Origin of the sequence: Pseudomonas paralactis, assembly GCF_001439735.1 — a bacterium.
GTDB classification, from domain to species: Bacteria; Pseudomonadota; Gammaproteobacteria; order Pseudomonadales; family Pseudomonadaceae; genus Aquipseudomonas; species Aquipseudomonas paralactis.
This window is the reverse complement of record NZ_JYLN01000010.1, coordinates 173015-215817: the sequence shown is the minus strand read 5'-3', so window position 1 is coordinate 215817 and position 42803 is coordinate 173015. Positions and strand designations below refer to the sequence as shown.

The window sequence follows — 42803 nt, the reverse complement described above, 5'->3', positions numbered from 1 at the left end:
CGGCCATCACTTTCAGGCCGTTGACCTTGGCCTTGGCGACGATGGCCGGGCCCAGGGACACGTCCGGTGGGCAGATCACAAAACCCTTGGCGCCGTTGGCGGCCAGGCTGTCGATGGCCGAGAGGGTTTTCTCGCCATCGGGCACGGCGATCTTGATCACCGTGAAGCCATGCTCCTTGCCGGCTTTTTCGGCAAAGGCCCATTCGGTCTGGAACCACGGCTCTTCGGCCTGCTTGACCAGAAAACCGATCTTCACTTCTTCAGCAGCCAGCAACAGGCCGCTCAAGCTCATGGCCGAGACCGCCACAGCGGCGCAGCACAGGGAACGCAAACCACGACGATGATTCATACGGGTGACTCCTTGTTGTTGTTTTAGGTAGAGCTTTGTAGGAGCAAGCTTGCTCGCGAAAAACCCGAGGGCGACGCGTTCATTCAGCATGAACGCGTTATCGTTGACGTTTTTCGCGGGCAAGCCCGCTCCTACAGGTTATCCAGCGAAGCGGTGACAGGGTTTGCCTGGCACATCGACTTCAATCGCCAACAGCGCACCGTCCAAAGGGTGGTCCAAGGGACTCGCGGCACTGGTGATATACAAGGTGGTGAGGCCGGGCCCACCGAACACGCAGCTGGTGGGACGGCTGACCGGCAGTTCAATGATGCGATCCACTTCACCCGAGGGCGTCAGACGCAGCAAGCAACTGCCGTCCCAACGGGCATTCCAGATGTAGCCCTCGCTGTCCATGGCTGAGCCGTCCGGCCCACCGCGCTCGTGGGGTGCAAACCACACCTGGGCGGGTTCGAGCTGGCCGTCGGCCTGGATCGAATGCTGATAGAGCGTGCCGTCCATGCTGTCGCCGAAGTGCACCTGGCTGCCCTCCTCGTTCCAAAGCAAGGTGTTGGGAATGCCCAGGCCGGTCAGCAACGGCGTGACGCGCGCATCGGCATCGACACGAAACAGGCCACCGGAACGCCGGGTGATGGGCAGGTCTTCGCCCTGCTCACCGATATTGTTCTGCATGGTGCCCAGCCACAGCCGGCCCTGAGCATCGCAGCGCGCTTCGTTGCCACGGTTGCCCGGCTGCGGGTCGGCCACGCACAGCAGGGTCAGCGCTTTCGTCGCCAGGTCCAGGCGGTACACGCCGCTGCTCAAGGTCACCAACGCATCGCCGCTTTCACACGGAATAAACGCCGAGACATGCTCGGGCAACTGCCACACCTGCAACTGCCCGTCCATCCAGCGCAGAGCCTGTTTGGCGGCGATATCCACCCAATAAAGCGCCTGGGATCGAACATCCCAGAACGGCCCTTCGCCCAACCGCGCACGGTGTGGGGTGACTGCGCTCAACGACATGAAACCTCCTGATGACTTACAGCGATTCTCGAGACGGTGCGCCATCCACCAAGCGCTGGATACGCAACGGGTTGGCGTTTTTCAACGCGTCGGGCAGCAGGCTATCAGGGTAATTCTGGAAGCACACGGGGCGCAGGAAACGGTCGATGGCCAGGGTGCCGACCGAGGTGCCCCGGGCGTCGGAGGTCGCCGGGTACGGCCCGCCGTGCACCATCGAATCGCAGACTTCCACCCCCGTGGGGTAACCATTGAGCAGGATGCGCCCGACCTTCTGCTCCAGCAGCGGCGTCAGCTCGGCGAACTGTTGCAGGTCAGCCGGTTCGCCGATGATCGTGGCGGTCAACTGGCCGTGCAGCCCACGCAGGGCGGCGCCGAGCTGGGCCTGGTCGGCCACTTCGACAAACACCGTGGTAGGCCCGAACACCTCTTCTTGCAGCACTTCGTCGCCGTCGATCAACAAGCGTACATCCGCCTTGAACAGTTGCGGTTGAGCCTGGTTGCCCGCTTGCGCGCTGCCCGCCAAATGCTGGACGCCCGGGTGAGACAGGAGTTTTTCCAGACCCTTGCCGTAGCTGGCCAAAGTGCCGCTGTTGAGCATGGTTTGCGCCGGTTGCTCACCGATCAATTGCGCGACCTGCTGCGTAAACGCGGTGAACGCAGGCGTTGCGATACTGATCACCAGTCCGGGGTTGGTGCAGAACTGGCCGCAGCCTTGCACCACCGAGGCGGTGAGGTCGCGGGCGACGCTCTCGGCGCGCGTTTGCAGGGCCTGAGGCAGCACGATGACCGGGTTGATGCTCGACATTTCGGCAAATACCGGGATCGGTTGCGGGCGTGCGGCCGCCATATCGCAGAGAGCGCGACCGCCCTTGAGCGAACCGGTGAAGCCCACCGCCTGGATGGCCGGGTGCTTGACCAGCGCTTCACCGACACCGCCGCCGAAGATCATATTGAACACGCCCGCAGGCATTTCGGTAGTTTCGGCTGCACGGATAATCGCATCGGCCACGCGCTCGGCGGTCGCCATGTGCCCGCTGTGCGCCTTGAACACCACCGGGCAACCGGCGGCCAGCGCAGCGGCGGTGTCACCACCGGCGGTAGAAAACGCCAGGGGAAAGTTACTGGCGCCGAACACGGCCACCGGGCCCAGGCCGATACGGTATTGGCGCAGGTCCGGGCGCGGCAGCGGCTGGCGATCCGGCAGGGCTTTGTCGATACGCGCGCCGTAGAAATCGCCACGGCGCAGCACGGTGGCGAACAGGCGCATCTGGCCGCTGGTACGCCCGCGCTCGCCTTTGATGCGGGCGGCCGGCAATGCGGTTTCGCGGCAGACCAACTCGACAAAATCATCACCCAGGGCGTCCAGTTCATCGGCCACCGCATCCAGGAACTGCGCACGCCGTGCGGCGCTCAAGGCGCGGTAGGCCGGGTAAGCGGCCGCTGCGGCTTTGGCGGCGGCATCCACCTCTTGTGGGGTGGCCTGGAAGAAATCCTGTGGCAAGGCTTCGCCGGTGGTGGCATCGATACTCTGCAGCTTGACACTGCCGTTGGCGCTGCGCTGGCCGCCGATGTAGTTGTGGCCGAGAAACTGGGTCATGGAGATCTCCTTAAAGGGTGGTGACTTGGCCGGGTTCGAATACCGCGTCCACCGTGCCGATACCGTTGATCAATGGCGCACCGAATTCGGCCTGGCTGATCTGGAACACATCGCCCGGTTGGGTACGTATACCGTCGGCGAATGACAGGGTGGCGGTGCCGAAGAAGTGAATATGCACATCGCCCGGTTTGAGGAACTGGCTGTATTTGAAGTGGTGGTATTCAAGGTTTTCCAGGCTGTGGCACATGTTGGCCTCGCCGCTGAAGAACTCGTTCTGCCAGATCACTTCGTCGTTACGCAGGATGCGGCTGGTGCCGGCCAGATGCGCGGGCAACTCGCCCACGCGCAGCTCCGGGCCATAGCTGCAACTGCGCAGTTTGGAATGGGCCAGGTACAGGTAGTTCTTGCGCTCCATCACATGGTCGGAGAACTCGTTGCCCACCGCGAAGCCCAGGCGATACGGCTTACGGTCGTGACCGATCACGTAGAGGCCGCCAATTTCCGGCTCTTCGCCGGCGTCTTCGGCAAACGGCGGCACCGGGAAGGCTGCGCCTGGGCGCACGACGATGCTGCCGTCGCCCTTGTAGAACCACTCCGGTTGCACACCGGCCTGGCCAGCCGCGGGTTTGCCGCCTTCCACGCCCCATTTGAAGATGCGCATGGTGTCGGTCATCGCACTGTCGTCACCGGCCTGCTGGTGCATCTTGTCGCGGGCCGAGGCACTGCCCAGATGGGTCAGGCCGGTGCCGCTGATCAGCATATGGGCTGGGTCCGGGTGGTCCAGCGGCGGCAGGATTTTCAGCTCGGCCAGCAGCGCCGCGTAGTCATGACTGGCGCCCAGGCCCAGGCTCTGTACCTTTTGCTGCAAGTTAACCCCGGCTTCGATGGCGGCCAGGGCCAATTCGCGCACGCTGTGTGCGCCCTGCACTTCCCGCAGGGTGTTGCCTCCCACCACGCCGACGCGGCGCTCACCGTTGCTCAACTCGAACTGAACTAAACGCATACAGGTTCTCCTGGATTTAAGTACGTGTGGCGCCACGGGCGCTGGCGGCAAATTGATCGACGGGCAGGACGTGCTTGCGCTCCAGCAAGCGGTAGACCACAAAGGTCAGCAGCAAGCCGAACAGCATCACGCCGCACAGGAAATACAGGCCCGAGGCCAGGTTGCCGGTGTATTCCTTGAGCGCGCCGATCACGAACGGGCCGATATAGCCGCCAAGGTTGCCCACCGAGTTGATCAAGGCGATGCCGGCCGCCGCGCTGGCTCCGGCAAAAAACCGCCCTGGCAAAGTCCAGAACACGGCGGTGCAGGAAAACATCGCAAACGCCGCCAGGCACAGCGCAGCCATCTGCAGCACCGGCACACTCAGCCAGGCGCTGCAAAACAGGCCGATGGCGCCGAGCACATAGAGCACGGCGAGGTGGCCGTAACGGTCGTTCAAACGATCGGAACTGCGCGGGATGATCAGCAGGCCGATGATGCCGAAGATATACGGCACCGCAGAGATGAAGCCGGTGGTGAGGTCGCTGCCACCGAACTGCTTGATCAGGGTCGGCAACCACAGGCCCAGGCCGTAGATGCTCAGGGTCACCGGCAAATAGAACAGTGCCAGCAGCAGCACGCGTTTGTCTTTGAGCGCATGCAGCGGGTTGCCATGCCGGGTCTGCCCGTAGGCTTGCAGGTCTTTTTCCAGCTCACCGGTAAGCCAGGTCTTCTCTTGCTCGCTCATCCAGTTGACCTGTTTGGGACCGTCGGGCAGGTAGCGCAGCACCGGCCAGGTCAGCAGGATCGCCGGGGTGCCGATCACGATAAACAGCCACTGCCAGCCGTGCAGGCCGAGGATGCCGTCCATGCCGAGCAAACCGCCGGACACGGGGCCGGTGATCATCATTGCAATGGGTTGGGAGAGAATGAACAGCCCGAGGATCTTGCCGCGATGGCGCACCGGGAACCACTGGGTGATGTAGTACAGCACGCCAGGAAAGAAACCGGCTTCCGCCGCGCCCAGCAGAAAGCGCATCACGTAGAAACTGTGCGGCCCTTGCACGAAGGCCATACCGATGGTGATGGCGCCCCAGGTAATCATGATGCGCGCGAACCAGCGCCGTGCGCCGAAGCGGTCGAGCATCAGGTTGCTGGGGATCTCGAACAGAAAGTAGCCGATGAAAAACAAGCCTGCGCCCAAGCCATAGGCAGCATCACCGATGCCGACGTCGGCGCCCATGTGCAACTTGGCGAACCCTACAGCGGAACGGTCCACATAGGCGATCAGGTACAGCAGGATCAGGAAGGGAATCAGTTTCAGCGTGATGCGCCGAATAAGCCGCAGTTCCTGGCTCATGGGGGTCGATCTCCGATTGTTGTTTTTATAGAAGCTCGGGGGACGCCTCTCGCGAAATCCGCCAGGGTCATACCTCAGTTGAGAAAGACTATATAGTATGACTATTTGCAAAACAACACTTCCAAAGCAGCGATTTTGCGCTTATGTTTAAGCACGCATAGAACATATAGTCATACAATAAGAGAATCGATCATGCCTGACAAAAAGCCCGGCCTACGCTCCGCCCAGTGGTTTGGTACCGCCGATAAAAACGGCTTCATGTACCGCAGCTGGATGAAGAACCAGGGCATTGCCGACCACCAATTCCATGGCAAGCCGATCATCGGCATCTGCAACACCTGGTCGGAGCTGACCCCATGCAACGCGCATTTCCGCCAGATCGCCGAGCACGTCAAGCGCGGCGTGATCGAGGCCGGCGGTTTCCCGGTGGAGTTCCCGGTGTTCTCCAACGGTGAATCCAACCTGCGCCCTACCGCGATGCTGACCCGCAACCTGGCAAGCATGGATGTGGAAGAAGCGATTCGTGGCAACCCGATTGACGGTGTGGTGCTGCTGACCGGCTGCGACAAAACCACCCCGGCGCTGCTGATGGGCGCCGCCAGTTGTGATGTCCCGGCTATCGTGGTCACCGGCGGGCCGATGCTCAATGGCAAACACAAGGGCCAGGACATCGGCTCGGGCACGGTGGTGTGGCAGCTGAGCGAGCAGGTCAAGGCCGGCACCATCACCCTGGATGACTTCCTCGCGGCCGAAGGCGGTATGTCGCGCTCGGCGGGCACCTGCAACACCATGGGCACCGCATCGACCATGGCGTGCATGGCCGAGGCACTGGGCACGTCCCTGCCCCACAACGCGGCGATCCCGGCGGTGGATGCGCGGCGATATGTGCTGGCGCATATGTCCGGTATGCGTGCGGTCGAGATGGTGCGCGAAGACTTGAAGCTGTCGAAGATCCTCACCAAAGAAGCGTTTGAAAACGCGATTCGCGTAAACGCAGCCATCGGCGGTTCGACCAACGCGGTGATTCACCTTAAAGCCATCGCCGGGCGCATCGGCGTGGAGCTGGACCTGGATGACTGGACCCGCATCGGGCGCGGTATGCCGACCATCGTCGACCTGCAACCCTCGGGGCGCTTCCTGATGGAAGAGTTCTACTACGCCGGCGGCCTGCCTGCCGTGCTGCGTCGCCTGGGTGAGGCCAACCTGATCCCCCACCCGAACGCCTTGACCGTCAACGGCAAGTCCCTGGGCGAGAACACCAAGGATTCACCGATCTACGGCCAGGACGAAGTAATCCGCACCCTCGACAACCCGATTCGCGCCGACGGCGGCATCTGCGTGTTGCGCGGCAACCTGGCGCCGTTGGGTGCGGTGCTCAAGCCATCCGCCGCCAGCGCCGAACTGATGCAACACCGTGGCCGTGCGGTGGTGTTCGAAAACTTCGACATGTACAAGGCGCGCATCAACGACCCGGAGCTGGACGTGGACGCCAACTCGATCCTGGTCATGAAGAACTGCGGCCCCAAGGGTTACCCAGGCATGGCGGAGGTCGGCAATATGGGCCTGCCGGCCAAACTGCTGGCCCAGGGCGTGACCGACATGGTGCGTATTTCCGATGCACGCATGAGCGGCACCGCCTACGGCACGGTGGTCTTGCACGTGGCCCCGGAAGCCGCTGCCGGCGGGCCGTTGGCGACTGTAAAGGAAGGTGACTGGATCGAACTTGATTGCGCCAATGGCCGCCTGCACCTGGACATCCCCGACGCCGAGCTGGCGGCACGCATGGCTGATCTGGCGCCACCGCAAAAGTTGATCGTTGGCGGCTATCGCCAGCTGTATATCGACCATGTGCTGCAAGCCGACCAGGGCTGCGACTTTGACTTCCTGGTGGGCTGTCGCGGAGCAGAAGTCCCACGGCATTCCCACTAATTGGGATGCTATGATGCGGCGAATCTAAGCCAGAGCCTGCCCGTCGTTATGGATCACCAGCCGCCCAAGCCGCGCAAGAGCCAGCATGCCCAGATCGTTCAGGACCTGGGTATGCACATCGTTTCCGGTCGCTTCAAGCCCGAAGAACGGTTGCCCATGGAAGCCACGCTGTGCGAGGAATACCAGGTCAGCCGTTCGGTGTTGCGCGAGGCGACGCGGGTGCTCAGCGCCAAGGGCCTGGTGTATTCCAAGCCACGGGTGGGCGCGGTGGTACGGCCACGCTTGAAATGGCACCTGCTCGACCCGGATGTGCTGTCCTGGTTGATGCAGTCCACGCCCCACAGTGAGTTCTTCAACACCCTGGCCGGGGTGCGGCGCATCCTCGAACCGGAAATCGCCGCCATGGCCGCGACCACCGCCACCGATGAAGACATCGCCACCATCGAACATGCCTACCAGGGCATGGAAACCGCCAAGACCCACGAGGACCTGTTGCAGGCCGACCTGGACTTCCACCGGGCGATTGCCGACGCCACCCGTAACGACCTGCTCGCCTATATGTGCAACATGCTCTCGCTGCCGCTGCGCGAGTCGATCAATATCACCAACCGCCGCCCGGATATCCAGGGCCTGAGTCTGCCGCGGCACAAGGCGATCCTGACGGCGATCCAGAACCGCGATGCCCTGGGCGCACGGCATGCGTCGCTGGTGCAACTGGATGACACGCGGGTGGCGCTGGATACGGTGATGAATGTGTTGACGCCTTTGTAATCCGCGCTGGCGCACTCATTCCTGATTGTTACTGTTGTTGTTGGCTCTGGGGCAAGTGTTATCACCCTCTTTTTTCAGCGCCAGCACTGCCTGTCGCTCAGACAACAAATGCGTAATGGCCCCGCCGATAGCGGCGGAAATAAGCGCCAGGGCCTCTTTGGGCAGATTGATCGCCGCCCAGGTCAACCCGCCGATCAGCAGGATGACAAACAGGATGTTGAAGCGCGACACGCCGAGTTTGATCGAGCGCACGATATCGGAGGTGTCTTGCATTTTTTCGAAGCGTTTGAGGTTTTCAAACTTGCGCACCGATTCAAGCGTTTCCAAATAGTGTGTTTCGGCCCTCTTCAGTTTCTTGATCACATCGGCCTCCGTCATGACCTCCTCGATCTCGATCCTGACCAGGCTGATATTGGCCGCTGGCCGACTCAGGATTTCCGAACTCAACGAACTCTCGGCAAGCTCGGCCAAGAGATACGTGTATGACGTCTCGCTGATCTCCTTGGCATATTTTTGCATGGCTGAGGTGTAGCACTTGGTGGCGTACCGGGTGAACAGCCGTTCGGCATCGTTGGTTTTTTTAATCAGTTCATCGGTTTCACTGGCCAGTTCCCGTTCCATTTTTAATATCCCTATTAAGCGTGGCTTCGAAAAGCAATAAGCGCCGACTACTACGCTGACACGTTAGCGGCAAACATCCCTCGCGCGGCCTTCACTGTCTACTGTCAAACCTGACAGTAGCGCACATGAAAAGGTGTGAGGGAGCTTGCTCCCACGCCTGTGTAGGAGCGAGCTTGCTCGCGAAAAACTCACAGGCGCGGCTTTTATTCAGGAAGCTTGCGCTATCGTTGACGATTTTCGCGAGCAAGCTCGCTCCTACAGAGGGCGAGCCTACATTTGGAACCGTGTACAGCGTCAGAGGGTGTAGGCGATTCCGACCTGCACTGTGCGTGGCGCACCGGGATACGCGTAGATATTGCCGAACGCGCCTTCCTCATACTCGCGGTTGAACAGGTTCTTCACGTCCAGGTTCAGGCGCACCTGCTCGTTGACCTTGTAGTAACCCAGCAGGTCGACCACGGTGTAGGCGTCCATCGAGAAGGCCGTATTGGCAGTCTGGCCGGCGCGCTGGTCGACGTACTTGCCGCCCGCGCCCAGGCCCAGCCCTTTCAGTGCGCCGTCCTGGAACTCGTAGACGTTGAGCAGGCTGAAGCTGTTGCGCGGGATGTTCATCAAGCGCGTGCCGGAGCGCAGCGTGGTGTCGCGGGTCACTTCGGCGTCCACGTAGGCGTAACCGCCAATCACACGCCACTCGGGTGTGAGGTTGCCCGCCACGTTCAGGTCAAATCCGCGGCTGCGCACCTGGCCGGTCGCGACATTGAGAGTGCTGGTGGGATCAGCCGGGTCGATGGCCAGCACGTTTTTCTTTTCGATCTGGTAGATAGCGGCGTCGACGCTCAGTTGGCGGTCAAGTGCTTCCCACTTGATCCCCATCTCGTAGGACTTGCCTTTCTCCGGCGCGAAACCACCGCCTTCGCGGCTGGCGCCGGTGTTGGGCTTGAACGAACGGGCGGCGTCGGCATAAACCGCGACGGTATCGGTGAGGTCGTAGATCACGCCCACACGCGGGGTGACGGCGTTGTCGGCGGCCTGCCAGTTTTTATCGCGTGACACATAGTTTTCGTAATCATGCTCAAAGCGTTCGAAGCGCGCACCGGCCAGCACTTTCAGACGTTCAGTGAGAGCAACCTGGTCCTGTACAAAAGCGGCGTAGGTCTTGAGGTTTTCTTTGTCGTGGGTCGGCGTACGGGTCAGTGCCGGACGGGGTTGACCGTACACCGGGTCAAAGATGTCAATTGGATAGGTGCCGGCATCAGCGCTTGAACGCTGAATAATCGACTTATAGTCGTAATCCTCGTACTCGATACCGGTGAGCAAGGTGTGATCGAACCCGCCGGTGGAGAAGTGGCCGGTCAGATTGAGCTGATAGTCCTTGTCGGTCCATTCCAGCTTGCGGTAGTTGAAGTTGCGTTGCAGGGTCCGGCCATCGGCGCCCAGACTACCCGGCCCGTTGGCCTCAATGGCGTTGCCCTTCAGGCTGCCGTCCAACCATTGGAAACCGCCGCCCAGGGTCCAGTTGTCGTTAAGCGCGTGCTCGAAACGCAACTGCGCCATGTTGTTGTCGTTGTGCAGTTTGCCGGCATCCTTGTCGCCCCAGAATGTATCGCGCGAGGGGGTGCCACGCTGGTTGGGGAAACGCGTCAGGCCGCGGTCCAGCGGGTGGTTGTTGCGCATGAAATCGCCTTCGAAGGTCACCTTGGTGTCATCGGTGGCCTGCCAGGTGACCACCGGCGTCACGCCGTAGCGCTCGGTCTCGACATGATCACGGAAGGTGTCGCCGCCCTCGCCCACTACGTTGAGGCGATACGCCAGGCGGCCCTCTTCGTCCAGCGGGCCGGACGCATCCAGGGTGCCGCGTTTCATGCCCTGGTCATTCAACTGGCTGCCCAGGGTTACGGTGCGTTCGGCCAAGGGTTGCTTGGACACCACGTTGAACGTGCCACCGGGGTCGCCACGGCCGTAAAGCATGGTCGCAGGGCCACGCAAGACCTCAAGACGTTCGATGGTGTTGGCATCCGGCATGTTCGGGTAACCGCGGTTGATCGGGAAACCATTGCGGTAGAACTCACCGGTGGTGAAGCCACGCACGGTGAAGGTGGTCAGGCCCTGGCCGCCAAAGTTGTTGGCGCGGCCCACGCCGCCGGCATAGTCAAGGGCATCTTGCAGGCGTGTTGCGCCGATATCCTCGACCACATCTTTGGAGACCACGCTGATGGACTGCGGGGTTTCATGAATGGAGGTGTCGGTGCGCGTCGCACTGGCTGAACGGGTGGCGTGGTAGCCCTGGACCGGGCCTTGCGCCGTCTCGAAGTCCGCGGTGGCAGTCACATTGGTGGCTTGCAGTTCGATACTGGCTTTTTCAGCAGGGGCATCCTCTGCCCAGGTGAAGGGGGAAAACGCCTGAAGCACACAGATTGAAATCAGGGTACGACGCATGGATGTAAACCTAGTGAATGAGCCAGATGGGGCGGCAAACCTGCCAATAATTCGCCGCGCATCATATCTCAGCGCATTCTCGTTTGATATCGGTTCTCATTTGTTATTTTTCGAGTATCGGCGTTGTAACAAGCGGCGAAAAAAAGCCACTCAATCGAGTGGCTCATATCACCGGCTGGCTGGCCTCAACGGTAGCGTTCCAACCAATGCGCGTAAGGCGCCGGCAAGGTCCAGGACGACTTGTCCACGCCCAGCTCCTTGGCAGCAAAATACGCCCAATGCGGATCGGCCAAGTGCGCACGCCCTACCGAAACCAGATCCAGGTGACCGGCCTGCAGCGCGCCTTCGGCCAGTTGCGGAGTACCAAAACCCCACGCCGAAGTCACCGCAATACCGGCCTCACGGCGCACACGCTCAGCGATTGGCCCCATGAACGCCGGACCCCACGGGATGTTGGTGTCGGGGATGGTGAAGCCGACACTGACGCTCAACAGGTCCAGGCCACCGGCCTTGAAGCGGCGCGCCAGTTCGATGGATTCGGTAAGTGTCTGCTCGTCGCGGCCGTCGTATTCGATCACGCCAAAGCGTGCGGTCAGTGGCAGGTTTTCCGGCCAGACTTCACGCACGGCGGCCAGGGTTTCCAGGAGGAAACGGCTACGGTTATCGAAGCTGCCACCGTAGGCATCGGTGCGCTGGTTGGAGTGCTCGGAGAAAAAGCTCTGGCCCAGGTAACCGTGGGCGAAGTGCAGCTCGATCCATTCAAAACCGGCATCGCGGGCGCGACGGGCGGCATCGACGAAGTCTTGCTGGACGCGGGCGATGTCTTCCAGGGTCATGGCACGCGGCACGTTGGGCAAATTGGCGCCAAACGCAATGGCCGACGGCGCGATAGTTTCCCAACCGCGGGCATCGGACGCCGGGATGTGGTCATCGCCTTCCCATGGGCGGTTCGCGCTGGCTTTACGGCCCGCGTGGGCGATCTGGATGCCCGGCACCGAACCTGCGGCCTTGATGGCCTTGACCATCGGCACGAACGCCTGTGCATGGGCATCGCTCCAGATACCGGCGCAGCCAGGGGTGATACGTCCTTCCGGCGCGACTGCCGTGGCCTCGACCACCAGCAGGCCGGCGCCGCCACGGGCCATGCCGGCCAGGTGCACGTGGTGCCAGTCGTTGACCATGCCGTCCTCGGCCATGTATTGGCACATCGGCGGGATGGCAATGCGATTGCGCAAGGTAACGTCTTTGAGTTTGAACGGTTCGAACAAGGCGGACATCAGATACTCCGAGAGAAGGGTGTGTGATTCGATAGTTCGATGGTAATCGAACTATGGTATTGAACGCTACCCCCCTGTTATGATCCGCCCCATGCGAGCCTTCAAACACCCTACCCTGCAAGAATTAACGCTTGAGCGCGTGCTTTACGCCCTGAGCGACCCCGTGCGCCTGGACATCGTGCGCTGCCTGGCCGGCGTGGCCGAAGCCACCTGTGGTGAACTGGACGGTGGGCGGCCCAAGTCCAGCATGTCCCACCACTTCAGGGTGTTACGTGATGCCGGCCTGGTACACACGCGCAATGTGGGCACCACCCATATGAACTCGTTGCGCCGTGAAGAGCTGGAAAGCCGCTTTCCCGGCTTGCTGGCGAGTGTTCTCGCGCAGTCCTAGCCGGGGCTTGGCCTGTGTAGGAGCGAGCTTGCTCGCGAAAAACGTCAACGATGACGCGTGCTTTCTGAATAAACGCGGCGCCTGTGGTTTCTTCGCGAGCAAGCTCGCTCCTAAGGCCCTCTTCAGGACGCCACAGGTTGCAGCCGCGCGCCATTAAGGTGCACACAGTCCTTGCCATTGCGCTTGGCACCGTAGAGGTTTTTGTCCGCCATCTTGAGCACCGCCGATAGCTCGTCACCTGGTGTGAAACGTGCCATGCCGGCACTGCAGGTGTAGTTGTGAGGCGCGGCGACACTTGAGCGTATGGCCTGCAACAAATCCATCACGAAGTCGCGGGCGAAGCGCGGGTCATCGTCCTGCAACAACACACCGAATTCTTCCCCGCCGATCCTGCCAAAGCTGTGGCTGCCGTTGGCGTTTTTCAGGCACACGGCCATGGCTCGCAGGATCTTGTCACCGACATCGTGACCGTACAGGTCATTTTTTGCCTTGAAGCTGTCGATATCCAACATGATGAAGTAGCCAGCCTGGCCACTGTCGAGCAACTGTTCGAAGCTTTGCATAAAGGCACGACGGTTAAGGATGGAGGTCAAGTAATCGGTCTCGGCCAAGGCGCGAAACTCGCTTTCCACCAACAACACCGAACGCAGGTTCTTCAAATACGAATAACTCAGGATAAAACCGATAGAGACCGACGATGCACAAAATATCAGCAGATAAGCCTGTGTCCCCGCATATGTATCGGCCTGCATCGGCGACCATAAGATGAGCCAGACCAACAGCGCGCCGACCAGATAGTCCTGAACACTGATAAACAAGATAGCGCTGCCGACCACCAGGGTGACGGCCAGGGGCAAACCGTAGATACGCAATTCCTGATTCAAGCCAATCACATAGGCAAACCCCACCGACAACATCACGATGTAGGTAACTCCCAGCACTCGCCACAACAGGAAGTTGGCGGTTCTGCAGTGAAACCGGCACACCAGCAACAAGCCAATGGTGACGCCCAACATCGACAGGTCGAACTGCATGGCCGGATGAATCAACCAAATACCGATCCAGGCAATGATCCCGATCCACTCCGCTTGCGTCACCGCAGGCGACAACAACCTGCGCATCCTGGGCCTTAACTTCAAGTTAGCAGGCATCCTTACGCTCCCATCTCAATAGCATGCAGGCCCAGCGCAAATGAAAAGGCCATAAAGCGTTTTACCAGGCTGACGAAGGGCGGCAGCACTTCCAACCGGGTCTTGGAGTGAGCTTTGAAATACCCCTTCTCGACGCCCTCCTGGACCATTCGAATAATGTGGGTCTTGGACACGGAAAGTTGCTTGGCCAAGGCCAGGTAGGACGATGACCGGAACGTGGCCCGGTCATTTTCCGGTGCGAAGGCATCGTTATAGATGGCCAACATCAACAGGTGCCCGGCGTCTCTTTTCACCAGCCAATAACACTCGGGTAGCAGAACATCCACCGTAAGATCGGCGTCGAGAATAATGGCAAAACCCTTGAAATAGAGCGACAGGAAGCCACGGTCATCCAACTCGCGCATTTGCCGGAAAATCGCCCTTTCAGGGTACAGCCGCGCCAATGACTCGGTGAGCGAGGTCAACATCAGACGCGCTTCACGACAGGCCTCATCCGACGGCGCGTAAACCCGGAAGCGACTGTCTTCCGGGTGCGGTGCAACCTCCATGAAGCCCAGCGCCCGCAATAACAGGAACATCGATTCCAGGCTGTTTTTCGAACAATACCTGCGCGTCACACACAGGGTTTTAACTTCCGACAATAACGGTACGGGTGTGGCGAAGTATTCACTCAATAACGCAAACGACACCATCAAACGGCTGTATTTAAGTGCACTCTTGTAGAAAAACGGCCTTCGGGAATAGGGCACGAGCAGCACGTGGTAATGCGCTCTCAGGCACGATTCAAAATCCTTATGACGTTCGAGCGCTTGCGCGGTATTACACATAGCCGACTTCAACGAACTGACACGCATGAAAGAGCCCTGATCATCCAACTTGATTCCACTGATCTCAGCTACGAAATCCCTGCAGCCCGGCCCCAAAACAAAATCACGTGGTAAACCCTGCGGTTAATGGCTTTTTGCCTCGAACGCAATGTACAGCGATTGCCGGACAAGACGTCATCAGTACCAAAGTTGTTCCAGATTCAAGTGCGCCTTGCGCACGCACTTGCGCGTAACTTCCCGTTACATTCGCCCAAGCCACTGACTCACGGACGAATCGATTCAGCAAGCTGCGAACCTTTCTCCCTGAAGTGGCGTCGTAACAAAGCATTGTTGCCAACCGCCCGCCGCGAGGTTCTCGTTTGAAAGCTGCCCTCATGAAGAAATACCGTCTGATCATCAAGACCATGGGCTATGTAGGCTGGTCCCTGTTCTGGCTGTTGCTATGGGATGTGGCGGTCACCGTGGACTTCATGTTGTTTCTCACCACCAAGATCAACCTGCCGCTGATGCCCCTGACATTGCTGGGCTCGGCGCTGGTGGTATTAATCAGTTTTCGCAACAGCAGCGCGTACAACCGCTGGTGGGAGGCGCGCACGTTATGGGGGGCGATGGTCAATAATTCGCGCAGCTTTGCGCGCCAGGTGCTGACACTGCTGGATGACCCCGACCGCGAAGTGAATCCGATCAAATCCACACTGCTGCGCCGCCATGTGGCCTATGTGAATTGCCTGGCCGCCCACCTCAAGGGCCAACCCTGCCCGGATGAAGTGCGCGCATTTATTCCCGCCGAGGAGTTCGCTCGCAATGGCGCCACCAACAATTTTGCCAATGACATCCTGACCGGTTCTGCGGCGTTGCTGGCCAGGGAATACAAGGCCGGCCACCTGGACAGCATTCGCCTGGCGCGGCTGGAGTCGACCCTGGTCGACCTGTCCAATGCCCAGGGCGGCATGGAGCGCATCGCCAATACGCCACTGCCCTACCCCTACGTGTATTTCCCGCGGCTGTTCATCTCGCTGTTCTGCCTGATCGTGCCGGTGGGCCTGGTGGAATCCCTCGGCTGGTTTACCCCGCTGGCTTCCACCGTGGTGGGCTTTATGCTGCTGGCCATCGAGCGTATCGGCACCGACCTGCAAAGCCCATTTCGCTCCAGCGAGCATCAGATCCAAATGGAGGCGATTTGCGAAACCATTGAGAAGAATCTGCAATCGATGCGCCGTGACGCACTGGCAGGCGATCAAATCGGTTGAGCACCCTTTCCCCCTGAAGTACTTGCCTTCACCCGAAAAATACGGCGAGGCGAGTGCAAGGGGACCTGAAACAAGGCACCCGCTTTATAGCGCTAGTCCACCAAGCTTGCCGTCGTTACGGGCAAACGTGACCTTGTCTCCCACTTTGAGATACGGATTGTGGTCAACAATGATAAGCACCTCTGCGGTTTCGTCGTCGGGCTTAATCCTCACATGATAACTGCTGAATTGCTGAAAGAAATATTCTTTGATCTCGGTAACTGTGCCGGGGTGCAGCGTAATTTTAATTGTCATGGTGTTAGGTCTCATCGTGAGTGGGGATATTTGTTCTGACACCATTGAACCCCTCTTTAAAACTCGCTTCTACTGTCAAGGTTCACAGGTATCACGAGCGCCGCACGGTGCGATTCTCCGTTTATTGCTTGGAGACGCTTCCCCCCAAGGAGGACGTTCTGCGCGACCTCTCCTCATCATCGCCGCACCTGTAAAAGACTATTACCAGGAACAATGTACTAACCAGTTACTTATCTTGCTAAAATCGCGTCTTTGCCCTCTCTCACTCGAGCCTATTCGACATGAAACGAGCATCGCGCGCCGCTGGCGTCTCTAGATTTCTACTCCTGGGCCTGGGCGTTGTCATCGCCCTGCTCGGCCTTGCGCTCGCCGTCGGCGGCGCCAAACTCGTGAGCCTGGGAGGCTCCTGGTACTTTCTGGCCGGTGGCGTGGCCATGGCAGTCTCCGGCCTGCTGATCGCTCGGCGCAAGCCTGCCGGTGCCTGGCTGTTTGCCGCGTTTCTGGCCGGTACCGCCGTATGGGCAGTAGCCGACGTGGGCCTGGTGTACTGGCCGCTGTTCTCGCGGCTGTTTATGTTCGCGGTAATCGGCGTGGTGGTGGCGCTGGTGTATCCGTTGCTGGCCGGCAAACCGGCGCGTGGCGCTTATGCGGTGGCGGCCTTGTTGGCCGTCGGCGTGGCGGTGGCGGCAGGCAATATGTTCGTCGCTCACCCAAGCGTGGCGCCGACCGGTGCCGGCCCTGGCATCACGCCGGTAGCCGAAGCCGATGCACAGAAAGACTGGGCGCATTACGGTAACACCGAAGGCGGCAGCCGCTTCGCCGCGCTGGACCAGATCAATCGCGACAATATCGACAAACTCAAAGTCGCCTGGACCTACCACACCGGTGACGTGGCCCTCAGCGACGGCAACGGCGCAGAAGACCAGCTGACGCCCTTGCAGATCGGCAACAAAGTCTTCATCTGCACCCCACACAACAACCTGATCGCCCTGGACGCCGACACTGGCAAGGAGCTGTGGAAGAACGAGGTCAATGCCCAGTCGGCGGTGTGGCAACGTTGCCGTGGCATGGCCTACTTCGACGCCACTGCGCCGATTGCCCAACCGACCCAGCCCAACAGCTCGCCGATCATCGCCGCCAGCGTGCCTGCCGGTGCGCAGTGCCAGCGTCGCCTGCTGACCAACACCATTGATGCGCGCTTGATCGCCGTAGACGCCGACACCGGCAAGTTCTGCGAAGACTTCGGCACCCACGGCCAAGTGGATTTGAAGGCTGGCCTGGGTAATGTGCCGGACAGCTACTACCAACTGTCTTCGGCACCCTTGATCGCCGGCACCACCGTCGTCGTCGGTGGCCGTGTCGCCGACAACGTGCAGACCGATATGCCAGGCGGCGTGATTCGTGGTTTTGATGTAATCAGTGGCCAGATGCGTTGGGCGTTTGACCCAGGCAACCCTGAAGACAAGCAAGCGCCGGCCGCTGGCAGCACCTATGTGCGCAGCACCCCCAACAGCTGGGCGCCGATGTCTTACGACCCGCTGATGAACACTGTTTTCCTGCCGATGGGCAGCTCTTCCACTGACATTTACGGCGTGGAACGCACCCAGCTGAACCACAAATATGGCGCCTCCGTGCTGGCGCTCGACGCGTCCACCGGTGCCGAAAAGTGGGTCTACCAGACCGTCCACAACGACCTGTGGGACTTCGACCTGCCGATGCAGCCGAGCCTGATCGACTTCACCCCGCCGGGCAGCGACAAAGCGGTACCGGCCGTGGTGATCGGCACCAAGGCCGGGCAGATCTACGTGCTCGACCGCGCCACCGGCAAGCCGCTGACCGACGTGCAGGAAGTACCGGTCAAAGCCGCGAACATTCCCAACGAACCCTACTCGCCAACCCAGCCAAAATCGGTGGGTATGCCGCAGATCGGCGCACAGACCCTGACCGAGTCGGACATGTGGGGTGCCACGCCGTACGACCAACTGCTGTGCCGCATCGACTTCAAAGGCATGCGCTACGACGGCCTGTACACAGCGCCAGGCACCGATAAATCCCTGAGCTTCCCGGGTTCCCTGGGCGGCATGAACTGGGGCAGCATTTCCACCGACCCGGTACACGGTTTTATCTTCGTCAACGACATGCGCCTGGGCCTGTGGATCCAGATGATACCGTCGCAGAACAAGGCCCAGGCTTCTTCCGGGGGTGAAGCGCTGAACACCGGCATGGGCGCCGTGCCGCTCAAGGGCACGCCGTATGCGGTCAACAAGAACCGCTTCCTGTCGGTGGCCGGTATTCCATGCCAGGCACCGCCATTCGGCACCCTGACCGCCATCGACATGAAGACGCAAAAGGTCGCCTGGCAAGTGCCGGTGGGCACGGTTGAAGACACCGGCCCCCTGGGCATCCGCATGCACCTGCCGATCAAGGTCGGCCTGCCGACACTGGGCGGTACGCTGTCCACCCAAGGCGGCCTGATCTTTATCGCCGGCACCCAGGACTTCTACCTGCGCGCCTTCAACAGCGGTAACGGTGAAGAAATCTGGAAAGCCCGCCTGCCCGTCGGCAGCCAGGGTGGCCCGATGACCTACGTGTCGCCGAAAACCGGCAAGCAATACATCGTCGTCACCGCCGGCGGCGCGCGCCAGTCCACCGACCGTGGCGACTACGTGATCGCCTACGCCCTGCCGTAACTACCCTCTGTTCGCGCGGTGCTCCCGCACCGCGCTTTGTGTTTGGAACCCCCCGCATGAACCCTACTTCTCATACGTCCCTTGGGCGCCTGGTGCTCGGCCTGGCGTTGACTGCCGCCCTGCCCGTTCAAGCCGACGACACCACCTTGACCGGCGACTGGGGCGGCCTGCGCCGGGAGCTTGACGCGCAAGGCATCCGCTTTACCGGCGACTACAGCGGCGAGACCGCCTACAACGCCCATGGCGGCCAACATCGCTCGGCGCGCTATTCGCAAAACCTCAAGCTTGGCGTGCAGTTCGACCTGGGCAAGCTCTACGGCTTCAACAACGGCGACCGCATTCAGTTGACCATCAACGACCGACGCGGCAACAGCGCTTCTGAAGACCTGGTGGGTAACCGCCTGCCGATCCAGGAAAACTACGGCGGCCTCTACACACGCCTCACCGAGTTGAGCTACGAACGCACCCTGTTCACCCCCGCGCTCAACGTCAAGCTCGGCTACATGGCCATGGGCAATGACCTCGGCGGGCTGGACAGCGGCATTTTGTGCAATTTCATGAACGCCGGTTTCTGCGGGCATCCGCTGAACATGTCGGGCGGCAGTGGCTGGGCCAACTACCCGAATGCGCACCTGGGCGCGCGGGTGAAATATGACTTTTCGCCAAACTGGCAACTGCGGGTGGCGGCGTTCAACGTCGACCCTTCCAGCAATGGCAACTCCAGCCGCGCCTGGCACCTGGGACCCAAGCACACCACCGGCACCGTGGTGCCCATCGAACTGATCTACAAACACACGGGCAACCTGCCGGGTGAATACAAGCTCGGTTATTACTACGACAGCTCCGATGTAAAACGCATTGGCAGCAACAAGGACGTCAGCGGGCGTGGCGGTCACTACCTGTTGATCGACCAGGCGGTGTGGGCCTCCCAAACCTCCCAGGGCCGCAGCCTGCACGCCTTCGGCCAATACTCCGCCGCCAGCGAAGCGGCTTCGCCGTTCACCAAGTGGTATGGCGCGGGGCTGGTGCTGTACAAACCGTTCGAAGGTCGCCCGCGGGATACCGTCGCCCTGGGTTATGGCCGTGCAGTGCCCAACCCGCGCAGCCGGGATAACGCGGATGCGGCCTACGCCAACCTGGACAACGCTGAACAGCTGATCGAACTCAGCTACGGCTACCAGGCCACGCCGTGGCTGACCCTGCGCCCGGATGTGCAATACATCATCGAGCCGGGGGCGTTTTCCGCACAGAACATCGACAACGCGCTGGTGCTCGGCTTGCAAGTCAAGGCGGTGTTCTAAGCGGTGTCCTGCTGGTATTGCCTGGGCGTACAACCGAACTCGCGACGAAACACCGTGTGCAGGTATTGCGCCGACTTGAACCCACAGTTCTGAGCAATATCGGCGATCGCCAGCGCTTGGTTCTCCAGGCCCTTGGCGGCCGCTGCGAGTTTGAAGCGCAGGATCTCGTCATGCACGCTGCACCCGCGCACCTTGCGAAAGTGCGCTTCCAATGACGAGCGTGAGACGCCGACATAGGCAGCGACCTGGTCGGTCTTGATCCCCTGGCACGCGTACTGGCGGATAAACAACAACGCCTGCATCACATAAGGGTTACCCAAAGGCTGATGCAGGCTGGAGGCTTGCACGTTGATCGCGTCCGGCGGCACCAGCACCTGCGTACCGGCACAGGGTTTGCCATGCAGCATCTGGTGCAGCAAGGCCGCAGCGGTACGGCCCATGGTCTCGGTGCCCTGGATCACCGAACTCAGCGGCACCCGCGTGAGGGTGCGAGTCAGCGGGTCGTTGTCGATACCGATCAACGCCACCTCCTCCGGCACCGCAATGCCCGCCGTCAGGCAGGCTTGCAACAACTGCCGGGCGCGGGCATCGGTGACCGCGATAATGCCGATGGGCTTGGGCAGGCTATGCAGCCAGGCAATCTGCTGCTCCACCGCGCTGTCCCACAACGGCGCATTGGTACCCAGGCCGCGATAGATTTCCACCGGCAATCCATCGCGTTGCACCAGGCCGCGAAAGGCTTTCTCACGCTCCTGCGCCCAGCGATTGGCCTGGGCCTCGGGCAGGCTGAAACAGGCAAACCGCGTCAGCCCGGCCTCGATCAGGTGTTCATAGGCCAGCTTTATCAAGGCGTGGTTATCGGTCGCCACATAGGGAATGCCTTTGGGGTACGCGCTGACGTCCTCATAAGACCCGCCCACCGCCACCACGGGTATCTGGCTCCCGGCCAGCGCCTCGCCAATCAGCGGGTCATCGAAGTCAGCAATGATGCCGTCTCCCTGCCAACGCTCGATACCGCGCAGGCGGCAGAGAAAATCCTCTTCCAGGAACAAGTCCCAGGATGCGCGGGTACTGCTCAGGTAATTGCCGATACCGGTGATGATGCCGCGGTCGTAGATTTTGCTGCCGTTGAAGAGCAAGGCGATGCGGTGCACGGGCGGTAGGGTTTTCATTGTTTTTGTCCTGGGGCCGGTGGGTGCAGATTAGGCGGGTGGGTCGGGGTTCTCAATGGGTAGGTGGGAGAATTGGCTAGCATAAACAGTGCCTCGATCTGAGGTTTACCTCGGCGTACCAACCGAAACCAATGATGCGGCAGGCTGAGGTTGGAAATGCCGAGGCTTTACAGTCATGTTTGTCGCTCTTCAAACTACCTTAACTTAAGCAGTGCAACACCGATTAACATCCAAATGAAGGCAATGATCATTATCTTCAAATTAACGGTGAGACGACGCTTTAAGTAAGGTGGAAAATTTTTCAGATCGACTGGGTCCAATTCTCCAAGAATGAGAGAAGCTTTTGGCCACATTATCATTCCAGTGATTTTCGACATTTCCAAGAGAGACCAAATCAAACCTCGTTTTCCGAGACTTGGGCCCCAGATATAAATATAACGGCTGTTCTTTAAAGCCTCTTTTATGGCATCCAAATGTCGATGGGTCAGGTAAAGGCTGTATGCAAGAGTCCAAGCTGCAAGCAGCATGGGGCCGCCCAGAAAAGCGATTGCAACCCACGGAGACCACGTGTCGATATTGCTCATGGTTGATTAAGCCGATAGCATTTCTCTCTAAATAGTTTCACCAATCACCTTCCAGGCGTACCAACCGAGATCTAATGACTTTCAGGCCACGACTGGGACGCCAATAACACTTACGGCCAAGGCCGTCACTACCCAAACTACCTATATTTCACCAGCAAGGCTGCAACTATTCCCCAAGTTAGGGCTGTGAAGGCCATGGTCGTAATGGTAGTAAGGTGTCGCTTCAAGTAAGGAGGAAAATTTTGAAGATCAATTGGATCCAGCTCCCCGTTTATAATAGAAGCCTTCGGCCACACCACCATTCCGGCAATTTTTGCCATTTCCAGTAGGGACCAAATTAAACCTCGCCTCCCCAAACTATTTCCCCAAATATAAATGTAGCGACTATTTTTTAAAGCTTCCTTGATAGCATCCAAGTGACGATGGGTCATGTACAGACTGTAAGCAAGACCAATTACGGAGAGCAGACCGGGACCTCCCGTGATAATGATCGCGACCCACCTTGGCCAAGTATCGATGCTGGTCATGGCTGTGTAGCCTCGTAAATCATTTCGCCTATGTATTCGCCACCTATACCACCGGCAGTAGTCCCCGCCCAAGCTCCGGCTCCGACTAAAGCTGCAACACAGACGACACCTCCGATACCACCTGTAGCTACGCCAATTCCCAGGCAGACTGGAGCACTGGCAGCACCCGCTGCCCAACCGCTGAAAACACCAAGAGCGGTGGATAAGCCGAACTTCCCCGCTTCCGTAAACTTGATCCTCTTGCACGCCTGCGCAGAGTCGCCGTTACACACTTGCTGAACAGCCAATAACGAAGACACCCCACCAAGGCCTATACCGATGTAACCACCTGCCTTCATATACTTCGTGGCACGACTAACAGCCTCCACGTGAGCCGCATACCCCGGAATCTGCCCCGGCCCGCCGGCCTTGTCCCAGTGATGCACCAGGCTGCGGCTGGAAATACCCAGGGCCGTTTTCAACTTCGGGTGATCGCCCAAAGTTGTCTGGCCGCGCAGGCGCGTGGAGTTAAGCAAATGGGCATCCAGCTGGTTCATCAGCCGCTGACGATCAGCAAAGAACTGCGGTGATCTAAGGTGGCCGTGCTGCCGATAGCTTTCCTGATGCAGGCGCTCCATCGCCTGGAGTGTGTCGCGCAGATTACTCAGGTGCTTCTCCATCACCACCGCACTCACGCCGAGCCAGGTTGAGGTATGGCCGATGAAACCGGCGATTTCGGCGCCGTGGCGAAACAGGAAGTCGGCCTCGTCTGGCGTCAAGGCATCCAGGGAGGCATCGACCTGCCGAGCGGCCTGCATCAATTGCGCTTCCTGATAGGTGCAGGAGGTATTGCTCGGATCGCTGAGCACGATCATCGAGCCGGCTTTGACGTGACTTGTATTGGGATTCAGTGATTGAAACTTGCGCATCACAGCCGGGTCACGAATCGGAAACAGCGTGGCCTCCAGTGCTTCGCGAGTCATGCTTTTGGGCACGATATAAAAACCTGGTTCCTGGCTCGAGAGGTTGTTAAATGCGGGCGGCGCCGAATGGCTTGTCGGTGTGTAAGCGTTTTGAGACGGCGCTGCCCGGTGAGTCGTTGGCCGGACCGGCTCGGCGGCTTGCCTGTTGGCACTCACCACCGAGCCACCTCTGCTGTGATACTTGGCTGAAAACACCGAAGGCACCAGCTCGGCTTTACAGGGACAGTCACTGTAGCTATCCAAGGTACCGGCCATAAGCCGGCCATGGCTATTCATGAAGGAAATGCCACCGACGATCCTATAAGTTTGGCCATCCTTGCCACAGGTAACTCGGTCACCTTCGCACGCATGGAAAAGGCCATGTATATTGATTCTTTTATCGCCGTCCAGCACTTCCCCGCCGCAGGTGGTTTTATCACCCAGGCCAATGAAATAACCTACGCTCATTGTTTTTTCCTTAATCTGTTCCGGACGTCCCGGCATATTTTCAACAGGGCATTGCGCCCCTGCTACTTCATAGACGGTAGAAAGTCTTCCGCCAGTGGAACGCCCTGACGTTCAATAAATATTGATGAGTCTTGAGGCGTATTAATAATCTGGTCGCCATTGCTGAGATAACTGCCTACCAGCGCGAGATGGCCATTATCTTCGCCCGATCCTGTCACGATAGGCGCTTGAGTGCCGTCGGCATATTCCACGTAATCACCCTTGTGTGCCGCACGTACTTGCGAGCCGTCGGCCAATCTAAACTCAAGCCCCGAAGCGCTTTTCTTGATGACACCACCGTTACGGGTCTGACTGCCTTCGGCGGCAATTCGGTAAATAGCAATAGGCGGGTGAGCGTTGCAATAAGCCTGCTGATCCTTAACGAGCTGCAAAGCGCGCTCATTGAAGTTGGATAACTGCTGCTCCGTAAAGGGTGATTTATTTAATTGATTGAGTAAGTCAGGCGTCATTTCATTGGTATATGGCGAAAAGTGCGTTGCGTTCATGATGTCTTCCTAATTGGTGGTCTTAGCTGACACCCGAACTTTGAAGAGGCATACCCCCACCGTAAAGTCAGACGTTTCCCTAAATCACGTACTCCCTGAGCCGTTCTGAGCCCTTCACTCAAAATCGCACTACCCCTTGGTGATTTTCATAATCGGCACCCCAGGTGCCGTTGCTAGTATCCAGACACCGCCCAGAACAATAAGGAAACCGCCATGCCGTACTTCCCCGGTGTCGAGAAGGTTCGCTTCGAAGGCCCTGCCAGCGAGTCCCCCCTCGCCTTTCGTCATTACGACGCCAACAAGCTGATCCTCGGTAAACCCATGCGTGAGCACCTGCGCATGGCCGCCTGTTACTGGCATACCTTTGTGTGGCCAGGGGCGGATATGTTTGGCATGGGTACGTTCAAGCGCCCATGGCAACGCAGTGGCGATCCGATGGAGCTGGCGATGGGCAAGGCGGAGGCGGCCTTCGAGTTTTTTTCCAAGCTGGGTATCGACTACTACAGCTTTCACGATACCGACGTTGCACCGGAGGGCAGCTCGCTCAAGGAATACCGCCACCATTTCGCACAGATGGTCGACCAGCTGGAGCGCCATCAGGAACAGACCGGCATCAAGCTGCTGTGGGGCACCGCCAATTGCTTCAGCAACCCGCGCTTTGCCGCCGGGGCCGCGAGCAACCCAGACCCAGAGGTATTTGCCTACGCCGCCGCCCAGGTGTTCAGCGCGATGAATGCCACGCTGCGGCTCAAGGGTGCCAACTATGTGCTGTGGGGTGGCCGTGAAGGGTATGAGACTTTGCTCAACACCGACCTCAAGCGCGAGCGCGAACAGCTCGGGCGCTTTATGCGCATGGTGGTCGAGCACAAGCACAAGATCGGTTTCAAGGGTGACCTGTTGATCGAGCCCAAGCCCCAGGAGCCGACCAAACACCAGTACGACTACGACAGCGCCACGGTGTTCGGCTTCCTGCAGGAGTACGGCCTGGAGAAAGAAATCAAGGTGAACATCGAGGCCAACCACGCAACCCTGGCCGGGCACAGTTTTCATCATGAGATCGCCACCGCGGTATCGCTGGGGATCTTTGGCAGCATCGACGCCAACCGCGGCGACCCGCAGAACGGCTGGGACACCGACCAGTTCCCCAACAGCGTCGAAGAAATGACCCTGACCACCTATGAAATCCTCAAGGCCGGCGGGTTCAAGAACGGCGGCTACAATTTCGACTCCAAGGTGCGCCGCCAGAGCCTGGACGAGGTGGACCTGTTCCACGGGCATGTGGCAGCCATGGATGTACTGGCGCTGGCCCTGGAACGTGCGGCGGCGATGGTGCAGAACGACACGTTGCAGCAGTTCAAGGACCAGCGTTACGCCGGGTGGAACCAGGCATTGGGCCAGGCGGTGCTGGCAGGTGAGTTCAGTCTGGAATCATTGGCTGAACATGCGTTTGCCCACGAGCTGAATCCGCAGGCCGTGAGTGGTCGACAGGAGATGCTTGAGGGCGTTGTGAATCGGTTTATCTACACCTGAGCGCCCTCGCCACAATGAGAGTCTTCACCTAGTGTCTTTTCCAACAACAATAAAAGGACGCACCACCATGAAGTCATTCAAGCGCACCCTGCTGGCCACTGCCCTGGCCCTGCTCGCCTTGCCGGTGATGGCCGATCCGGCCCATCCTAAAATCGGTTTCTCCATCGATGACTTGCGCCTGGAGCGCTGGTCCCGCGACCGCGATTACTTTGTTGCGGCGGCGGAAAAACTCGACGCCAGGGTGTTCGTACAGTCCGCCGATGCCAACGAGCAGAAGCAGATTTCCCAGATCGAAAACCTGATCTCCCGGGGCGTCGATGTGATTGTGATCGTGCCGTTCAACGCCACGGTGCTGACCAACGCCGTCGCCGAAGCCAAGAAGGCCGGGATCAAAGTGGTGTCTTACGATCGCCTGATCCTCAACGCAGACATCGACGCATACATCTCCTTCGATAATGAAAAAGTTGGCAAAATGCAGGCCAACGGCGTGCTGCAAGCGGCGCCCAAGGGCAATTACTTCCTGCTCGGCGGCGCACCGACGGACAACAACGCCAAGGTGCTGCGCGAAGGCCAAATGAAGGTGCTGCAACCGGCCATCGACAAGGGCGACATCAAGATTGTCGGCCAGCAGTGGGTCAAGGAGTGGAACCCTACCGAAGCCTTGAGCATTGTCGAAAACGCCCTGACCCGTAACGACAACAAGATCGACGCCATCGTCGCTTCCAACGACGCCACCGCCGGCGGCGCGATCCAGGCCCTGGCCGCACAGAAACTGGCGGGCAAGGTGCCGATCTCCGGCCAGGACGCTGACCTCGCGGCGATCAAACGCGTGATTGACGGCACCCAGACCATGACCGTCTACAAGCCGCTCAAGCTGATCGCCACCGAAGCCGCCAAGCTTTCGGTGCAACTGGCGCGCAGTGAAGAACCGACCTACAGCTCGCAGTACGACAACGGCAGCAAGAAAGTCGACACCATCCTGCTCACCCCGACGCCGCTGACCAAAGCCAATATCGATGTATTGGAAAAAGACGGTTTCTATACCAAAGAGCAGATCGGTCTGTAGGAGCGGGCTTGCCCGCGAAAAACGTTAACGATAACGCAGCGCTATCGGGCAACCCGTGTCGTCTATGAGTTTTTCGCGAGCAAGCTCGCTTCTACAGTAATGTCGTCAGCCCTTGTGTGAGCAATCGTAATGCCTGACTACCTGCTGCAAATGAACGGCATCGTCAAAAGCTTTGGCGGTGTCAACGCCCTCAATGGCATCGATATCAAGGTACGTCCGGGCGAATGCGTCGGGCTGTGCGGTGAAAACGGTGCCGGTAAATCCACCCTGATGAAGGTTCTGTCGGCGGTCTACCCCTACGGCACCTGGGAGGGCGAAATCCTCTGGGACGGGCAGCCGCTCAAGGCCCAGTCCATCCGCGAAACCGAGGCCGCCGGCATCGTCATCATTCACCAGGAACTGACCCTGGTGCCCGACCTGTCGGTGGCCGAAAACATCTTCATGGGCCACGAGCTGACCCTGCCCGGCGGGCGCATGAACTACCCGGCGATGCTGCAACGGGCCGAAGCCTTGATGCGCGAACTCAGGGTGCCGGACATGAACGTGGCGCTGCCAGTGTCGCAGTACGGCGGCGGCTACCAGCAACTGGTGGAAATCGCCAAGGCCCTCAACAAGCAAGCGCGCCTGTTGATCCTTGACGAGCCGTCCTCGGCCCTGACCCGCTCGGAAATCGAAGTGCTGCTGAACATCATCCGAGGCCTCAAGGCCAAGGGCGTGGCCTGCGTGTATATCTCGCACAAGCTCGATGAAGTGGCGGCAGTGTGCGACACCATCGCCGTGATTCGCGATGGCAAGCACATCGCAACCACCGCCATGGCCGACATGGACATCGCGCAGATCATCACCCAGATGGTCGGCCGCGAGATGAGCAACCTCTACCCCACCGAGCCCCATGCAGTGGGCGAGGTGATTTTTGAAGCGCGCAACGTCACCTGTTACGACGTCGATAACCCCAAGCGCAAGCGTGTCGACGATATTTCCTTTGTGCTCAAGCGCGGCGAAATCCTCGGTATCGCAGGCCTTGTGGGCGCCGGGCGCACCGAACTGGTGTCGGCCCTGTTCGGTGCGTATCCAGGCCGCTACAGCGCCGAGGTGTGGCTGGACGGCCAGGTCATCGATACGCGCACGCCGCTCAAATCGATCCGCGCCGGGTTGTGCATGGTGCCCGAAGACCGCAAGCGCCAAGGCATCATTCCCGACCTGGGCGTCGGCCATAACATCACCCTGGCGGTGCTCGACACCTACGCGCACCTGAGCCGCATCGACGCCGAGGCCGAACTGGGCAGCATCGACCAGCAAATCGCGCGTATGCACCTCAAGACTGCCAGCCCGTTCCTGCCGATTACCAGCCTGTCCGGCGGCAATCAGCAAAAGGCCGTGCTGGCGAAAATGCTGATGGCCAAGCCCAGGGTGCTGATCCTCGACGAGCCCACACGCGGCGTGGATGTAGGCGCCAAGTATGAGATCTACAAACTGATGGGCGCGCTGGCAGCCGAAGGCGTGTCGATCATCATGGTGTCTTCGGAGCTGGCCGAAGTGCTCGGCGTGTCCAACCGCGTGCTGGTGATCGGCGACGGCCAACTGCGCGGTGACTTCATCAACGAGGGGCTGACCCAGGAACAGGTGCTCGCCGCTGCGCTCAGCCAACACAATAACAATCGGAAGACCGCGTAGATGAATCAGGTCAAACACCTTTTCACCCGTTACAAAATGCTCGCCCTGGTGATTGCCGTGGCGTTCATCTGGCTGTTTTTCAGTTGGCAGACCGAGGGCGGCTTCGTCACGCCGCGCAACTTGTCCAACCTGCTGCGGCAGATGTCGATCACCGGCATATTGGCGTGCGGCATGGTGCTGGTGATCATCAGCGGCGAGATTGATTTGTCGGTGGGGTCGTTGCTCGGGCTGTTGGGCGGGCTGGCGGCGATTCTCGACGTGGTTTACCACGTGCCGCTGCTGGCCAACCTCAGCCTGGTGGCGCTGTGCGGCTTGATGATCGGCCTGGCCAACGGTTACATGACCGCCTACCTGCGCATCCCCTCGTTTATCGTCGGCCTGGGCGGGATGCTGGCGTTTCGCGGGATTTTGCTGGGGATTACCGGCGGCACCACCATTGCGCCGGTGTCGCCTTCGCTGGTGTATGTAGGCCAGGGGTATTTGCCCCACACCGTCGGCCTCGGGCTTGGGGTGTTGCTGTTTGCCCTGACGGTGTTCCTCACCTGGAAACAGCGGCGCAACCGCGCACTGCACGGCTTGGCCGCGCATTCGCTGATGCGTGACGGGTTGCGCGTGGTGCTGATCGGGGCGGTGCTGGCCGGGTTCGTCACCACGCTCAACCGCTACGATGGCATTCCGGTACCGGTGCTGTTGTTACTCATACTGCTCGGCGTATTCAGCTACGTCACCCGCCAGACCGTGTTCGGTCGCCGTGTGTATGCGGTGGGCAGCAATATGGAAGCCACACGCCTGTCGGGCATCAATGTGCAAGCGGTGAAACTGTGGATCTTCGGCATCATGGGCGTGATGTGCGCGCTCGCCGGCCTGGTGAACACCGCGAGGCTGGCGGCGGGTTCGCCGTCGGCGGGCAACATGGGCGAACTCGACGCCATCGCCGCGTGCTTTATTGGCGGCACTTCGATGCGCGGTGGGTCGGGCACGGTGTATGGCGCGTTGTTGGGGGCGTTGGTGATTACCAGTTTGGATAACGGCATGTCGATGCTGGATGTGGACAGCTACTGGCAGATGATCGTCAAGGGCAGCATTTTGGTGCTGGCGGTGTGGGTGGATGTGAGTACGCGCTCGGGCAGGCGGTAAGTTATCCGCCAGAGCACCACTGATCACCCTGTGGGAGCTGGCTTGCCTGCGATGGCGGCCTAACAGTCGACATCTATCTGCCTGACACTCCAATGATCCCACTGTGGGAGCGGGCTTGCTCGCGAAGGCGGCCTGACAGTCAACACAGTTGGATGGTGTACATATCCATTGCTGCGGTCACGGCCACTTAGGGTTCCGCCCTGACGGCGGCTCACTTTTGAGAAGCCGGAATGCCGGCCCAGACAAAAGTAAGCAAAACGCTCTTGCCCCACCACTCGGCACCTCGCCTAGGCTCGGTGTGCCCGTAATCCGCCAGCGTGGTTTGACGGGGCGCCTAAGATCAAAAGCAGATCAAGATCAAGAGCGGCTCGCTTCGCATCGTGGTTAGCGGCGATCGCAGGCAAGCCACATTGATCGCATTGCACGCGTGGGTTAGTGGCATTTGGTCATGGTTTGTAAAGGGCCAGCAAGGCGTGTCCCTTTAAATTGCAGGACGTTTCCTAGACAATCCTTGCCGCCTTGTGCCTGCTGGAATCGGTGGCTAGTCTGCGGTCCGTCACTGCCAAATCAGTGATCGGGTTTAGTCGCCCGGATTCGAGCAAGCGTTTGGTCCCATAACGTTTTTATGGTGGCTGTGCGCGGGGCGCCTTCGGGTGCGCCGGATGCTCTGGACCGGTCGACTAACCTGCGTACAGCCGCCACCCTACGTTTAGTCGCGAAGCGTGTCGGCTCCATGATCATTCCGGAGCTATACCATGAATAAAGTACTACCTGATCCACCCATCGATCCCGCAAAAGACCGCGCCGCGTTCAACCGCGCCATCGACCATTACCTGCCTACCCAAGGCTTCCACTGTGTCAACGAAGACCTGAGTTTCGAAGACGCCCTGCTCTACACCGCCAGCCTGCTCGACAGTGCCTCTGCCACGGCACTCGATTGCGGTGAGCTGCTGCAAAGCCCTGAACGGGCGAAGATCCTGGCAGTGTGGCATTTGCTCGAAATTGCCAAGACCACAGTTGATCGCTCAATCGAGTGCCTGACCAGCACCAAGGCCACTGCCTAAACGCGCTTAAAACTGTGGGAGGCACAAGCCTTAGTACCACCTGTAGGAGCGAGCTTGCTCGCGAAAAACGCAAAGGCGCCGCGCTTATTCAGGAAGCACGCGTTATCGTTGACGTTTTTCGCGAGCAAGCTCGCTCCTACAATGGGTGGGGGGACAGCCCTCATAAGCCTCATTTTTCCCTCGGGTTATTGCGGATAAAAACTAAAAGTCCATAATGGACAAATTAGTTCATCCGGAGAACCCCATGTCCACGACGCCCCTCGTTATCGACCAGGCCCAGGCTCGTACCTTGCTGGCTCAAGTCGACGTGCCGTTGATCTTGCGCAAATTGTTTTGCGACCTCGCCGCCGGGCAAGCGGTGCAGCCGGCGCAACAATTGGTGGAGTTTCCCCAGGGTGCCGGGGATTTCATCAACTACCTGGGCGTACTGGCCGAAGACGGGGTGTACGGGGTCAAAACTTCGCCCTACATCGTGCGCGAGCAAGGCCCGTTGGTGACGGCCTGGACCCTGTTGATGTCGATGCACAGCGGCCAGCCGTTGCTGTTGTGCGATGCCGCTGAATTGACCACTGCCCGCACCGCCGCCACCACGGCCTTGGCGGTGGATGCGCTGGCCCCGGCGGCGGCGCAACGCCTGGCGATCATCGGCAGCGGCAAGGTCGCCCAGGCGCACCTGCGTTACGTACAGAACCTGCGCGACTGGCAGCAAATCCGCCTGTACTCGCCGAGCCTGAGCAGCGCCAGCGCCGAAACGCGTATGCAGTGGGCCTGCCTGGACCCGCGCCTGACCCTCGCCGCCACCTGCGAGGCCGCCCTGGAAGACGCGGATGTGATCCTGCTGTGCACCTCGTCCGCCGGCCCGGTCATCGACCCGTCACGCTTGAGCAAACCCGCGTTGATCACCTCCATCAGCACCAACGCGCCGCGTGCACATGAAGTGCCGCCACACTGCCTCAACCAGATGCACGTGTTCTGCGACTACCGCCAGACCACGCCGGATTCGGCCGGTGAGATGCTGATCGCCAGCGAACAGCACGGCTGGGACAAACGCACGATTGTCGGCGACTTGCCCGAATTGTTCAGCGACATGGCCCAACGCCCGGCCTACGACCGTCACGTCTTTTTCCGCTCCATCGGCCTGGGCCTGGAAGACATCGCCCTGGCCAATGCCCTCTACAAACTGTAGGAGCGAGCTTGCTCGCGAAGACCTCACAGGCACTGCGTTTACACAGGATGGACGCGTTATCGTTAACGTTTTTCGCGAGCAAGCTCGCTCCTACAATGCTTATTTCAGGAGTTCTTCATGAGCCACGCAGACTTCATCATTATCGGCGGCGGCATTGCCGGCGCGTCCACTGGTTTCTGGCTGTCGCAGCACGCCAAGGTGTTGGTGCTCGAGCGTGAAAACCATCCCGCCTATCACTCAACCGGGCGCTCGGCGGCACTCTACACGGCCGCGTACGGCACCCCGCAAGTGCGTGCGCTGACCTTGGCCAGCCGGGCGTTTTTCGACCAGCCACCAGCAGGTTTCTGCGAACACCCACTGCTCACACCCCGAGGCGAAATGACCGTCGATTTCACCGGCGATCCTGCCGAACTCGATAGCCAATACCTGAGCGCCAAAGCCACCGTGGCACAGGTGGAACGCTTGAGCGCCGACGAGGCCTGTCAGCGCTTGCCGATCCTGCGCCGGGAAAAAGTCCACGGCGCAATTTATGACCCAACGGCGTGCGACATCGATACCGACGCCCTGCACCAGGGCTACCTGCGCGGCATCCGTCGCAACCAGGGCGAAGTACGCACCGACAGCCATGTATTGGGCTTGAGCCGCGACGCCGATGGCCTGTGGCATGTGCGTACCCAGGATGCGACCTTCACCGCGCCGGTCATCATCAACGCTGCCGGCGCCTGGGCCGACCATATCGGCGGGCTGGCAGGCGCAGCCTCCATCGGCTTGCAACCCAAGCGCCGCTCGGCGTTTATCTTCGCCGGCCCGGACGGCGTCGATACCCATCACTGGCCGATGCTGGTGGCCCTCGACGAAGCCTTCTACATGAAACCCGATGCCGGCATGTTCCTCGGCTCGCCGGCCAATGCCGACCCGGTCCAGGCTCAGGACGTGCAACCCGAAGAACTGGATATCGCCATGGGCATCTACCAGATCGAGGAAGCCACCACCCTGACGATCCGCCGCCCGACGCGCACCTGGGCCGGCCTGCGCAGTTTCGTGGCCGACGGTGATTTGCTCAGCGGTTTTGACCCCCAGGTGCCGGGGCTGTTCTGGGTCGCGGCGCAGGGCGGTTACGGTATCCAGACCTCCCCGGCCATGGGCCAGGCCAGCGCTGCGCTGGTGCGCGGCGAACCGCTGCCCGAGCAGCTCACACGGTTCGGGCTGGACGCTGGTATGCTCTCCCCCGTCCGCCTGGAGCCCCATTGATGAACACCGCCGAACAAGACAAGGTCATGCAGAACTTTCGGGCGATTGCCGATGCGATCGCCACGCTGTTCTTTCCCCATGCAGAAGTGGTGCTGCACGACCTGCGCACGCAAACCGTCGACTATATCGCCAACAACCTGTCCAAGCGCAGCCTGGGTGACGACTCGTCGCTGGAGGACATGTTGGACGGCGACGTCAGCGAAGTGAATATCGGGCCTTATGAAAAGCTCAACTGGGACGGTCAGAAAATCCGCAGCCTGAGCACCGTGCTGCACGACCACAAAGGTCGCCGACTGGCCGTGCTGTGCATCAACCTGAACATCTCACTGCTGGAAAACGCCAAGGCCGCGCTGGATCTGTTCCTGTCACCGAGCAAGCTGATCGCCCAGCCGGACGCGCTGTTTCGCGATGATTGGCAGGAGCGTATCAATACCTTTCTGCATGGCTGGCTGCGTGAGCGTCAGTTGAGCCTGAACCTGCTGACCCGCGATCACAAACGTGAGCTGGTGTTGGCGTTACACGCCGAAGGCGCGTTCAAGGGCAAGAGCGCGTCCAACTATGTCGCCAACGTACTGGGCATGGGGCGGGCGACGGTCTATAAGCATTTGAAGGAACTCAAGGGTTGAGCCCTTTCTGACGACAGCGCCGATCCCCTGTGGGAGCTGTCGAGCTCCCACATTGACCGCGTATTTCCCTGGATCAGTCGCCGTAGATATCGGCCTTGAAGTACTGCTGTGAAATCTTCTGGTATTCACCACTGGCACGAATGCCGTCGATGGCCGCATTCAGCTCGCTGACCAACGCCGTGTTGCCCTTGCGCACAGCAATCCCCGAGCCCTCACCGACGTATTTGGGATCCTTGAGTTCCGGGCCCACAAACGCATAACCCTGGCCGCGTGGCATCGACAGGAAGTCACTCAGGGGGATGGTGTCGGCAAAAATCGCGTCCAGGCGCCCCGCTGCCAGGTCCATGTAGATTTCTTCGTTATTGCTGTAGCGCTTGACGTTGATGCCCTTGGGCTCGAACACCTCGGTGGCATAACGGTCGGTGGTGGTGGCGCGCTGAACGCCGACGTTCTTGCCCTTGAGGCTGGCGTACTGGTCATCCACCACCGCGCCGTCCTTCATCACCAGGCGTGAGGAGGTGAAGTAGTACTTGTGGGTGAAATCCACCGACTTCTTGCGGTCTTCGTTGATGGTCATGGACGACAGCGCCATGTCGATTTTCTTGACCTTGAGGGAAGGAATCAGACCGTCGAACTCACCTTCAACCCACACGCACTTGACCTTCATTTGCGCGCACAGGGCGTTGCCGATGTCGTAGTCAAAACCGACGATCTTGCCGTCGCCCGTCTTGGACGCAAACGGTGGGTAAGCGGCCTCGATGCCGATGCGCAGGGTTTTCTCGGCGGCCAGCAGGTGGCTGGAGGCAAACAGGCTCAGGGCCAGGGCGGGAATAAGGTGGCGTTTCTTCATGATCGGGTTCTCGCGGGTTGTTGTTGGTTTGGCAAGAGTGAAGAAAAACGAGCAGCAACTGTTTTGTACTTATAATTCCATACTGGACTTTTAAGATCATCTCGTCAATTCAGAACAAACACGTACGAAATGTGGGAGGGGGCTTGCTCCCGATAACGGTGTTTCAGGCACAAAGACAGTGACTGACACTCTGCTATCGGGAGCAAGCCCCCTCCCACACTTGGACTTGCAGTACTTGTAAGACCTTACTTGGAGACTGGCATCGCAAACTCCGCACCCTGTTCAATGCTCTCCGACCAACGCTGCATGATCGACTTCTGCTTGGTGTAAAAACGCACTCCCTCGGTTCCGTAGGCATGCATGTCGCCAAACAGGCTTTTCTTCCAGCCGCCAAAACCATGCCAGGCCATCGGCACCGGAATCGGCACGTTGATGCCAACCATGCCCACTTCGATGCGCCGCGCAAATTCGCGGGCGATGTTGCCGTCGCGGGTGAAGCAGCTGACGCCGTTGCCGAACTCATGGTCGTTGACCAGCTTCACGGCCTCGGCAAAATCATTCACACGTACGCAGGCCAGCACCGGACCGAAGATTTCTTCGCGGTAGATGCTCATGTCTTGGGTCACATGGTCGAACAAGGTCGCGCCGAGCCAGAAGCCGTTTTCCAGGCCCGGTTCGGTGGGCACGTAGTCACGGCCATCGAGCAGCAATTTTGCGCCAGCCTGCACGCCTTGCTCGATATAGCCGCTGATGCGCTCCAGCGCGGCCCGCGACACGATAGGGCCCATCTCGGCTTTCAAGTCGCGGCCATCGGTAATGCGCAGGGTCTTGGCGCGCTCACTCAAGGCCGCTATGACTTTATCCCCCACGTCCCCCACCAGCACCGCCACCGAAATGGCCATGCAGCGTTCGCCGGCACTGCCATAAGCCGCGCCCATCAGTGCGTCGACGGTACGCTCGATATCAGCGTCAGGCATCACCACCATATGGTTTTTCGCCCCGCCCAGGCCTTGTACACGCTTGCCGTTGCGGGCGCCGCTCTCATAGATGTACTGGGCAATCGGCGTGGAACCGACAAAACTCACGGCTTTAACATCCGGGTGTTCGATCAGCGCATCCACCGATTCCTTGTCGCCCTGCACCACGTTGAACACGCCTTTGGGCAAGCCCGCTTCACGCAGCAATTCGGCCATGAACAACGCGGCGCTCGGGTCGGTGGGGCTTGGCTTGAGGATGAAGGTGTTGCCCGCCGCGATGGCGATCGGGTACATCCACATCGGCACCATCACCGGGAAGTTGAACGGCGTCACACCGGCCACCACGCCCAGCGGCTGGCGCATCGTCCAGTTGTCCATGCCCCGGGAGACCTGGTCGGAGTGCTCGCCCTTGAGCAGGTTGGGAATGCCGCAGGCAAATTCGAGAATATCGATGCCACGGTCAACTTCGCCCTGGGCGTCGGTGAAGACCTTGCCGTGCTCGGCAACAATGATGCGCGCCAGGTCGTCCTTGCGCTCACGCAGCAGGTGCAGGTACTCGAACAGCACACGGGCGCGGCGGATCGGCGGGGTGTCGGCCCAGCCGGCGAATGCGGCCTGGGCGGCGGCGACGGCTTCGCCTACGGTCTGGCGGCTGGCCAGGGCCACACGTGCGGTCACTTCGCCGGTGGCCGGGTTGTAGACGTCCTGATAGCGATCATCGCGGCTCACGCGCTGGTCGTTGATGTAGTGCTCGATAGTCGTGGTCATGGCAATGGGTCCCAGGTGAGTAGCGTTGGGACACACGATAGGCTTTCGGTTTGTTCCAAACCAGAGCAGAATCCAGAACTTATTGTCCTTATATGCGAACAATACATTCATGGAAAAGGCCGAAATCGAAGGGCTGTGGACCCACATTCACTGGTTGTCGGTGCTGGAAGAACAAGGCACCTACACCGCCGCCGCTGCACGGTTGGGGGTGAGCAAATCGGCGGTCAGCCAGCGCATCTCCGATCTGGAAAAAGCCACCGGTACGCGTCTGGTGACCCGCACCACCCGCAGCGTGCGGTTGACCGAAGCCGGGGTGTCATTGACCCGTGAAGTGCGCAGCGCCTATGCGCAGATCGCCCGCAGCTTCTCGTCGGTGCGCGACTCGGTGGGCGAAATTCGCGGCCTGGTGCGCCTGACTGCCCCGGTGGCGTTTGCCCGGCAACAATTGGTGCCGCACCTTTCCGGTTTTTTGCAGCAGTACCCGCAAGTGCGCGTCCAACTCGACGTGTCCGATGCCTTGAGTTCGCTGGCGGCCGAAGGTTACGACCTCGCGGTGCGCCACGGCTTCCAGGTGCCGGAAACACACGTGGCGTGGAAGCTGTGCGACACCACCTCGGTACTGGTGGCCACCCGGGACTACCTGCAACACCACGGCGAACCGCGAACTCCGGCAGACCTGGGCGCCCACAACTGCCTTTACTACCCACGGGGCAGCGACCAACCGGCCTGGACCTTCGAGCGTGGCAGCAAAAACATCGAGCGCATCACCGTGCCCATCGCCGGCAGCTTTTCCACTAACAACAGCGAAGCCTTGCGCGACGCGGCGCTCAACCACCTGGGCATCGCCCTGCTGCCGGACTTCAGCGCCCATGCCGCCCTGGCCAGCGGCAAGCTGGTGCAGGTGTTGAAGGGCTGGACGCTCAAGGGTGCGTTTGCCGATGAAATTTATCTGATTCGGCCCTATTCGCCTCATGTGCCCAAATCGGTGACAGCGCTGGTGGGGTATTTGAAGGAAAAACTGTCGAGCGGGTTTCAGTTCACTGGCGGCTGATGAAGGCTCTTGTAGGAGCGAGCTTGCTCGCGAAAAACCCATAGGCGCCGCGTTTATTCAGGAAACACGCGTTATCGTTGACGTTTTTCGCGAGCAAGCTCGCTCCTACAGAGGACAGTGACCCAATCCTGTTGAATTCTTGCCTGATCCTCTGAACTTGAAGGCGATTGCATAGATAGCTGTTGCGCGGTGGTCTAGAGTTCGACGATGGGCGACGTGCAGTCGCACCACTCCTATAAGAATTTTGCAGCACCAACCGATGATCAGCAGGTGAGCCAGCCATGGAATTACGTATTAACCAAAAGGCCTATCAAGTCGAGGCCGAGGCGGACACGCCGTTGTTGTGGGTGATCCGCGACAACCTGGGCCTGACCGGCACCAAGTACGGCTGCGGCCTGGCCCAGTGCGGCGCCTGTTCGGTGCTGGTGGACGGCAATGTGGTGCGCTCGTGCGTGACGCCGGTGGCCGGCGTGGTCGGCCGCGAGATCACCACCATCGAAGCCATCGAGGCCGATGAGGTAGGCAAGCGCGTCGTCTCGGCCTGGGTCGAGCACCAAGTGGCGCAGTGCGGGTACTGCCAGTCCGGGCAGGTGATGGCGGCTACCGCGCTGCTCAAGCACACCCCTGCTCCCTCCAAAGCGCAGATCGATGCGGCAATGGTCAACCTGTGCCGCTGCGGCACTTACAACGCCATCCATGCCGCCATGGATGGCCTGGCCGCCGGGAAGGAGACTGCCTGATGAAGATGTCCGAGATCCTGCCCGACGTTAAATTTGAAGCGCCGATCAACCTGTCGCGTCGGCGTTTTCTTGCCAGTACCGCCGTGGGTGCACTGGTGATCGGCTTTGGCTTGCCCCTGGGCACGTCACGGGTGCAAGCCGCTACCGGCGCCGCTGAACGCGGCACCCAGGTACCGGCGTTCCTGGAGATTCGTCCGGACGGCAGCGTGCGTCTGCTCAGCCCGTTCATGGAAGGCGGCCAGGGCACCCACACCGCCATGGCACAAATTATCGGCGAAGAGCTGGATGCCGACCCTGCCACCTTTATCGTCGAAGCCGCCCCGCCGGGCGAAGCTTACGTGGTGATGGAAAACGGCCTGCGTATCACCGGCGGCAGCATGTCGGTGCGCATGAGTTACCCGACCATGCGCCGCCTGGGCGCCCTCGCCCGCGCCATGCTGATGCAAGCCGGCGCCGAGCAACTGCGCGTACCGCTCAGCGAGTTGACCACCCAGCCTGGCCGCGTGGTACACGCCGCATCAGGCCGCTCCGTGGGTTACGGCGAGCTGGCCGGTCGTGCCCTCGACATGCCGGTGCCCGACCCTGCCACCATCACCCTGCGCGATCCGAGCCAGTTCCGTTGGATCGGCAAGCCGGTTAAACGCCTGGACGCTTATGACAAGTCCACCGGCAAGGCGCTTTACACCATCGACCTTAAAGTCGACAACATGCTCCACGCCGCCGTCCAGCACGCACCGCGCCTGGGCATGAACGTGGGCAGCCTGCGTAACCAGGCCCAGGTCGAGGCCATGCCGGGCGTGCATTCGGTTCACACCTTGCCAGGCGCCGTGGCCGTGGTTGCCGAACGCTGGTGGCACGCCAAGCGGGCGGTGGAAGCGATCCAGGTGCAATGGCAGGAAGCCTCTGCCAACTCGACCGTACGGGCGATGCCGGCGGATTTCTCCAGCGACAAATACCGCGACTTCCTCGCTACCCAGCAAGGCCCGGCACGCGACGACGAAAACCAGGGCGATGTCGCCGGCACACTGGCCGGCGCCAAGACCCGAGTCGAGGCCACTTACCATAACCAATACCTCAACCATGCCCAACTGGAGCCGCCTTCAGCCCTGGCGCGCTTTAACCCCGACGGCACGCTTGAGGTGTGGCTGCCCAACCAGGCGCCGGATATGTTCCGTGCCGATATTGCCAAGCGCACCGGCCTGAGTAACGAGCAGATCACCCTGCACTCCCCGCTGCTGGGGGGCTTTTTTGGGCGGCATTTTCTGTACGACTCGGCCAACCCGTATCCGCAGGCCATCGCGCTGGCCAAGGCAGTTGGCCGCCCGATCAAGCTGATCTGGAGCCGTGAGGAAGAGTTCCTGCGCGATGTGCTGCGCCCGCTCGCCGTGGTCAAGTTCCGCGCTGCGCTGGATGACAAGGGCCTGCCGGTGGCTATCGAAGCGGTCAGTGCCACCGAAGGCCCGACCGAAGCCCTCAGTGGTAAACAGGGTGAGCAGATCGACCCTACCGCCCTCGAAGGTTTGTCGGGCAAGAGTTATGCGATCCCCAACAAGCGCATCGCGCAGATTTACGTCAAGGGCGCGCCGATGCTCGGCTACTGGCGTTCGGTGGGTAATTCCCTCAATGACTTCTTCTACGAGTCATTTCTGGATGAGCTGGCGGACAAAGGTGGCCACGACCCGTATGAGTTGCGCCTGCACCTGCTGCGCGACAACCCGCGGCTGACCACCTTGCTGCAAGCGGTGGGCGAGCTGTCCGGTGGCTGGAAGCGTGGCCCCTACACCGCAGAGGACGGCACGCGCCGCGCACGCGGGGTGGCCATGGCTTCGCCCTTTGGCTCGCACGCGGCGGTCGTCGCCGAAGTGTCGATCGAGAACGGCCAGGTCAAGGTCCACCATATCTGGGAGGCCATCGACCCGGGCAGCATCGTCAACCCGGCGATCATTCAAGCCCAGGTCAGTGGCGCGGTAGCCCTGGGGCTGTCGCAAACGTTGCTGGAGGAAGCGGTGTACGTGAACGGTATGCCACGGGCGCGTAACTACGATCTGTATCCGATCCTGCCGCCCTCGCGGATGGCGCAGGTCCACGTGAAGATCATTGAGAGCGGCGAAAAGATGGGTGGCATCGGTGAACCGCCATTGCCTGCCGTGGCACCGGCGGTGGTCAATGCGGTGGCACAGTTGACCGGCCAGCGCATCCGCAGCTTGCCCTTGAGCCGTCACACCTTCAGTTAACCCACAGGGAACGCCCATGAACAACCGCCGATTCGCAAGAACCGCAGGCTGGCTGGCGCTGCCCTGCCTGGTCGCCGCAGGCCTGCTGGCCTGGTACGTGACCCGCGAGCCCGCCTCGCCGTTTGAACAGCAACAGGCCACCAGTTTCGACCCGGCTTTGGTCAGTCGCGGCGAATACGTCGCGCGGGTAAGTGACTGCGTGGCTTGCCACAGCCTGGCCGGCAAGCAGCCCTTCGCCGGTGGCCTGGAAATGGCCACGCCATTGGGGGCGATCCACGCCACCAACATCACCCCCGACCGCGAGCATGGCATAGGCACCTACAGCCTGGCCGACTTCGATCGCGCTGTGCGCCAGGGCGTTGCACCGGGCGGCCGTCGGCTGTACCCGGCCATGCCCTACCCGTCTTACGTAAAACTCAGCGACGACGATGTGAAGGCGCTGTATGCGTTCTTCATGAAGGGCGTGCAACCGGCCAACCAGCCGAACATCCCCAGCGATATTCCCTGGCCGCTCAACCTGCGCTGGCCTATCGCCCTGTGGAATGGCCTGTTTGCGCCCACCGCCACTTACGCCGCCAAGCCCGACCAGGACGCGCTGTGGAACCGTGGCGCCTATATCGTCCAGGGCCCCGGCCACTGCGGCAGTTGCCATACCCCGCGTGGCCTGGCCTTCAACGAGAAAGCCCTGGACGAATCGGGCGCGCCATTCCTCGCCGGTGCACTGCTCGATGGCTGGTACGCCCCCAGCCTGCGCCAGGATCCCAACACCGGCCTGGGCCGCTGGACCGAAGCGCAGATCGTGCAGTTCCTCAAGACCGGGCGTAATGCCCATGCCGTGGTCTACGGCTCGATGACCGAAGCCTTCAACAACTCCACGCAGTTCATGCAGGACGATGACCTGGCCGCTATCGCCCGCTATCTCAAATCCCTGCCCGGCGACCCACAGCGCGACGGCAGCCCCTGGCAGTATCAGGCGGTGACGGCGAGCCAGGATGCCCCCGGCGCGTACACTTACGCGACCCGCTGCGCCTCGTGCCACGGGCTCGACGGCAAAGGCCAGCCCGAATGGATGCCGCCCCTGGCCGGCGCTACGTCGGCGCTGGCCAAGGAAAGCGCCTCGGCGATCAACATCACCCTCAACGGCTCACAGCGCGTTGTAGCCGCCGGGATGCCGGACGCGTACCGGATGCCGGCGTTTCGTGAGCAGTTGTCCGATCAGGAAATCGCCGACGTGCTGAGCTACGTGCGCAGTACGTGGGGCAACAACGGCGGCGCCGTCGATGTGAAGGCGGTGGGCAAGTTGCGCGGGCATACCGATCCGGCGAGCAGCAGCCCGATCATCCTGCATATGCGCTGAGGTAAAAAGTGCAACGCTTCGGACCATTGGCGGGCCGGGGCGTTGCATACCGCAGAGAACAGGCTCCGCGACGGGTATTTCCGATATTGAGCTTATAGCTAAATAGTTTTCCACTGAACCTGGCAGGTCATCCGCACCGCGACTAACCTCACCTCAGTGTCAGAAAGGACTCAACCCAGCAGCCAAGGAGGCTAACCCCGTCCAACATCATCCTGATGCCCTCCAACCTTGTGTTGGCAGTTACAAACAAGATATCCCATCTAATAAGTGATGTAGGTCAGTGTGCGACAAACCGCTCACTCACTTGACAGCAGTCAGTAAACGGGGCGCGAGGCGACCCGTTTGATTTCTGGGTTCACTATCGCCTCTCAGCAGTGCAATCATCTCAAGTAATAAAAACCTGTCGCGAAGAGACAGGGCTGACGTGTACTCATTCCACCTAACTGCAACAGCAGGAGATAACCATGAGACAAGTTCAAAAAATCACCGTCAACAATAAGGGCGGTTACGTATTTAACTTCAAGGTCCAATGGCTCAAGAGCGACGGCAAATGGTACACGTCCACTTGGAACAGCGGCGACTACCCGGTGGCGCAATCTCGGACCACACCAAACCTGGAAACCATCGGCGTACCGCCCGACGCGCTGGCCGTCACGGTATATGGGCATGCACTGGCGGGGTCATCCGGCCAAGGTACGCCGTTTGTGGGGTATGCAGCCAATGGCCAGATCGCGACCTATGATGCAGTAGGAACAACTATCATTGGGTTCGCAATTAACTTGATCGAATAACCTACGTTCTTTTCCGTTGGATACCCGGAACCAACT

The 42803-nt window shown here is 60.2% G+C and carries 37 protein-coding genes; 19 read left to right on the top strand and 18 right to left on the bottom strand.

The window, feature by feature from the left end; all coding sequences use genetic code 11:
- The 5 genes from TX23_RS22900 to TX23_RS22880 all read right to left on the bottom strand — a co-directional run.
- Positions 1–349: substrate-binding domain-containing protein (locus tag TX23_RS22900; protein WP_157243941.1), on the bottom strand; the 349-nt coding region annotated here is incomplete at its 3' end.
- A 138-nt stretch (positions 350–487) separates the two neighbouring features.
- Entirely contained in the window at positions 488–1351 is an 864-nt protein-coding gene (locus tag TX23_RS22895) for an SMP-30/gluconolactonase/LRE family protein (protein WP_057704153.1), read from the bottom strand.
- Between the two features lie 16 nt (positions 1352–1367).
- Entirely contained in the window at positions 1368–2948 is a 1581-nt protein-coding gene (locus TX23_RS22890) for an aldehyde dehydrogenase (NADP(+)) (protein WP_057704152.1), read from the bottom strand.
- 10 nt (positions 2949–2958) lie between these two features.
- Positions 2959–3951, bottom strand: coding sequence for an AraD1 family protein (gene araD1 / locus TX23_RS22885; RefSeq protein WP_057704151.1), 993 nt, complete (start codon positions 3949–3951; stop codon positions 2959–2961).
- A 16-nt stretch (positions 3952–3967) separates the two neighbouring features.
- Positions 3968–5290: an MFS transporter gene (locus tag TX23_RS22880; RefSeq protein WP_057704150.1), complete on the bottom strand. Its 1323-nt coding sequence runs from the start codon at positions 5288–5290 to the stop codon at positions 3968–3970.
- Between the two features lie 192 nt (positions 5291–5482).
- On the opposite strand from TX23_RS22880, the gene TX23_RS22875 reads away from it, so the two are divergent.
- Both TX23_RS22875 and TX23_RS22870 read left to right on the top strand, forming a co-directional pair.
- Complete coding sequence (locus tag TX23_RS22875) at positions 5483–7219, top strand: IlvD/Edd family dehydratase (protein ID WP_057704149.1); 1737 nt, start codon at positions 5483–5485, stop codon at positions 7217–7219.
- Positions 7220–7267: 48 nt separating this feature from the next.
- Positions 7268–7990 carry a FadR/GntR family transcriptional regulator gene (locus TX23_RS22870; protein WP_057704148.1) on the top strand — a complete coding sequence of 241 codons (723 nt, stop codon included), beginning with the start codon at positions 7268–7270 and terminating at the stop codon, positions 7988–7990.
- 15 nt (positions 7991–8005) lie between these two features.
- Here TX23_RS22870 and TX23_RS22865 read toward each other — a convergent pair whose 3' ends face one another.
- The 3 genes from TX23_RS22865 to TX23_RS22855 all read right to left on the bottom strand — a co-directional run bounded on the left by TX23_RS22865 (position 8006) and on the right by TX23_RS22855 (position 12324).
- Positions 8006–8611 carry a hypothetical protein gene (locus TX23_RS22865; protein ID WP_057704147.1) on the bottom strand — a complete coding sequence of 202 codons (606 nt, stop codon included), beginning with the start codon at positions 8609–8611 and terminating at the stop codon, positions 8006–8008.
- Positions 8612–8905: 294 nt separating this feature from the next.
- Entirely contained in the window at positions 8906–11047 is a 2142-nt protein-coding gene (locus TX23_RS22860; protein WP_057704146.1) for a TonB-dependent siderophore receptor, read from the bottom strand.
- 185 nt (positions 11048–11232) lie between these two features.
- A complete protein-coding gene (locus tag TX23_RS22855; RefSeq protein ID WP_057704145.1) occupies positions 11233–12324 on the bottom strand; it encodes an NADH:flavin oxidoreductase/NADH oxidase in 1092 nt (363 codons plus the stop codon).
- 91 nt (positions 12325–12415) lie between these two features.
- On the opposite strand from TX23_RS22855, the gene TX23_RS22850 reads away from it, so the two are divergent.
- Positions 12416–12715: an ArsR/SmtB family transcription factor gene (locus tag TX23_RS22850; RefSeq protein ID WP_057704144.1), complete on the top strand. Its 300-nt coding sequence runs from the start codon at positions 12416–12418 to the stop codon at positions 12713–12715.
- A 122-nt stretch (positions 12716–12837) separates the two neighbouring features.
- On the opposite strand, the gene TX23_RS22845 is transcribed toward TX23_RS22850, so the two are convergent.
- Together TX23_RS22845 and TX23_RS22840 are read right to left on the bottom strand one after the other, a co-directional pair.
- Positions 12838–13866, bottom strand: coding sequence for a GGDEF domain-containing protein (locus TX23_RS22845; RefSeq protein WP_057704143.1), 1029 nt, complete (start codon positions 13864–13866; stop codon positions 12838–12840).
- 2 nt (positions 13867–13868) lie between these two features.
- Positions 13869–14720 carry a hypothetical protein gene (locus TX23_RS22840; RefSeq protein ID WP_186561871.1) on the bottom strand — a complete coding sequence of 284 codons (852 nt, stop codon included), beginning with the start codon at positions 14718–14720 and terminating at the stop codon, positions 13869–13871.
- Between the two features lie 332 nt (positions 14721–15052).
- Here TX23_RS22840 and TX23_RS22835 point away from each other — a divergent pair, with 332 nt between their 5' ends.
- Positions 15053–15943, top strand: a complete 891-nt coding sequence (locus TX23_RS22835) for a bestrophin family protein (protein ID WP_057704141.1) — start codon at positions 15053–15055, stop codon at positions 15941–15943.
- A gap of 84 nt (positions 15944–16027) precedes the next feature.
- Here TX23_RS22835 and TX23_RS22830 read toward each other — a convergent pair whose 3' ends face one another.
- Positions 16028–16237 (bottom strand): hypothetical protein, encoded by a 210-nt coding sequence (locus tag TX23_RS22830; protein ID WP_157243940.1) that lies wholly within the window; start codon positions 16235–16237, stop codon positions 16028–16030.
- A gap of 281 nt (positions 16238–16518) precedes the next feature.
- On the opposite strand from TX23_RS22830, the gene TX23_RS22825 reads away from it, so the two are divergent.
- Both TX23_RS22825 and TX23_RS22820 read left to right on the top strand, forming a co-directional pair.
- The gene (locus tag TX23_RS22825) at positions 16519–18927 is read left to right on the top strand and encodes a glucose/quinate/shikimate family membrane-bound PQQ-dependent dehydrogenase (protein WP_057704139.1); all 2409 of its coding nucleotides are present in this window, start codon (positions 16519–16521) and stop codon (positions 18925–18927) included.
- A 56-nt stretch (positions 18928–18983) separates the two neighbouring features.
- Complete coding sequence (locus TX23_RS22820) at positions 18984–20228, top strand: carbohydrate porin (protein WP_057704138.1); 1245 nt, start codon at positions 18984–18986, stop codon at positions 20226–20228.
- Here TX23_RS22820 and TX23_RS22815 read toward each other — a convergent pair.
- The 5 genes from TX23_RS22815 to TX23_RS22795 all read right to left on the bottom strand — a co-directional run bounded on the left by TX23_RS22815 (position 20225) and on the right by TX23_RS22795 (position 24465).
- Positions 20225–21400 carry a XylR family transcriptional regulator gene (locus TX23_RS22815; protein ID WP_057704137.1) on the bottom strand — a complete coding sequence of 392 codons (1176 nt, stop codon included), beginning with the start codon at positions 21398–21400 and terminating at the stop codon, positions 20225–20227. The two genes, TX23_RS22820 and TX23_RS22815, sit on opposite strands and share 4 nt — an antisense overlap.
- Positions 21401–21594: 194 nt before the next feature.
- Positions 21595–21984, bottom strand: coding sequence for a hypothetical protein (locus TX23_RS22810; protein ID WP_057704136.1), 390 nt, complete (start codon positions 21982–21984; stop codon positions 21595–21597).
- 137 nt (positions 21985–22121) lie between these two features.
- Complete coding sequence (locus tag TX23_RS22805; protein WP_057704135.1) at positions 22122–22511, bottom strand: hypothetical protein; 390 nt, start codon at positions 22509–22511, stop codon at positions 22122–22124.
- Positions 22508–23920, bottom strand: a complete 1413-nt coding sequence (locus TX23_RS22800) for a PAAR domain-containing protein (protein WP_057704134.1) — start codon at positions 23918–23920, stop codon at positions 22508–22510. Before TX23_RS22800 ends, TX23_RS22805 begins: the two co-directional genes overlap by 4 nt.
- Before the next feature lie 62 nt (positions 23921–23982).
- Positions 23983–24465, bottom strand: a complete 483-nt coding sequence (locus tag TX23_RS22795; RefSeq protein ID WP_057704133.1) for a hypothetical protein — start codon at positions 24463–24465, stop codon at positions 23983–23985.
- Positions 24466–24678: 213 nt separating this feature from the next.
- On the opposite strand from TX23_RS22795, the gene xylA reads away from it, so the two are divergent.
- The 8 genes from xylA (at position 24679) to TX23_RS22755 (ending at position 33999) form a co-directional block, all read left to right on the top strand.
- The gene (xylA, locus tag TX23_RS22790) at positions 24679–25995 is read left to right on the top strand and encodes a xylose isomerase (RefSeq protein WP_057704132.1); all 1317 of its coding nucleotides are present in this window, start codon (positions 24679–24681) and stop codon (positions 25993–25995) included.
- Positions 25996–26062: 67 nt separating this feature from the next.
- The gene (xylF, locus tag TX23_RS22785; RefSeq protein ID WP_057704131.1) at positions 26063–27061 is read left to right on the top strand and encodes a D-xylose ABC transporter substrate-binding protein; all 999 of its coding nucleotides are present in this window, start codon (positions 26063–26065) and stop codon (positions 27059–27061) included.
- Between the two features lie 129 nt (positions 27062–27190).
- Positions 27191–28735, top strand: coding sequence for a D-xylose ABC transporter ATP-binding protein (gene xylG / locus TX23_RS22780; protein WP_057704130.1), 1545 nt, complete (start codon positions 27191–27193; stop codon positions 28733–28735).
- Complete coding sequence (locus TX23_RS22775) at positions 28736–29872, top strand: sugar ABC transporter permease (RefSeq protein ID WP_057704129.1); 1137 nt, start codon at positions 28736–28738, stop codon at positions 29870–29872.
- A gap of 755 nt (positions 29873–30627) precedes the next feature.
- A complete protein-coding gene (locus TX23_RS22770) occupies positions 30628–30936 on the top strand; it encodes a DUF6124 family protein (protein ID WP_057704128.1) in 309 nt (102 codons plus the stop codon).
- Between the two features lie 244 nt (positions 30937–31180).
- Positions 31181–32122, top strand: coding sequence for an ornithine cyclodeaminase family protein (locus tag TX23_RS22765; RefSeq protein WP_057704127.1), 942 nt, complete (start codon positions 31181–31183; stop codon positions 32120–32122).
- 117 nt (positions 32123–32239) lie between these two features.
- Entirely contained in the window at positions 32240–33373 is a 1134-nt protein-coding gene (locus TX23_RS22760) for an NAD(P)/FAD-dependent oxidoreductase (RefSeq protein WP_057704126.1), read from the top strand.
- The gene (locus TX23_RS22755; protein ID WP_057704125.1) at positions 33373–33999 is read left to right on the top strand and encodes a helix-turn-helix transcriptional regulator; all 627 of its coding nucleotides are present in this window, start codon (positions 33373–33375) and stop codon (positions 33997–33999) included. The genes TX23_RS22760 and TX23_RS22755 overlap by 1 nt, the downstream gene beginning before the upstream one ends.
- A 73-nt stretch (positions 34000–34072) precedes the next feature.
- Here the strand turns inward: TX23_RS22755 and TX23_RS22750 are convergent, their stop codons facing one another.
- Positions 34073–34849, bottom strand: a complete 777-nt coding sequence (locus TX23_RS22750) for an ABC transporter substrate-binding protein (protein ID WP_057704124.1) — start codon at positions 34847–34849, stop codon at positions 34073–34075.
- 245 nt (positions 34850–35094) lie between these two features.
- Positions 35095–36594: a CoA-acylating methylmalonate-semialdehyde dehydrogenase gene (locus TX23_RS22745; RefSeq protein ID WP_057704123.1), complete on the bottom strand. Its 1500-nt coding sequence runs from the start codon at positions 36592–36594 to the stop codon at positions 35095–35097.
- 109 nt (positions 36595–36703) lie between these two features.
- On the opposite strand from TX23_RS22745, the gene TX23_RS22740 reads away from it, so the two are divergent.
- From TX23_RS22740 to TX23_RS22720, 5 genes are all read left to right on the top strand, one after another.
- The gene (locus TX23_RS22740; protein WP_057704122.1) at positions 36704–37645 is read left to right on the top strand and encodes a LysR family transcriptional regulator; all 942 of its coding nucleotides are present in this window, start codon (positions 36704–36706) and stop codon (positions 37643–37645) included.
- Positions 37646–37926: 281 nt separating this feature from the next.
- Positions 37927–38385, top strand: a complete 459-nt coding sequence (locus TX23_RS22735; protein WP_032876571.1) for a (2Fe-2S)-binding protein — start codon at positions 37927–37929, stop codon at positions 38383–38385.
- A complete protein-coding gene (locus tag TX23_RS22730) occupies positions 38385–40619 on the top strand; it encodes a xanthine dehydrogenase family protein molybdopterin-binding subunit (protein WP_057704121.1) in 2235 nt (744 codons plus the stop codon). Before TX23_RS22735 ends, TX23_RS22730 begins: the two co-directional genes overlap by 1 nt.
- 16 nt (positions 40620–40635) lie before the next feature.
- A complete protein-coding gene (locus TX23_RS22725; protein ID WP_057704120.1) occupies positions 40636–41976 on the top strand; it encodes a c-type cytochrome in 1341 nt (446 codons plus the stop codon).
- A 464-nt stretch (positions 41977–42440) separates the two neighbouring features.
- Positions 42441–42767 (top strand): hypothetical protein, encoded by a 327-nt coding sequence (locus TX23_RS22720; RefSeq protein ID WP_057704119.1) that lies wholly within the window; start codon positions 42441–42443, stop codon positions 42765–42767.
- Positions 42768–42803: the final 36 nt, after the last annotated feature.

What these genes read in the sequence shown, in the direction of transcription:
- TX23_RS22895 (WP_057704153.1), bottom strand. Translation starts at nt 1,351, where the DNA reads ATGTCGTTGAGCGCAGTCACCCCACACCGTGCGCGGTTGGGCGAAGGG.
- TX23_RS22890 (WP_057704152.1), bottom strand. Translation starts at nt 2,948, where the DNA reads ATGACCCAGTTTCTCGGCCACAACTACATCGGCGGCCAGCGCAGCGCC.
- araD1 (WP_057704151.1), bottom strand. Translation starts at nt 3,951, where the DNA reads ATGCGTTTAGTTCAGTTCGAGTTGAGCAACGGTGAGCGCCGCGTCGGC.
- TX23_RS22880 (WP_057704150.1), bottom strand. Translation starts at nt 5,290, where the DNA reads ATGAGCCAGGAACTGCGGCTTATTCGGCGCATCACGCTGAAACTGATT.
- TX23_RS22875 (WP_057704149.1), top strand. Translation starts at nt 5,483, where the DNA reads ATGCCTGACAAAAAGCCCGGCCTACGCTCCGCCCAGTGGTTTGGTACC.
- TX23_RS22870 (WP_057704148.1), top strand. Translation starts at nt 7,268, where the DNA reads ATGGATCACCAGCCGCCCAAGCCGCGCAAGAGCCAGCATGCCCAGATC.
- TX23_RS22865 (WP_057704147.1), bottom strand. Translation starts at nt 8,611, where the DNA reads ATGGAACGGGAACTGGCCAGTGAAACCGATGAACTGATTAAAAAAACC.
- TX23_RS22860 (WP_057704146.1), bottom strand. Translation starts at nt 11,047, where the DNA reads ATGCGTCGTACCCTGATTTCAATCTGTGTGCTTCAGGCGTTTTCCCCC.
- TX23_RS22855 (WP_057704145.1), bottom strand. Translation starts at nt 12,324, where the DNA reads ATGTCCGCCTTGTTCGAACCGTTCAAACTCAAAGACGTTACCTTGCGC.
- TX23_RS22850 (WP_057704144.1), top strand. Translation starts at nt 12,416, where the DNA reads ATGCGAGCCTTCAAACACCCTACCCTGCAAGAATTAACGCTTGAGCGC.
- TX23_RS22845 (WP_057704143.1), bottom strand. Translation starts at nt 13,866, where the DNA reads ATGCCTGCTAACTTGAAGTTAAGGCCCAGGATGCGCAGGTTGTTGTCG.
- TX23_RS22840 (WP_186561871.1), bottom strand. Translation starts at nt 14,720, where the DNA reads ATGCGTGTCAGTTCGTTGAAGTCGGCTATGTGTAATACCGCGCAAGCG.
- TX23_RS22830 (WP_157243940.1), bottom strand. Translation starts at nt 16,237, where the DNA reads ATGACAATTAAAATTACGCTGCACCCCGGCACAGTTACCGAGATCAAA.
- TX23_RS22825 (WP_057704139.1), top strand. Translation starts at nt 16,519, where the DNA reads ATGAAACGAGCATCGCGCGCCGCTGGCGTCTCTAGATTTCTACTCCTG.
- TX23_RS22820 (WP_057704138.1), top strand. Translation starts at nt 18,984, where the DNA reads ATGAACCCTACTTCTCATACGTCCCTTGGGCGCCTGGTGCTCGGCCTG.
- TX23_RS22815 (WP_057704137.1), bottom strand. Translation starts at nt 21,400, where the DNA reads ATGAAAACCCTACCGCCCGTGCACCGCATCGCCTTGCTCTTCAACGGC.
- TX23_RS22810 (WP_057704136.1), bottom strand. Translation starts at nt 21,984, where the DNA reads ATGAGCAATATCGACACGTGGTCTCCGTGGGTTGCAATCGCTTTTCTG.
- TX23_RS22805 (WP_057704135.1), bottom strand. Translation starts at nt 22,511, where the DNA reads ATGACCAGCATCGATACTTGGCCAAGGTGGGTCGCGATCATTATCACG.
- TX23_RS22800 (WP_057704134.1), bottom strand. Translation starts at nt 23,920, where the DNA reads ATGAGCGTAGGTTATTTCATTGGCCTGGGTGATAAAACCACCTGCGGC.
- TX23_RS22795 (WP_057704133.1), bottom strand. Translation starts at nt 24,465, where the DNA reads ATGAACGCAACGCACTTTTCGCCATATACCAATGAAATGACGCCTGAC.
- xylA (WP_057704132.1), top strand. Translation starts at nt 24,679, where the DNA reads ATGCCGTACTTCCCCGGTGTCGAGAAGGTTCGCTTCGAAGGCCCTGCC.
- xylF (WP_057704131.1), top strand. Translation starts at nt 26,063, where the DNA reads ATGAAGTCATTCAAGCGCACCCTGCTGGCCACTGCCCTGGCCCTGCTC.
- xylG (WP_057704130.1), top strand. Translation starts at nt 27,191, where the DNA reads ATGCCTGACTACCTGCTGCAAATGAACGGCATCGTCAAAAGCTTTGGC.
- TX23_RS22775 (WP_057704129.1), top strand. Translation starts at nt 28,736, where the DNA reads ATGAATCAGGTCAAACACCTTTTCACCCGTTACAAAATGCTCGCCCTG.
- TX23_RS22770 (WP_057704128.1), top strand. Translation starts at nt 30,628, where the DNA reads ATGAATAAAGTACTACCTGATCCACCCATCGATCCCGCAAAAGACCGC.
- TX23_RS22765 (WP_057704127.1), top strand. Translation starts at nt 31,181, where the DNA reads ATGTCCACGACGCCCCTCGTTATCGACCAGGCCCAGGCTCGTACCTTG.
- TX23_RS22760 (WP_057704126.1), top strand. Translation starts at nt 32,240, where the DNA reads ATGAGCCACGCAGACTTCATCATTATCGGCGGCGGCATTGCCGGCGCG.
- TX23_RS22755 (WP_057704125.1), top strand. Translation starts at nt 33,373, where the DNA reads ATGAACACCGCCGAACAAGACAAGGTCATGCAGAACTTTCGGGCGATT.
- TX23_RS22750 (WP_057704124.1), bottom strand. Translation starts at nt 34,849, where the DNA reads ATGAAGAAACGCCACCTTATTCCCGCCCTGGCCCTGAGCCTGTTTGCC.
- TX23_RS22745 (WP_057704123.1), bottom strand. Translation starts at nt 36,594, where the DNA reads ATGACCACGACTATCGAGCACTACATCAACGACCAGCGCGTGAGCCGC.
- TX23_RS22740 (WP_057704122.1), top strand. Translation starts at nt 36,704, where the DNA reads ATGGAAAAGGCCGAAATCGAAGGGCTGTGGACCCACATTCACTGGTTG.
- TX23_RS22735 (WP_032876571.1), top strand. Translation starts at nt 37,927, where the DNA reads ATGGAATTACGTATTAACCAAAAGGCCTATCAAGTCGAGGCCGAGGCG.
- TX23_RS22730 (WP_057704121.1), top strand. Translation starts at nt 38,385, where the DNA reads ATGAAGATGTCCGAGATCCTGCCCGACGTTAAATTTGAAGCGCCGATC.
- TX23_RS22725 (WP_057704120.1), top strand. Translation starts at nt 40,636, where the DNA reads ATGAACAACCGCCGATTCGCAAGAACCGCAGGCTGGCTGGCGCTGCCC.
- TX23_RS22720 (WP_057704119.1), top strand. Translation starts at nt 42,441, where the DNA reads ATGAGACAAGTTCAAAAAATCACCGTCAACAATAAGGGCGGTTACGTA.